We start from the raw sequence: 56599 nt of genomic DNA on the forward strand, positions 1-56599 counted from the left end.
GCACGCCGCCAGCGTTCGTCCTGAGCCAGGATCAAACTCTCCAACAAAAACTTGGAAAACCAATCCCGACAACAAAAAGTTGCCAAAGGAATCCAAGCCAAACCAACCACTCCAAAGAAGCGATCAGCCGGCCCGGGGTAAAAATCATAATTGGCACTGGCTTATCAAGCACCCTGTTGAGTTCTCAAAGAACAACCACGCACCAGACCACAAACCCCAACCAAGGGGCCCACAACCCGGGGCTTCATTCCCTATATTCCGCGCCCCGCGTTCCCGCCCGGCGCTTTTACTACGTTACCCGGTCGTTTCCGCCGAGTCAAACCGGAATTTCCCGGTTTGTCATATCCAATCCCATGGAAGATCACGGCGGGTGATCCGCCTTAGAAGATCCAGAGGGATTCGCAGGCCGTCCTGTCTGCGGTCTTACCCGCACCTCGTCCGGTTCCCTGCCGACCTGCAACCATACCCGGTCGGATGCGCGGCGCCAAATCGACCCGACCAGCGGATCATCCGTGCCGCTCCGCCCGCCAGCCTCGGACCGACGGTCACCCGTCGCGAAGCCTGGAGGTTGTCCCACAGTTCCGGCCTTGCGGTGTTGTGTGCACCGTTTCCGTCCGTTCCCCTGCGGGCAGAGAGAAAGTTACGCGTCCGGCGGATTGATCGTCAAATCCGCCGGACGCGTTCCCCGTCACATCGGTGCTGGCGACTAACCGGCCAACTCGACACCGGCGAAGGTGCGCTTGCCCCGGCGCAGTACGAGGTACCGACCGTGCAGCAGCGCCTGCGGCGACACGGTCGCCTCCACATCCGACACCCGCTCGTTGTTCACGTACGCGCCGCCCTCGGTGATCGCTCGGCGTGCCTCGTTCAGGCTCGACACCAGCCCGGCCTCCTTGAGCAGCACCGCCACCGACGGCAGCTCGGTGAGGCGTACCAGTCCGGCCTCGGCGAGTGCGGCCCGCAGCGTCTGCGGGGCGAGTTCGTCGAGCGATCCCCGTCCGAACAGTGCCTGACTCGCCGCGATCGCCTGGCGGGTCTCCTCCTCCCCGTGCACCAGCGTGGTCAGTTCCTCGGCCAGCGCCCGCTGGGCCTGCCGGGCCGCCGGACGCTCGGCCGTCGCCCGTTCCAGCTCCTCGATCTCGTCCCGCGACCGGAAACTGAAGTAGCGCAGGTAGCGGTCGACGTCACGGTCATCCGCGTTGATCCAGAACTGGTAGAACGCGTACGGGCTGGTCATCGCCGGGTCGAGCCAGACGGCGCCGCTCTCGCTCTTGCCGAACTTCGTGCCGTCGGCCTTGGTGACGAGCGGGGTGACAAACGCGTGCACCGGCCCCGCACCGCGTCGGCGGATGTAGTCCGCCCCGGCGGTGATGTTGCCCCACTGGTCGGAGCCACCGAACTGCAACTGGCAGCCGTACCGGCGGTGCAGCTCGTAGTAGTCGTGTGACTGGAGGAGCTGGTAGCTGAACTCGGTGAAGCTGATCCCGCTCTCGAGCCGGGCCCGGACGACCTCCCGGGCCAGCATCTTGTTGACCGGGAAATGCTTCCCGACGTCGCGGAGGAACTCCACCACCGACATCTCGCCGGTCCAGTCCAGGTTGTTGACCAGTTGCGCCGCGTGGTCGCCGGTGTAGCTGACGAACGGCGAGAGCTGCTCCCGGATCCGTCGCACCCATCCGGCGACGACCTCCGGCGGGTTCAGCGACCGCTCCGCGCTCTCCTTCGGGTCGCCGATCTGTCCGGTTGCTCCCCCCACAAGCAGCAGTGGCCGGTTTCCGGCAAGCTGGAGCCGGCGCGCGGTGAGGATCTGCATCAGGTGTCCGACGTGCAGGCTCGGTGCGGTCGGGTCGAAGCCGACATAGAACGTCACCGGCCCGGCGGCGAACTGCGCCCGCAGTTCGTCCAGGCCGGTGGCGTCCTGGATCAGGCCCCGCCACTGCAGGTCGTCCATCAGCGATCCCGCTCCGGTCGGTCCGGCGGGAGGCGCGCTGCTCTCGGTCACGGTGCTGCTATCGGTCACGTACGGATTCTCCCCCATCGCCGCCGGTGGCCCCCACCCGGTTTACCGGCCGGGTAGGGTGGCCGGCGGATGATCACCGCCCGGGGTCGAGACCCGTCGAGGAGGAGCAGCCGTGGAACTACCCGAACTGACCGGTGGCTTCGCGGGTCTGCTGGGGCTGCGGCTGGCGGAGGCAACCCCCGATCGGGTGGTGCTCACCTGGGACTGCCGGCCAGAGTTGCACCAGCCGTTCGGGATCCAGCACGGCGGGGTCTACAGCTCGGTGGTCGAGTCCGCCGGCAGCATCGGTGGTGCCCTCTGGTGGGGGGATCGGGGCCAGGTCGTCGGGGTGTCGAACCAGACCGACTTTCTCCGCCCGGTGCGCGACGGTGAGCTGACCGCGGTGGCGACCCCGGTGCATCGGGGCCGCAGCCAGCAGCTCTGGCAGGTCGAGATCACCGACGCCGGTCGGCGCCTGGTCGCCCGTGGCCAGGTCCGGCTACAGAATCTCAGCTCGACGCCGTCGGCGGGCACGGTCACCCGGTAGCCGCCGGGTTCCACCACCATCTGAAAGATCTCCGGGTACGCGGACAGCGGCCCGTCTCGCGGGTGCCGTCCGAGCGGTGGTACCCGGTTCGAGTCCTGGCCTTCTCGCGCCGTCTTCCCGGTGGCGTACCGGTGTTCACCGCTCTCTTCGGTCGGTCTGGCCGGACGGCCCGGCCAACCGGTGGACCACCCTTGACCCCGCGTTCCGATTAGCGCACAATCCCTATCACTTAAGTAGGGAACGACATCGCTCCGAATCCTGTCCTCCACGCCGGAACCCCCGAAGCGTCACCACCGGCGACTGCACGCAGGAAAGGAACCATTGTGCGTAAACTCCTCCTCCTGGCCCTGGTGGGCCTCGGTGCCCAACTGGTGGACGGCAGCCTGGGCATGGCCTACGGCGTCACCTCCACCACCCTGCTGCTCGCCATCGGGACCAATCCGGCGGCGGCCTCCGCCACCGTGCACCTCGCCGAGATCGGCACCACGCTCGCCTCCGGGGCTTCGCACTGGAAGTTCGGCAACGTCGACTGGAAGGTGGTCGCCAAGATCGGCGTACCGGGCGCGATCGGCGCGTTTGCCGGCGCGACCGTTCTCTCCGGTCTCTCCACCGAGGTCGCCGCGCCGGTGATGGCACTCATCCTGCTCGCGCTCGGCATCTACATCCTGGTCCGCTTCACCGCCTTCGGCATTCCCCGCGACCGGCTCGGCCTGCCGCTGCGCAAGCGCTTCCTCGGCCCGCTCGGCCTGGTCGCCGGCTTCGTGGACGCCACCGGCGGAGGCGGCTGGGGCCCGGTCGGCACCCCAGCCATCCTGGCCAGTGGTCGGATGGAGCCACGCAAGGTGATCGGCTCGATCGACACCAGCGAGTTCCTGGTCGCCATCGCGGCCAGCCTCGGCTTCCTGGTCGGCATCGGCAGCGAGAACATCGACTTCGGCTGGGTGGCCGCGCTGCTGATCGGCGGCGTCATCGCCGCCCCGATCGCGGCCTGGCTGGTCCGGCACATCCCGCCCCGGATCCTCGGCTCGGCGGTCGGCGGGGTCATCATCCTGACCAACACCCGCTCGCTGCTGCGCAGCGACTGGATCGACGCCCCGGACAACGTGCGGTACGCCTTCTACGCGGTCATCTACCTGGTCTGGGCCGGCGCGCTGGCCTACTCGATCAAGCAGTACCGGGCCCACCGCGACCTGGAGCGGGTCGACTCGGAGAGCGCCGACAAGCCCGCCTCGGCACCGACCCCGGTCTGATCCGGGGTTTCCTCGTCACACCCGTACGACCTACCGGCACGCTGCCGCGAGGAGTTCACTCCCCTCGGCGGCGTCGCTGTTTGTCACCGTCCACGGTCCGCCGTTCCCGCTTTCCGCGTGCTCGCATGCTCGCGTACTAATGACTCCATTAGACGATAAAAAGTGGTGAGGGCTAGCGTCCCCTCCGTTCGACTACGGAGGAGGAATTGTTGAGAGCGTCAATTTCCCGGGTGATGCACCTGACGGTCGCGGCGGCGATCGTCTACGCGATGTCCGCGTGCGGCTCCCCGGACGCCGGAAACACCGGAAACAGCGGTGGCGCGGACGCGGGACGGTCGTCCGGACAACCGTTGGCGGTGGTCGCGACCACGCCCGAGGTCGCCGACTTCGTACGGAACGTCGGTGGGGACCGGGTACGGGTGACCCAACTCGTCAAGCCGAACGTCGACCCGCACGAGTACGAGCCGAGCCCGGCCGACATCCTGGCCATCAGCTCCGCGTCACTGCTGGTCAAGAACGGTGTCGGGCTGGAGAGGTGGCTGGACGCCACGATCGCGTCGGCGGGCTTCGAGGGGGTCGTGGTGGACACCAGCCAGGGCGTGACCGTGCGGAAGGGCGACCCGGAGGACGAGGAGACGGCCGAGGGTGACCCGCACATCTGGCACGATCCGAGAAACGCCAGGATCATGGCCGAGAACATCGAGAAGGCTCTTGTCGCCGCCGATTCCGGGCGGGCTGCGACGTACCAGGAGAATTTCCGGGGTTATGCGGCGAAGCTCGACGCGTTGGACGCGGAGAACGTACGCAAATTCGCGGCCCTTCCGGTCGACCAGCGCAAGTTGGTGACCAACCACGACGCCTTCGGTTATTACGTCGACCGGTACGGCCTGCAATTCGTCGGCTCGGTCATCCCGAGCCTGGACACCTCGGCGGAACTCTCCGCGTCCCAGCTCGCCGACCTGGTCGCCAGGATCAGGGCGACCGGCACGAAGGCCGTCTTCAGCGAGAGTTCCCTGCCGCCGAAGAGTGCCGAGGCGATCGGCCAGCAGGCCGGTGTCAGGGTGGTCGGTGGCGAGGACGCGCTGTACGGCGACAGCCTCGGCGCCGAGGGAACGCCCCAGGGCACGTACATCGGCGCGGAGCAGCACAACACCGACACGATCGTGAAGGCGCTCGGTGGCTGAGCCGGCCGCCGGTGCACCGGCGGCCGGCACTGTCCTGCGGTTCGCCGACGCCAGCGTCGGTTACGCCGGTCGGACCGTGCTCACCGGCCTGGACCTGTGGGTCGAGCCGGGCGAGGCGCTGGCCCTGGTGGGGCCGAACGGAGCCGGTAAGTCGACCCTGATCAAGTCGGTGCTGGGGCTGGCGCAGGTGCTCGGCGGGTCGTTGACGGTCCTGGGGCGTTCGCCGGCCGGGGCGCGCGGGCAGGCCGCGTACGTCCCGCAGGTCGACAGCCTGGACGCGGACTTCCCGGTCTCGGCCGGGCAGGTGGTGCTGATGGGCCGGTACCGGCACGCCGGTTGGCTGCGCCCGCCCGGCCGCGTCGACCGGCGGATCGCCGCCGAGGCGCTGGCCCGGGTCGGGCTGGCCGACCGGGCGCGGGACCGGTTCGGTCTGCTCTCCGGCGGGCAGCGGCAGCGGGTGTTGCTGGCCCGGGCGATCGCGGCGCAGCCCCGGCTGCTGCTGCTCGACGAGCCGTTCAACGGTCTCGACGCGCCGAGCCAGGAGGAGATCCTGCGGGTGATGGCCCAGTTGCGTACCGAGGGGACGGCGCTGGTGGTCAGCACGCACGATTTGGCCGTCGCCCGGGACGCGTGTGGCACCGTCTGCCTGCTCAACGGTCGCCAGTGCGCCTTCGGCCCGGTCGATCGGACTCTCTCGGCCGAGCTGCTGCGCCGGACGTACGGCAGCCAGGCGGTCGAGCTGTCCGGCGGCGCGACGGTGCTGGTGGAGCCGTGACCTGTCACCTTCTGGTGGAACCGATCCGGCACCCGCGGGTGGGGCCGTGATCCGCGACCTCCTGGTCGAGCCGTTCGGTACGCCGTTCATGGCTCGCGCGCTGGCCGAACTCGTCCTGCTGGCGCTGATGTGCGGTCCGGTCAGCGTGCTCGTCTTCGTCCGCCGGCTCTCGTTTGTCGCCGACGCGCTCACCCACACCGTCTTTCCCGGCGTGGTGGTCGGCTATCTCGCCGGTGGGGTGGAGGGCGTCTTCGGCGGGGCGCTGGTCGCCGGTCTGCTGACCGCGATCGCGCTGAGCCTGCTCACCCGGCACGGTCGGTTGAGCGAGGACGCCGCCATCGCGGTGATGCTGACCGCGATGTTCTCCGTCGGCGTCGTCCTGGTCTCCCGCCGGCCGTCGTACACCGCCGATCTGACCTCGTTCCTGTTCGGTCGGGTGCTGACGGTCAGCGAAGCCCAACTCGTACAGACCGGGCTGCTCGCGGTCGTGGTCCTGGCCGTACTCGCGGTCACCGCCCGGGTGCTCGTGTTCCGAGCCTTCGACCCGGTCGGCGCGACCGCCGCCGGCTACCGGATCGGTCCGCTCGACGCGTGGCTGAACGTCGTCGTCGCCCTGGTCGTGGTCGCGGCGGTCCGCGCGGTCGGCACCGTGCTGGTGGTCGCCCTGCTGCTGGTGCCGGCCGCCACCGCGAGGCTGCTCACCGACCGGTTGCTCGGCATGGCCGTGATCGGCACCGGCGTCACCGTGGCGGCGGGTTGGCTCGGCCTGGTCGCGAGCTGGACCGCGTCGATCGATTTCGGGGTGCGCCTGACGTCGGCGTCGGCGGTGGTGCTGGCGCTGGTCGCGGCCTACCTGCTCGCGCTGCCGGTCGGCCTGCTGCGGGCCCGACGGATGGCGGCGGGGAGGCGGGGATGAGCTGGTGGGACGACGTCTTCCACCGGGCCCTGGTGGCGGCGGTGCTGGTCGGGCTGCTGGCCGGGCTGATCGGGGTGCCGGTGGTGCTGCGCCGGCTCTCGTTCTTCACCATGGCGATGAGCCACGCGACCTTCCCGGGTGTGGTCGCGGCGAGCATTCTCGGGGTCAACATCTATCTCGGCGGCGCGGTCGCGGGACTGTTCGTCGCGGTCGGGGTGGCCGCGCTGAGCCGGGCCCGGGGGCAGGACGCCGCCACGGCGACCGGTGTTGTTCTGGCCGCCGGGTTCGCGCTCGGGGTCGGCCTGGTCGCCACCCAGAACGGTTTCAGCCGGGACCTGTCGTCGTTCCTGGTCGGATCGATTCTGACCGTCTCCACCGGTGACCTGCTGGTGACCGCCGCCGTGCTGGTCCTGGTTGGGCTGGTGGCCGCGGTGGGCGCCCGGTCACTGCTCTTCGTCGGCTTCGACCGGGTCGGTGCCCGCGCCGCCGGTCACCGACCCTGGCTGGTCGACCTGCTGCTGCTGGTGGGGATCGAGCTGGTGATCGTGGCGGTGGTGCCGGTGGTCGGCACCATCCTGACCCTGGCCCTGGTGGTCGCCCCGGCCGCCGCCGGCCGGGCCTGGTCGGACCGGGTCGGTGTGGTCACCGGACTGGCGATGGCCTTCGGCGGCCTCAGCGGGGTGGTCGGCCTGCTGGTGTCGAGCGCGTACGACGTCGCGGCCGGCGCGAGCATCACGCTCGCGGCGACGGCGATCCTGATCCTCTCCCTGCTCGGCGGGGGGTGGCTGGGTCCCGTGCTGCGTCGTCGGGCGGGAACGGCGTCGGCCCCGGTCCCGTACGGGTGACGGGACCGGGGCCGGGGCCGGCGGTCGGGCGGTCGGTCTGGTCCTGGGCCTGCCGGCGCGGCTCGATACCCGGCTCGCCGGTCGGCTCAGGGCGGGTCCAGGGCGGGCCCGGGATGGGTCAGTCCTGGGCTTTTCCGGTGGTGAGCCGGGCCAGCAGCAGCGCGACCAGGATGATCAGGCCGTAGATGGCCTGGATCCACTGCGCGGAGACACCGGCCAGGGTCAGGATGTTGTTGATCAGGCCGAGCACGATCACGCCGCAGAGCGCACCGAACAGGGTGCCCTTGCCGCCGTCCATGCTCACCCCGCCGATCACCGCGGCGGCGAAGACGGTGAAGATCATGCCCTGTCCCTGGGCGGCGGCGACCGAGCCGAGCCGCCCGGTCATCAGCAGACCGGCCAGCGCGGCCAGCACCCCGGCCACCATGAACACGATGAAGACAACCCGGTCGGTACGGATACCGGCGGCCCGGGCGGCGTCCGCGTTGCCGCCGATCGCGTAGATCGACCGCCCCTGCCGGAAGTAGCCGAGCACCACGATGCCGATCGCGAACAGCGCGCCGCAGAGCCAGATCGAGGCGGGCAGCCCCAGCCACAGCGCGTTGCCCAGGTAGAGCACCGACGGCGGCAGTTCGAACAGGTTCTGCCCACCGGTGATACCGATCTGCAAGCCACGCAGGACGATCAGCATGCCGAGGGTGACGATGAAGGCGGAGAGCCCGAGTCGCAGGATCAGCACCCCGTTGAACGCGCCGACGAGCAACCCGACCAGCAGGCAGATCGGGATGGCCAGGGTGGACGGCCAATCCGTACCGAGACCGTTGCTGACCGCCGGGATGACCAGCGCGACGGCGAGCGCCGGTGCCAACCCCACGGTCGACTCCAGCGACAGGTCGAACTTGCCGCCGATCAGGATGATCGCCTCGGCCAGCACCAGCAGGGAGAGTTCGGTCTGCTGCTGCAACACGTTGGTGATGTTGGCGGTGCTCAGGAACACCGGATCGACCAGCGCCCCGACCAGGACGAGCACCAGGATCGCGGGGACCAGCGCCAGGTCGCGCAGGCGGGCCAGGCGCAGCCGCCGCCCGGGGGCCACCGGGGGTGGCAGTACCGGGGCGGTCGTGGTTCCGGTCATTCTTGTGCTCCTTCCGGGGCCGCCGACTCTTGTACGGCCACTCCCTCCACGGCGGCGACGACGTCCGCGTCCGCCCAGCCGGGTGCCAGCTCCCGGGTCACCCGACCGTGGAACATCACCAGGACCCGGTCGCAGTGGCGCAGGTCGTCGAGTTCGTCCGAGACCATCAGTACGGCCGTGCCGGCGTCGGCCGCGCCGCGTACCGCACCGAGCAGTGACTCCTTGGACCGTACGTCCACCCCGGCGGTGGGGTTGATCAGCACCAGCACCCGGGGATCGGTGGAGAGCGCCCGGGCCAGCACCACCTTCTGCGCGTTGCCGCCGGAGAGGCTGTTCACCGGGGCGTCCGCGCCGGTGGCCTTGATGTCGTACCGCTCGATCATCCGCCACGCGGCGGCGTCCCGACGTTTCGGTACGACCACGCCCGCCGGCCCGAACCGGTCGGAGATCGGCAGGGTGGCGTTCTCCGCGATGGAGAGCAGCGGAATCAGTCCCTCCCGGTGCCGGTCCTGGGGGACGGTGCCGATCCCGGCGGCGAGCGCCCCCGGGACACTTCCCGGCGGGACGACCCGGTCGCCGACCTTGACCGTGCCGACGTCCGCTCGGCGCAGTCCGCTGATGCTCTCGGCGAGCGAGACCTTGCCGCTGCTGCCGGAGCCGGTCACCCCGACCATCTCCCCCGCCCGTACGGCCAGGTCGATGTCGTGGAACGCGTCGGCGAGCCGCAGTCCCTCCGTACGCAGCACCACCGGTGCCTCCGCCGGTGGCGGCGGCCGGTGGGTTCCCGTGGTGAGCCCGACCGCCTCCCCGGTCATCGCCTCGACCAGCGCCTCCCGCCCCAGCTCGGCGACCGGGCGGGTGAGCACCCAACGGGCGTCACGCAGCACCGTCACGGTGTCGCAGACCTGGTAGACCTCCTGTAGGTGGTGCGAGATGAACAGCAGGGTGACCCCGGCCTCGGCGAGGCCGCGCAGCCGTTCGAAGAGCCGCTCGATGGCGACGCCGTCGAGCTGCGCGGTCGGTTCGTCGAGAATGATGAACCGGGCCCCGGTGGAGAGGGCACGGGCGATCTCGACCAGTTGCCGCTGCTCGACGTTGAGTTCCCCGGCGAGCGAGCCCGGGTCGACCGCCAGGCCGAACTCCTCCAGCAGGTCGCCGGCGCGCTGACGGAGCTTGCGCCAGGCGATCGGCCCGCGCTCGGTCTGCCGGTTGAGGAAGAGGTTCTCGGCCACGCTGAGGGTCGGGATGATGGTCGACTTCTGGTAGACGCAGGCGACCCGCCGTCGCCAGGCGTTCCGGTCGGAGAGCGGCGGCGCGAGCTCGCCGCCGAAGCGGACCTCGCCGCTGTCCGGCCGCTGCAACCCGGTCAGGATCGAGACCAGGGTGGACTTCCCGGCCCCGTTCCGCCCGACCAGGGCGTGTGTCTCGCCGGTGGCGATCGAGATGCCGGCGTCGGCCAGTGCCGTGGTGGCACCGAACCGTTTGCTGACACCGACCGCGGAGACGGCGATGCCGGGTGCCGCGCCCGTGCCCGGGGCGGCGGCCCCGGGCACGGCGTCGACACTGTTCGGATTGGGCGTCGCCGACATCACTTGCCGACCTGGTTGCCCCACAGCCCGGCGTCGTCGACGTTGGCCGCGGTGACCAGCGGCGCCGGGAGCTGGTCCTCGAGGACGCCGTTGCCGACGTCGACGATGGTGCTGCCGTGGTCGGTCGGGCCGGGGGTGAAGGTCTTGCCCTCGACCGCGGCCTTGGCGTAGAAGAGCGCGTACTTGGCGTAGAGGTCGGCCGGCTGGGAGACGGTGGCGTCGATCTCGCCCTTGCGGATCGCCTCGAACTCCTGCGGGATGCCGTCGTTGGAGACGATGAAGATGTGCTTCGGGTCCGTCGGCGGGACCAGCAGGTTCTTCGAGCGCAGCAGTTGCAGGGTCGGGGCCAGGAAGACGCCGCCGGCCTGCATGTAGACGCCCTTGATGTCGGGGTGCTGGGCGAGCCGGGTCTGCAGCGCGGCGGACGCCTTGGCGCCCTCCCACTCGGTCGGCTCGGCGAAGACGGTGATGTTCGGGAACTTGGTCTTCATGCACTCGGCAAACGCCTCGGAGCGGTCCCGACCGTTCACCGAGGAGAGCGAGCCCTGGAACTCGATCACCTTGCCGGTGCCGCCGAGCTTCTCGCCGAGGAACTCGCACGCCTTCTGGCCGTACGCCCGGTTGTCGGCGCGGACGACCATGAAGACCTTGCCCTTGTCTGGGCGGGTGTCGACCGACACCACCGGGATCTTCTTCTGCTCCAGGGTGGCGAGGGTGGTGGCGATCGCGCCGGTGTCCTGCGGAGCCATCACGATCGCCTTGGCGCCCTGGCTGGTCAGCGCCTGGGCGTTCGCCACCAGCTTCGCGATGTCGTTCTGCGAGTTGGTCGGGGCCATCAGGTTGATCCCCGCCTCCTGCGCGAACTGCGGCACGTACTTGGCGTAGGAGTTCCAGAAGTCCGAGTCGGCGCGGGGCAGGTCGACCGCGATCGGCGGCTTGTCGCCGCCCGCGCCGCCGGTCGAGCCGGTGCCGGAGTCGCCGCAGCCGGTGGCGGTCAGGGCAAAGGTGACGACCAGCGCCGCGGTGACCGCGGCGCGCCTGGTCAGTTCCATGGTGATCCTCACTGTCGGGACGGAAACGCTGGGTGGGGATGCGCTGGGTTATACCGTGGTGACAGATTGCTTACCGTGGTGTCAGGTGTCGCGGGTGAACCTTTTCCGTACGGTGACTCGCTCATGGCGGGCCGACGGGTGTTCGGTCGGGTTACGACCGCCGCCGGATGACGACGACTGTCGGGTTACGACGGCTTCGGTGGTGCCGGCATCCGGAGCCCGTGCATGCCGCCGTCGACGGCGAGCACGGTCCCGGTGGTCGCACCGGCCAGCGGACTGGCCAGGTACGCGATCGCGGCGGCGACCTCGTCCGCGCTGACCAGACGCCCGGTCGGTTGACGGGCGCGCAGGGCGGCGAGTTCGGCCTCGGGATCCGCTGCGGCGGCGAGCAGCCGGCGTACCCAGGGGGTGTCCACGGTGCCGGGGTTGACGCAGCAGACCCGGATCCCCTCGCGTGCGTGGTCGGCCGCCATCGCGGCGGTCAACGCCTGCACCGCCCCCTTGGTAGCGCTGTAGAGCGCCCGGTTCGGCAGGCCGGCGTGCGCCGCGATGGAGCAGGTGTTGACGATCACCGGGTGGGCCGACGCGCGCAGCAGCGGCAGCGCGGCCCGGGTCACCCGGACCAGACCCACCACGTTGACGTCCCAGACCCGGTGCCACTCGTCGTCGGCGTTGCTCTCCACCGTGCCGACCGCGCCGATGCCGGCGTTGTTGACCAGGATGTCGATCCCGCCGAGCCGGTCGGCCACCTGCCGCACGGCGGCCCGGACCGAGGCGTCGTCGGAGACGTCGGCCGCTACGCCGACCAGCGGTTGCGGCACCGACGCGTGGTCGAGGTCGAGGCAGGCCACCCGTACTCCCCGGGCGGCGAGGAACCGCGCGGTGGCCAGCCCGATACCGGAGGCGCCACCGGTGACCACGGCGACCAGCCCGGCGAACTCCCGGCTGACCGGTTCGGCAACGGTCCCGGTTTCGGCTGTGGGCTCGACTCTCGGGGTGGTCACGACGCCTCCTCTCGCCACACCGGACCGTCCGGGTAGACGTGGTCGGCGAGGCTGCGCGGGTGCATGGTGGAGCTGAATCCGGCGGCGGTCGGTGCCTGGTAACGGCCGTCACGTATCCGTACCGGGTCGACGAAGTGCTCGTGCAGGTGGTCGACGTACTCGATGATCCGGTTCTCCATGCTCCCCGACACCGCCACGTAGTCGAACATCGACAGATGTTGTACCAGCTCGCACAGACCGACGCCGCCCGCGTGCGGGCAGACCGGCACGCCGAACTTGGCCGCCAGCAGCAGGATGGCGATGTTCTCGTTGACCCCGGCGACCCTGGCCGCGTCGAGTTGCAGGAACGCGACCGCGTCGAGCTGGAGCAACTGCTTGAACATCACCCGGTTCTGCACGTGCTCGCCGGTGGCGACCGGGACCGGCGCGATCCGCCGGGCGATGGCCGCGTGCCCGAGTACGTCGTCCGGGCTGGTCGGCTCCTCGACCCACCACGGGGAGAACTCGGCCAGCGCGCCGACCCAGCTCACCGCGGCGTCCACGTCCCAGCGCTGGTTGGCGTCGATCGCGATCCGGATGTCCGGTCCGCAGGTCTCGCGGGCGATCCGCATCCGCCGGACGTCGTCGTCGAGGTCGGCACCGACCTTGAGCTTGATCTGGGTGAACCCGGCGTCGATCGCCTCGCGACAGAGCCGGCGCAGCTTGTCGTCGTCGTAGCCGAGCCAGCCGGCGGAGGTGGTGTACGCGGGGTAGCCCTCGGCGAGCAGCCGGGCCACCCGTTCGTCACGGCCCCGGACCCCGGCGCGCAGGATCGCCAGCGCCTCCTCCGGGGTCAGCGCGTCGGTCAGGTAACGGAAGTCGACCAGGGCGACCAGGTCCTCCGGCGTCATCGAGGCGAGCAGTTGCCACAGTGGCAGCCCGGCCCGCTTCGCCTTGAGGTCCCAGAGCGCGTTCACCACGGCCGAGATGGCCATGTGCATGACGCCCTTCTCCGGGCCGAGCCAGCGCAGTTGCGAGTCGTGCACCAGCTCCCGCCAGAGCCCGCCGAGGTCGTCCAGCACGTCCTTGACCAGCCGGCCGACCAGGTACGGGCGCAGCGCGGCGATGGCCGCCTCCTGCACCTCGTTGCCCCGTCCGATGGTGAAGGCGAAGCCGTGGCCCTCGTGGTCGTCGGCCGCGTCGGTGCGCAGCACCACGTACGCGGCGGAGTAGTCGGGGTCCGGGTTCATCGCGTCCGAGCCGTCCAGTTCCCGGGACGTGGGGAAACGGATGTCGTACGTCTCCAGTGCCACAAAACGGCTGCTCACCACGCGACCCCCAGTCGTTGTCGCTGCCGGCCCAGTCCGTCGATCTCCAGCTCGACCAGGTCACCCGGACGCAGGTACGGCTTCGGGTCCGGCATGCCGAGGGCGACACCGGCCGGGGTTCCGGTGTTGACGATGTCGCCGGGATAGAGCGTCATGAACTGGCTGACGTACCGGATGATCTCCGGCACGTCGAAGATCATGTCCTTGGTGTTGCCGTTCTGCCGCAGCGTGCCGTTGACCCAGAGGCGCAGACCGAGATGTCCCGGGTCGGGGATCTCGTCCCGGGTCACCAGCCACGGGCCGAACGGGTTGAACGTCTCGCAGGACTTCCCCTTGTCCCACTGGCCGCCGCGTTCGAGCTGGAAACCTCGCTCCGAGACGTCGTGCGAGATGGCGTAACCGGCCACGTACTCCAGCGCGTCGTCGGCCGGGGAGAGGTACCGGGCGGTCCGGCCGATCACCACGGCGAGTTCGATCTCCCAGTCGGTCTTGTCGCCACCGTGCGGCACCAGCACCTCGTCGCAGGCGCCGACAACGGTGTCCGGTGCCTTGAGGAAGAGGACCGGTTCGGCTGGCGGGGTGACACCGGTTTCCCGGGCGTGGTCGTGGTAGTTCAGACCGACGCAGACGATCTTTCCCGGGCGGCGCAGCGGCGGACCGATCCGCAGGCCGCGCCCGCGCAACGGTGGCAGGTCCAGTTCGAGCAGACCGCGTACGCGGTTGATCCCGCCGTCGGCGAGGAAGTCGCCGTCGAAGTCGGTGATCGCACCGGAGAGATCGAGGAGCGTGCCGTCCTCGGCCAGCACGGCGGGGCGCTCGCCGCCGGGTGGACCGACCCGTAACAGCTTCACGGCAGCGGTTCCTTTGTGTCGTTGGCGTTTCCCCGCGTCATACATCGGATGTCTATCAGTCCATCGACACACGCACAAGGCCACCGTCGGGCGGTTCGCTCCCCTTCACGACACTCCACACCGGATTGTGCGCACCGGGTCAGGCCCGTACGTACCATCTTGACTAGGCGATACATCCAATGTTAACTCCGTGTGACAGCACCACCGGGATCGAGCGTGCTCACCGCCGGAGCGAACGCGGTGCCCCGATCCCCATCGGCGACTAGGAGGGGCGATGGAGCCGGCTCCATCGACGGCGCCCGGCACGGACGGTCGACCCGCCATCCGTCACCGCTCACCGGGCGGCGGCCAGCATCGCGGCGATCCGGGGCATCCTCTACTCGGTGGGCGTACGGGTCCGGCAGTCGAGAGAGACCGCCTCCCGCATCCGACCGTGCAGCTCCAGCACCTTGCGCGGGCTGGAGCCCGCACGCAGGTGCAGCCCGTCCACGTTCTGGGTGAGGATCCGCACCGCCACGCCCGATCGTTCCAGGTCGACCAGCGCCCGGTGGGCGGCGTTCGGCTCCGCCCGCCAGGCCGCGTGGTCGACGTACGCGTGCCAGAACCGCCGCCGCGCCTCCGGGTCGCCGACAAACCGGTCGTAGCGGAACGCCGCCGCCGCGCCCGGATCACGGGTCCAGACACCGTCCGGTCCCCGGTAGTCCGGGATGCCGGAGTCGGTGGAGATGCCCGCCCCGGTCAGCACCGAAACCCGACCCACCCCGTACGCCCACTCCGGCACCGTCCGCATGACCGCCGATGTTAGGGGGCTGCCACCGGCCGGACGAACGATTATGCCGACGGGACAGCCCGACGGCGCCGGGCTGACGGCGCCGGGCTGACGGCGCCGGGCTGACGGCGCAGGGCTGACGGCGCAGGGCTGACGGCGCAGGGCGCACGGACCTTCGCCGCAGGGCGCCGTCACGTCCGCTCGAACCGGACCTCGGAGTAGTCGGGCGTCGGGGCGTCGAGCAGCGGCCGGGGCCGCTGGCGCAGGTGCAGGTCCAGGAAGGCCCTGACGTACGCCCGGGTGGTCGCGACGCACCTGTCGGCCGGCAGCGACTGGATCGGCCGGCCGATCTGCTCGCCCAGCGGGGCGAAGTCGGTGAACGAACTGTGTGTCGCACCGTCGACGCTGAGCCAGCGTCTCCAGCCGGTGAACCGGGGCCAGCTCGCCGTCCAGTCCGGGTTGTTCTCCGGCCGACCGCGCCACTGCGCCCCGACGCTCAGGAACGGTCGGTCGAGATCGGCCGTCAGCGGTGGCTGGAACGCTCCGTCCAGGTTGGCCCCGGCCCGGAACCGCCGGTCGACCAGCATCACCCGGGCCGCGGCGGCGCCGCCCATCGAGTGTCCGACCACGGCGACCCGGTCCGGGTCGATCAGGTGGGCGCCCGACCAGCACGGCCGCGTGTCGACCCGGCGGGAAAGGGGCGCGACGCCGAGGCGGTCGAGCACAAAGGCGAGATCGGCGGCCCGGCCACCGGCCACCGTCGGTCCGTCCGGGTCGAGTTCGGCGGCCAGGAAACCGGTGACCCGACCGTCAGGGAAGGTGACCGCCGCCGACTCGTGGTTGTGATCCACCCCGGCCACCAGGTACCCGTTGCTGGCCAACTCCTCGGCCAGCCCGGACAGTGACGTACGGGGAAAGCCGAAGCCGGGCGAGAGGAGCACGAGCGGCAGCCGGCCGGCGGTGTCGAGCGGCTCGACCGCCACCCTCGCGTGGGTCCGGACCCGTGCGAACAGGTCGGTCGGCTGGTCGACAATCTCCCGCAGGGCCAGGATCAGCGCCGACTCCGCCGGGGTGACGTACGGTGCCAACCGGCCCTGGCCCGTCCGCGCCGGGTACCAGATCGACACCATCAGCTCACGCGGCTCGTGCCGCACCCACGGGTCGGCGCGGTCCGGATCCACCAGGTGCAGGATCGTCCGTCCGACCGGATGTGGACCGGTCGGCACCGGCAACGCCAACTCCCCCGCACCCCGGTCGGCCCAGGCGACCGCCGGTGAGAACGTCCCGGCCACCAGTGCCACCGCGAGTACCAGGGCAAGACCGCGTCTCGATCCGCCACCACGCTGAGCATCCCGATCGTCCATGGCTCCTCCGTCCGTCGAACCGGCGCGCCGCATCGCGCCGGTCGCCCCCCAGCCTCGACGTCGCGCGCCACCCCAGCCTCGACGTCGTGCCACCCCCACACCGGCGCTGTGCCCCGTCTCCGAGGTCGGACGGCGGTCACTTCCTCCGTGGCGTGTGCCGGCGGTACTCGCTCACAGTCGGATCACCGGCCAGCCAGAACCGCCAGGGCCGGTCGTGCGCGCTGGTCACCCCGACCCTCGGGCCGGCGGCGATCGCCTCGGCCGGCACCGGCTCGGCCGGCGGCGTCAGTCGGAGGGGACCGTCGTCGAGCAGGAACAGCCCGTAGGCCGCCCGGTCGACGCCGAGCGCCGCGCAGAGCCGGGCCGGCCCGCGGGCGAGGTCCAGATCCCGGCGTACGGCGGTTCGCCGGCTCCGCGCGATGTCGATCCCGTCGACCACCTCACCCGCCCGCAGCAGTACGGCCGACGCCTCCTCCTCCGCCCCGGTCACCACGTTCATGCACCAGTACATGCCGTAGGTGAAGTAGACGTAGGCGTACCCGGACGGGCCGAACATCACCGCGTTGCGGGGCGTACGTCCCCGGTACGCGTGGGACGCGGGGTCACCGGCCGTGCCGGCGTACGCCTCGACCTCGGTCAGCCGGACCGTGACCCCGCCGGCGGAGAGCGTGCAGTTGAGCAGGCCGCGCGCCGCCGGCAGCAGCGGCCCGGCGAGCAGCGCCGCCAGCTCGGTCGTGGTCATCGGCCCAGCAGAACACAGCAAGGACGGGTTCCGTCCGGCGCCCCCGCGACGGTGACCCGGTACACCGGACCGGGGCTCTCCGCGGGTTTGCCACCCCACGCGCCGCGGGCAGGAACGTGAGCGAATGGAGATGATTCATGACGAGAAAGACTCACTCGCCCGGTAACCCGTGACCAGGTCTTGCAGCTCACGCGGGGTTACCACGAGAGTTACCTTTTGTCGCCAACACCCCGGGCGTCGCCCCGCGTCGCTCGCTTCGGTCGATGGACGGAGGACTTGTCGTGGTCGTGACCGTGACAGCGATCAGCGGCATGACGGTGGGTTTCATCGCCGGCCTGTACGCCTACCGGGCGTCTCGCCGTTGGTGTGCCGCCTGTGGCAGCAGCCTCTGCTGCCCCGCCTGCTCCACCCTGGGTATCCGACGCAATGCCGCGACCCGGCGGTTCTGATGGGTACGGCCCCGCCTCCGCCCCGGGTACCCGCCGGGACGGTCCTGCAGTTGTCCAAGGAGGACTGGCGCTACGGAGGATTCACCCTGTTCCTGCGGGTCGAATCCGTACGCGACGACCTGTCGAGCTACTACGACGACGAGTGGATCTGGGTCAGCGGGCAGCAACTCGCCCGTGACGGCACCCCGCTCGGTCAACTGGACGCCCTGGTCCGGGTCGCCGCCCTGCCCCGCCCGAACACCGCCCCGCACCCCACCGACGGCTGACACCCACCCTTCCGGACGCCCCCGAACCCGCAACGGCTCCGACCCGGCTCGCCTGGCCCCGGGGTTGGGGCGGCGTGCCCCACGACGGGATCAAGCCTGACCGCCCAGAGTGGGGCACGCCGCCCCAACCCCGACCCCGACGCGCCCCTCCCGGACCGGTCCTCAGATCACCGGTCCGGGAGAAGATCGTGCAAGCTCAGCGCGGAACAACCTGCTCGGTCGCCCACTCCCGCCAACCGTCGAGCTGGTCCGTGGCCGCCGCGAGCTGGTCGGCGACCGGCCCCGGCCCGGTGGAGCCGGGCGTGGTCCGGGCGGCCAGCGCGGAACGGACCGAGAGCACCGTCCGGACCTCGGGGTCGAGGTGCTCGCTGACCTGGGCGAGATCCTCGTCCGAGACCTCGTCCAGGGCGCAGTCCCGGGCGACGCAGAGGGCGACCAGCCGGCCGGTGACCTCGTGCGCGTCACGGAACGGCACTCCCCGACGCACCAGCCAGTCGGCGACCTCGGTGGCGAGCGAGTAGCCGACCGGCGCGGCGGCGGCGATCCGGTCCACCCGGACCGTCATGGTCGAGATCATGCCGGCCAGCGCGGGCAGCAGCAGTTGCAGCGTGTCGACCGCGTCGAACGCCGGCTCCTTGTCCTCCTGCATGTCCCGGTCGTAGGTCAGCGGCAGGCCCTTTAGCATGGTCAACACCGCGACCAGGCCGCCGACCAGTCGCCCGGACTTGCCCCGGGCCAGCTCGGCGATGTCCGCGTTCTTCTTCTGCGGCATGATCGACGAGCCGGTGGCGAAGGAGTCGTCCAACTCCACCCAGCCGAACTCCTGCGAGGTCCAGAGCACGACCTCCTCGCCCAGGCGCGACAGGTGCACGCCGACCAGCGAGGTCACGAAGAGGAACTCGGCGACGAAGTCCCGGTCGGCGACCGCGTCCATGGAGTTGGCGAACGAGGCCCGGAAGCCGAGCTCCCTGGCGACCGCCACCGGGTCCAGCGGGAGTCCGGAGCCGGCCAGCGCGCCGGCGCCGAGCGGGCTGACCGCCGTGCGGTGGTCCCAGTCGCGCAGCCGCTCCAGGTCCCGCAGCAGCGGCTGGACGTGGGCCAGCAGCCAGTGCCCGAAGGAGACCGGCTGGGCGTGCTGGACGTGGGTCATGCCCGGGGCCGGCGTGTCCAGGTGCCGCCCGGCCTGCTCGGTCAGGGCGTCGGCCAGCTCGACCAGCCGGGCGGCCACGCCACGGGCGTGGTCCCGCAGGTACAGCCGCAGGTCGGTGGCGACCTGGTCGTTGCGGGACCGGCCGGCGCGCAGCTTGCCGCCGAGGCTGCCGAGCCGTTCCAGCAGCCCCCGCTCCAGCGCCGTGTGCACGTCCTCGTCGTCCACGGTCGGCCGGAACGCCCCGGAGGCACAGGCGGCCTCCAGGTCGTCCAGCGCCGCGAGGATCTGTCCGAGTTCCTCCGGGTCGAGCAGACCCGCCCCGGCGAGCACCCGGGCGTGTGCCCGGGAACCGGCCAGGTCGTACGGGGCGAGGCGCCAGTCGAACTGCACGCTGACCGAGAGCCGGGCCAGGGCCTCGGCGGGGCCACCGGCGAACCGGCCTCCCCAGAGGCTCGTACGGTTGGTGCCGGCGCTGTTCTCGGTCAGACCCTTGTCGTCCACGCCCGCCATTGTGAACGTCACTGCTGCGGGCCACCCAACCGGGCGTCCCGGGCGGTGGCGAGACGGCTGGGCAGGCCCCAGAGCTGCACGAAGCCCTTGGCCAGCGACTGGTCGAAGGTGTCGCCGGTGTCGTAGGTCGCCATGCCGAAGTCGTAGAGGCTGGCGTCGGAGCGACGGCCGGTGACGACCGCACGGCCGCCGTGCAGGGTGAGCCGCACCTCGCCGGAGACGTGCTGCTGGGTGTCGTCGATGAACGCGTCCAGCGCCCGCTTGAGCGGGGAGAACCAGAGACCGTCGTAGACCAGCTCGGCCCAACGCTGGTCGACGCCCTTCTTGAACCGGGCCACGTCCCGCTCGACGGTGACGTTCTCCAGCTCCTGGTGGGCGACGATGAGCGCGATCGCGCCCGGCGCCTCGTAGACCTCACGGCTCTTGATGCCGACCAGCCGGTCCTCGACCATGTCGAGGCGGCCGACACCCTGGGCGCCCGCGCGCCGGTTCAGCTCCAGGATCGCCTGGTACGGGGTGACCGTCTCGCCGTCGATCGCCACCGGCACGCCGGCCTCGAAGGTGATCACGACCTGGTCGGGGTCACGCGGCTCGGCCGGGTTGGCGGTGTAGGAGTAGACGTCCTCGATCGGCGCGTTCCAGATGTCCTCGAGGAAGCCGGTCTCGACCGCGCGGCCCCACAGGTTCTGGTCGATCGAGTACGGCGACTTGTGCGTGACGTCGATCGGCAGACCCTTCTCCTCGGCGTACGCGATCGCCTTGTCCCGGGTCCAGGCGAAGTCGCGGGCGGGGGCGAGCACCTTCAGGTCGGGGGCGAGGGCGCCGATGCCGACCTCGAAGCGGACCTGGTCGTTGCCCTTGCCGGTGCAGCCGTGCGAGACGATCGTGCCGCCGTACTTCTTGGCCGCCGCGACCAGGTGCCGGACGATCAGGGGGCGGGAGAGGGCCGAGACCAGCGGGTAGCGGTCCATGTAGAGCGCGTTCGCGCGCAGCGCCGGCAGGCAGAAGTCGGCGGCGAACTCCTCGCGGCCGTCGACCACCTCCGACTCGGCCGCGCCGCAGTCCAGGGCCCGCTGGCGGATGGCGTCCATGTCCTCGCCGCCCTGGCCCACGTCGATCGCCACCGCGATCACCTCGGCGCCGGTCTGCTCGGCCAGGTAGGGAATGGCGACGGAGGTGTCAAGGCCCCCGGAGTACGCCAGTACGACGCGCTCAGTCATGGTGTGCTGCTCCTCTCAACATTGGTGAATCCACGACCCACGTCGGCTGCTGACCTTCGCCTGGCCGGTTCTGATCGACTATCGGTAGTCCGGGCTGGCTCGCCGCCCACCCGGAAAGCTGTTCCCCCAGCGCCGCGCCACCGGTGGCCTCGCGGGCGACCACCAGGATGGTGTCGTCGCCCGCGATGGTGCCGACCACCTCCGGCAGGCCCGCCCGGTCCAGGGCGCTGGCCAGGTACTGGGCCGCGCCGGGCGGGGTGCGCAGGACGGTGATGTTGCCGCTGGAGTCGACGCCGGTGAGCAGTTCGCGCAGCAGCCGGATCAGGCGCGCGGGGGCCTGTTCGGCGTCGCGCAGCGGCCGCTTGCCGTCCTCGGGGATGAGGTAGACGGCCGGACCGTCGCCGCCACGGACCTTGACCGCGCCCAGTTCGTCCAGGTCCCGGGAGAGGGTGGCCTGGGTGACCTGCACGCCGTCGCCGGAGAGCAGTTCGGCCAGTTCGGTCTGGGAGCGGATCGGCTGGTCGCGGATCAGTTCCACGATCCGGGCGTGCCGCGCGGTACGGGTCAGCGGGTTGGTCACGACGCCACCGCCCCGGCCCGGGGAAGACCGTCGGGCGTCGGGGTCGCCCCGGTGCCCGCCTTCGAGGCACCGACCAGCCAGGTGAGCAGTGCCTTCTGCGCGTGCAGCCGGTTCTCCGCCTGGTCGAAGACGGCGCTCTGCGGACCGTCGAGCACCTCGTCGGTGATCTCCTCGCCCCGGTGGGCGGGGAGGCAGTGCAGCACGATCGCCTCCGGCGCGGCCACCGCGAGCAGGGCCTTGTTGACCTGGTAGGGCCAGAACGGGGTGAGCCGGTCCCGGCCGTCGCCCTCCTGCCCCATCGAGGTCCAGGTGTCGGTGGCGACCACGTCCGCCCCGTCGGCCGCCTCCCGGGGATCGCGCAGCACCCGTACCGAGCCTCCGGTCCGGGCGGCGATCTCCTCGGCGCGGGCCACCACCTCGGGCGCCGGGTCGTAACCGACCGGGCCGGCGACCCGTACGTGCATTCCGGCGGTGGCACCGGCGAGCAGGTAGGAGTGGGACATGTTGTTGGCCGCGTCGCCGACGTAGGCCAGGGTCCGGCCGGCGGTGCCGCCGCAGCGTTCCCTGATGGTGAGCAGGTCGGCCAGGAGCTGACAGGGGTGGAACCCGTCGGTGAGGGCGTTCACGACCGGCACGGCGGAGCCGGCGGCGAGTTCGGCCAGCCGGTCGTCCCCGTGGGTACGCAGCACGATCGCGCTGACGTAGCGGGAGAGGACCTGGCCGGCGTCGCCGAGCGACTCCCCCCGGCCGAAGTGGGTCGCCTGCGTGTCGACGATGATCGGGTGCCCGCCGAGTTCGGCGATGCCCACGTCGAACGAGATCCTGGTCCGCAGGCTCGGCTTGTCGAACAGCACCGCGACTGCCTGCGGGCCGGCGAGCGGTCGGGCACCGAACCGGTCGACCTTCTGGCGGGCGGCCAGGTCGAGCACCTCGGACTGCTCGGCCGGGGAGAGGTCGTCGTCCCGCTGGAAGTGACGGATCACCGGGTCACCGCCGTCGCGTTCGCCGGAGCGGCCGGTGTCCCGGCCGGCGTCGGGGCGGCCGCGTCGAGCGCGGCCGGCAGCGCGGCGAGGAAGGCGTCCACCTGCTCGGCGGTCAGGATCAGCGGCGGGGCGAGCCGCACCACCGCCGGTTGCACCGGGTTGGTGAGGAAGCCCGCGTCGCGCAGCAGTCCGGCCAGGGCCGGCGCGGCCGGCGCGGTCAGCACCACACCGAGCAGCAGCCCGGCGCCGCGCACCTCGGCGACCAGCGGGTGGCCGAGCGACTCGACACCGCGCCGGATCCGTTCACCGATCCGCTTGACGTGGTCGAGCAGTCCCTCGTTGGCGATGGTGGAGACCACCGCGAGCGCGGCGGCACAGCTGATCGGGTTGCCGCCGAAGGTGCTGGCGTGGGTCCCCGGGCCGAGCAGTTCGGCGGCTGGGCCGAAGGCCACGCAGGCACCGATCGGCAGGCCGCCGCCGAGCCCCTTGGCCAGCGTGACCACGTCCGGCTCGATGCCCTCGGCCTGGTGGGCGAACCAGTGTCCGGTCCGTCCGACGCCGGTCTGCACCTCGTCGAGCACCAGCAGCGTGCCGTGCGCGGCGGTGATCCGGCGGGCCTCGGTCAGGTAACCGGCCGGCGGGACGAGCACACCGCCCTCGCCCTGGATCGGCTCGAGGATCACCATCGCGGTCTCGTCGGTGACGGCGGCCTCGAGCGCGGCCACGTCGCCGTACGGCACGTGGGTAACGTCGCCGGGCAGGGGACGGAACGGGTCGGCCTTGGTCGGCTGCCCGGTGAGCGCGAGTGCCCCCATGGTCCGGCCGTGGAAGCCGCCGACGGTGGAGACGACGTGGGTACGCCCGGTGCGGCGGGAGAGTTTGAAGGCGGCCTCGTTCGCCTCGGTGCCGGAGTTGGCGAAGTAGACCCGGCCCTCCCGTCCGGCCAGCGCGAGCAGCAGTTCGGCGAGCGCGACCGGCGGCTCGGCGGCGAACAGGTTGGAGACGTGACCGAGCGTGGCGACCTGCTTGGAGACCGCCGCGACCACTGCCGGATGGGCGTGGCCGAGGGCGTTGACGGCGATCCCGCCGAACAGGTCGAGGTATTCCCGGCCCGCCTCGTCCACCACGACCGCGCCGTTGCCCCGGACCAGGGCCAGCGGCGGCGTGGCGTAGTTGTCCATCATGGCTTGCGACCAGCGCTCGACCAGCGACGTCATGACGAGATCACCATGGTTCCGAATCCTTCCGAGGTGAAGACTTCCAGCAGGGTCGAGTGCGCGACCCGGCCGTCGACCACGTGTGCCGCCGGGACACCGCCGCGCACCGCGCGCAGGCATGCCTCCATCTTCGGCACCATGCCGGACTCGAGGCTGGGGAGCAGTTCGGCCAGCTCGTCGGTGGTGAGTTCGGAGATCAGGCTGGAGGTGTCCGGCCAGTCGGCGTAGAGCCCGGCGACGTCGGTGAGGATCACCAGCTTGCGGGCTCCGAGCGCCACCGCGAGTGCCGCGGCGGCGGTGTCCGCGTTGAGGTTGTGCAGCACCCCGTCGACGTCCGGTGCCACGGTGGAGATGACCGGGATGCGCCCGGCGGCGAGGAGGTCGGTGAGTGCGTCGACGTTGACCGCGTCGACGTCGCCCACCTGGCCGATGTCGACCGCCTCACCGTCGACGTAGGCGGGCCGCCGGACCGCGGTGAAGAGCCGGGCGTCCTCGCCGGAGAGACCGACGGCGTGCGGGCCGTGTTCGTTGATCAGCCCGACCAGTTCCCGGCCGACCTGCCCGACCAGCACCATCCGGACCACGTCCATCGCCTCGGGCGTGGTGACGCGCAGCCCGCCCTTGAACTCGCTGACGATGCCGAGCCGGTTCAGCATGGCCGAGATCTGCGGGCCACCGCCGTGCACCACGACCGGACGCAGACCGGCATAGCGCAGAAAGACCATGTCCGCGGCGAACGCGCGTTGCAACTCGGGGTCGACCATCGCGTTGCCGCCATACTTGACCACGATCGTGGCGCCGGAGAAACGGGCCAGCCAGGGCAGCGCCTCGATCAGCGCGGCGGCCTTCCGCTGGGCCTGGGTCAGGTCCCGGGAGAGTTGCCCGGCGGCTGCCGGAGCGCCGCCGTTGCCCCGTGCGGCATCCTGCACCGTCATGACGAGTACGCCGAGTTCTCGTGCACGTAGGCGTGCGACAGGTCGTTGGTCCAGATGGTGGCGGCGTCGGCCCCGGCGTTGAGCCGGACCTGGATGGTGACGTCCCGGCCGCTGAGGTCGACCTTGCTCCGGTCCTCGGCGGCAGCGCCGGAGCGGCACACCCACACCCCGTTGATCGCCACGTCGAGCTGGTCGGGCTCGAACGCCGCCGTGGTGGTGCCGACGGCGGCGAGGATCCGTCCCCAGTTGGGGTCGTTGCCGAACAGCGCCGTCTTGACCAGGTTGTTGCGGGCCACCGAGCGTCCCACCTCGACCGCGTCGTCCTCGCTCGCGGCCTCGGTCACGTCGATCGCGATCTGCTTGGTGGCTCCCTCGGCGTCGGCCAGCAGTTGCTGGGCCAGGTCGTGGCAGGCGGCGGTCACGGCGGCGGTGAGCTCCGCCTGGGTGGGCTCGATGCCCGAGGCGCCACTGGCGAGCAGCAGCACGGTGTCGTTGGTCGACATGCAGCCGTCGGAGTCCAGCCGGTCGAAGGTGACGCGGCAGGCGGCGCGCAGCGCGGTGTCGAGCGCCTCCGAACCGGCGACCGCGTCGGTGGTGAGCACGCAGAGCATGGTCGCCATGGCCGGGGCCAGCATGCCCGCGCCCTTGGCCATCCCGCCGACCGTCCAGCCGGTGCCGGCGGCGACGGTGGTCTTCGGCCGGGTGTCGGTCGTCATGATCGCTTCGGCGGCGGCGAGGCCGCCGTCCCGGGCGAGACCCCGCACCGCAGCCCGGACACCGGGCAGCAGCTTGTCCATCGGCAGCCGCTCGCCGATCAGCCCGGTCGAACAGACCGCCACCTCGCCGGCGCCCAGGATCAGCCGGCTGTTGGAGTTGGTCAGGCTGGACGCGGTCTGCTCGGCGGTGGTGTGGGTGTCCTGGAACCCGGGTGAGCCCGTGCAGGCGTTGGCGCCGCCGGAGTTGAGCACCACCGCCCGCACCACCCCGCCCCGGACGATCTGCTCGGTCCAGAGCACCGGTGCCGCCTTGACCCGGTTGGCGGTGAAGACACCGGCGGCGGTGGCGTCCGGTCCGTCGTTGACGACCAGACAGACGTCGGCCAGGCCGCTGGTCTTGAGTCCGGCGGCCACCCCGGCCGCCCGGAATCCCCGAGGGGCGGTGACGCTCATGATTCCTGCTCCTGACTGGGATGCGGTGCGGATCCGTTCGTGCCGGTCACGGCGCCACGCCGTGGACCGGCAGGCCGGTGGTCTCCGGCAGGCCGAGCATCAGGTTGGCGCACTGCACGGCCTGACCCGCCGCGCCCTTGCCGAGGTTGTCGATGGCGCTCACCACGATCACCCGACCCGAGTCGATGTCGACCGTCGCCTGCAGGTGGCAGGAGTTGGAGCCGTAGGTCGCCGCGGTGTGCGGGAACGTCCCCTCGGGCAGGACGTGCACGAACGGGGAGTCGGCGTATGCCTCGGCGAGCACCGCCCTGGGGTCCGCCGCGCCGGGGCCGAGCGGCAGCGCGGTGACGGTGGCGAGGATGCCGCGCGGCATCGGCGCCAGCACCGGGGTGAAGGAGAGGCTGGTCGCGCCGGTCGCCTGCTTGATCTCGGGAACGTGCTGGTGGGCACCGACCTTGTAGGGGGTCAGGTCACCTATCACCTCGCTGCCGAGCAGGTTCGGCTTCGCGTTCCGGCCGGCACCGGAGGTCCCGGAGGCGGCCACCACCACCACGTCGCTCGCGGCGACCGCGCCCGACGCCACCAGCGGCGCGAGGGCGAGGGTGGTGGCGACGGCGTAGCAGCCGGTGGCGGCGACCCGGTCCGCAGCGGCGATCGCGACGCGTTGGCCGGGGAGTTCGGGCAGACCGTAGGTCCACGCCCCGGCGTGGCCGCCGCCGTAGTAGCGGTGCCAGGCCACACCGTCGCGCAACCGGTGGTCGGCGCCGAGGTCGACCACCTTGACCGTTGCCGGCAGCTCCGCGGCCAGCGCCGCGGACTGGCCGTGTGGGAGGGCGAGGAAGACCAGGTCCGCGTCGCCGAGCGTGGCGGGATCGGTCTGGCCGAGCGTCAGATCCAGACCGACCAGGTGCGGGTGCACCGCCGACACGGGCGCACCGGCCTGGCTGTGGGCGGTGGCGGCCACGAGGTCGAGCTCCGGATGCCCGGCGATCAGGCGCAGCAGCTCGCCGCCCGCGTAACCACTGGCCCCGGCGACCGCGACTCGGATACCCATGCCCACCTCCGTATTTCTATACGGACAGGGTATCAGTCGACCAATTGCCACGCAAGACTATACGGCGCGATGGATGATCACTCACAGCCGTCGGTCCAGGCCGAAACGCGTCGCGGTGGCCGGCATCACACCGGCCACCGCGACGTACAACCCCGGGTGTGACCGTCAGGCGCCGCGCAGGGTGGCGCCGAGCCGGGACGCCGCCTCGGCGACGGCCGCGTCCCGCGCGGCCACCGCCTCCTCGACGGTCAGGGTACGGTCCGGCGCCCGGAAGGTCAGCTTGTACGCCAACGACTTCCGCCCCTCGCCGAGTTGCGGCGAGACGTAGACGTCGAACAGCCGTACCGCCTCCAGCAGGGCACCCGCCCCGTCGGCCAGGGCCCGCTGCACGTCCGCCGTGGCGACCTCCTCCGGCACCACCAACGCGACGTCGATCAACGCCGGTGGGAAGGACGAGATCCTCGGCGCGGACCGGACCGGGGTCGGCGGCAGCAGATCCAGGTCCAGCTCCATCGCGCTGCTGCGCCGGGGCAGTTCCAGCGCCTCGACGACGGTCGGGTGCAGTTCGCCCGCGTACCCGACCACGGTGCCGTCGACCAGCAGCTCGGCGCAGCGGCCGGGGTGCCACGGCGCACGTCGCGCCGCGCGCACCACCACGTGCCCGTCCGGGATACCGGCGGCGGCGACCACCATCCGGGCCGCCTCCACCGCGTCCGCCCAGCCGGCCGGCTGGCCCGCGCCCCACCAGCCGGTCCGCTCGACCTCGCCGGCCAGCACCGCGGCCACGTGCCGGGGCTGGTGCGGCAGGACCGCGTCGGCGGCGGCGAACTCGGCGTCGCTGGGCCGGTGCTCGACCGGCATCGGCGCCGGGCTGCCCGCCCCCGGCTTGGGCTCGAACACCGTACCGACCTCGTAGAGGGCCAGGTCACGCTGACCGCGCCCGAGGTTGCGGCGCAGCGCACCGAGCAGCGGGCCGAGCAGCGTGGTACGCAGCAACGGCTCCTCGTCGGAGAGCGGGTTGGCCAACCGCACCGCCCGGCGACGCGAGTCCTCGGCCGGCAGCCCCAGCGCGTCGAAGAGCTGCGGTGACACGAACGGGAACGACACCACCTCGACGTACCCGTTCTCGGCCAGCGTCCGGGCGACGGCCCGGCGGCGCCGCTGCTCGTCGGTGAGCCCGCGACCGGGCGGGGCGAGCGGCAGCACCGAGGGGATCTCGTCGTAGCCGCCCAGCCGGGCGACCTCCTCGACCAGGTCGGCCGGGCCGGTGAGGTCCGGTCGCCAGGTCGGCGGCACGACCCGGAGCAGGTCGGCCTCGGTGGCGACGGTGCAGCCGACCTCCTCCAGCAGCGCGACCACCCGCGCCGTCGGGTACGTCACCCCGATCCGCCGGGTCGGCAGCTCCGGGTCGAGTGCGACCGGCACCGGCGGGCGGGTCTGGTCGAAGTCGAGCACCTCCGCCCCCGCCTCGCCGCCGCCGTACGTGGTGAGCAGGGTGACCGCCCGGTCGAGGGCGACCAGCGGCAGCGCCGGGTCCACCCCGCGCTCCCAGCGCTTGGCCGCCTCGCTGAACAGCTTGTGCCGGCGGGCGGTCCGTCCGACCATCACCGGGTCCCAGTGCGCCGCCTCGAAGAGCACGTCGGTGGTGCTGGCGACCACCTCGCTGGTCTCGCCGCCCATCACCGCGGCGAGCGAGACCGGCAACCCGTCACCGTCACCGGCGGCCGGGTTCGGCCGACCGGCGTCGCAGATCACCATGTCCTCGGCGTCCAGCACCCGGCCGACCCCGTCGAGCGTGGTGAGCTTCTCCCCCGGCACCGCCCGGCGGACCACCAGCGCCCCGGTCAGCCGGTCGGCGTCGAAGGCGTGCATCGGCTGGCCGAGTTCGAGCATCACGTAGTTGGTGATGTCCACCGGCAGCGAGATGGTCCGGATGCCGGCGACCGTCAACCGGCGCCGCATCCACTGTGGGCTCTGCGCGGTCGGATCGATCCCCCGCACCAGCCGGGCCGCGAACCGGTCGCAGCCGACCGGGTCGCGGACCTCGACCGGGTACGCCGGCCGCTCGGTGCCGCCGGGTGCCGGCACCAGTCCCGGGTCACGGAACGGCACCTTGAACGCGTGCGCCAGCTCGCGGGCGACCCCGCGCACCGACAGCCCGTACCCCCGGTCCGGGGTGATCTCCAGCTCGACCACGACGTCGTCGAGCCCGACCACCGGCCGCGCGTCGTCACCGGGCTTGGCCACCGTCTCCGGCGGCAGCACCAGGATGCCGGCGTGGTCCTCGCCGAGCCCCAGCTCCCGGACCGAGCAGATCATGCCGTTGGAGTTGTGCCCGTACGTCTTGCGGGCACCGATCGCGAAGCCGCCGGGCAGCACGCCGCCGGGCAGGATCACCACCACCCGGTCGCCGGGGGCGAAGTTGGTCGCGCCGCAGACGATCTCCTGCAACTCGCCGGTGCCGTTGGCGGCGCCGACGTCGACCCGGCAGAACCGGATCGGCTTCTTGAAACCGGTCAGCTCCTCGATCTCGCGGACCTCGCCGACCACCAGCGAACCGGTGACCGTGGTCCGCAGGTCGACCAGGGACTCGACCTCCAGGCCGAGGTTCACCAGCGCCCGTTCCAGCTCCTCGGTGCCGAGGTCGACCGGCAGGTCGACGTGCTCGCGCAGCCAGGAAAGACCAACTCGCATGACTCAGACCACCGCTTCCGAAGTTCGATTACGCATGCCGCTGCTACACCTCGACGCCGAGCGCGCGGGTGAACCGCACGTCGCCCTCGAACAGGTCGCGCATCTCGCTCGCCCCGTTGCGGACCATCACCGTACGGTCGATGCCCATGCCGAAGGCGAAGCCGGAGTAGACGTCCGGGTCGATCCCGCAGGCGCGCAGGACCTTCGGGTTGACCATGCCGCAGCCACCCCACTCGACCCACTGCGGGCCGCTGCGGTGCTCCGGGAACCAGACGTCGAACTCGGCCGACGGCTCGGTGAACGGGAAGTAGTGCGGGCGCCAGCGGGTACGCGCGTCCGCACCGAACATCGACCGGGCGAAGTGGTCGAGGGTGCCGCGCAGGTGCGCCATAGTGATGCCCTTGTCCACCACCAGCCCCTCGACCTGGTGGAAGACCGGGCTGTGGGTGGCGTCCAGCTCGTCGGTGCGGTAGACCCGCCCGGGGCAGACGACGTAGATCGGCGGCTTGCGGCTGAGCATCGTCCGCGCCTGCACCGGGGAGGTGTGGGTACGCAGCACCAGACCCGGGGTCTCGACGTGGAACGTGTCCATCAGGCCCCGGGCCGGGTGGTCCGGCGGGATGTTCAGCGCGTCGAAGTTGGTCCACTCCAACTCCAGCTCGGGGCCCTCGGCGACCTCGTAGCCCATCCCGACGAAGAGGTCGCCGATCCGCTCCATCAGCAGGGTCAGCGGGTGCCGGGCGCCACGCGGGCGCCGGTCGTACGGGAGGGTGACGTCCACCCGCTCCTCGGCGAGGACCCGCTCGGCCTGGGCGAGCTGGAGTTCGGCCCGCCGCTCGTCGTGGACGGTCTCGATCGCCCGGCGGGCCTCGTTGACCCGCTTGCCGGCGTCCGACTTCGCGGCCGGTGGCAGCGCGCCGATCTCCCGGCGGGCCAGCGAGACCGGCGCCCGGTCACCGAGGTGCGCCGGGCGTAGGGCGGCGAGGGCGTCCGGGTCGGCGGCGGCGGCGAAGGCCGCCCGCGCCGCGGCGACTGCCTCGTCCAGGTTGTCCTGGTCGAGCAGGGCGACCTGTTTCGGGTCGTAGGGATCGTTGCGGTAGGTCATGGCGTACGGGTGCTCCCTCACGGCGGAAGGCCAACCTCGGCGGCGGCCATCAGAGTTTACGGACGCGCGGCGCCGCCGCAGCCCGCCGGTGGGGAGAGGAGAGCGAAAGGGTCAGCCCTGCCGCCCGCCGACACCGGCGGGCTGGCTAAACGAGTCCGTCCTGGCACTCATGGGGCGGCTACTCCTTGGCTCGCGGAAGCTCTGGTCCTCGGCTCTGGAAGCGCTAGTCCCGGACGCGCAGAGCTCTGGCTGAAGCGTACAGGCAGACCGCCGCGGCGGCAGCCAGGTTAAGGCTCTCGGCGCGGCCGTGCAGCGGGACGCGTACCCGCGCGTCGGCCGCGTCGGTCAGCTCCGCCGGCAGGCCGTGCGCCTCCGAGCCGAACAGCCAGGCGGTCGGCCGGGCCAGCCCGCCGGAGTCGGCCAGGTCGTCCAGGTCGGTCTCGCCGTAGCCGGTGGCGGCGAGCACGGTCAGCCCGGCGGCGCGCAGGGCGCCGACCACGGCCGCCGGGTCGGCGGCCCGGACCACGTCGACGTGGAAGAGGCTGCCGGCCGAGGCCCGTACACACTTTCCGTTGTACGGGTCGACGGCGTCACCGGCGAAGATCACCGCTCCCGCCCCGGCCGCGTCGGCGGTACGCAGCACCGTGCCCGCGTTGCCCGGGTCCCGGATCTCGGCCAGTACGGTGACCAGCCGGGGGGCCCGGTCCAGCGCCCGGTCCAGTGGTCGGTCGAACTGCTCGCAGACGGCGACCAGCCCCTGCGGTGCGACCGTCTCGGTGAGCACGGCCAGGGCCTCGTCGGTCACCGGGGAGACGGGTGTGCCGGCGCGGTACGCGGCGTCGGCGAGGTCGGCGTACCGGTCCAGGGCGGCCGGGGTGCCGAAGAGTTCCCGTACCACGCCGGGGAGGGCCAACGCCTCGCGGACCGCCTGCGGCCCCTCGGCGAGGAACCGGCCGGTGCCGTCCCGGTCCCGGCGCCGCTGCAACCGGCGCGCGGCGACCACCCTGGGGGTACGCGGGGTGAAGACCGGTTGGTCCGGGTCCCGGACATGGTCGAGGCGCCCCACCTGCGGTTTGGACGGCATTCGGGGCGCCTCGATCAACTTTCTTGCCCGGTCAGGCGGCCTGAGCCGCCGCGCCGCCGGTGCCCTCGGCCGCGACCGCGGCCCGGGCCACCTCGACGATGGCGGCGAAGGCCACCGCGTCGTTGACGGCCAGGTCGGCCAGGATCTTGCGGTCGACCTCGACGCCAGCCAGCTTGAGCCCCTGGATCAGGCGGTTGTAGGTCATCCCGTTGGCGCGGGCGCCCGCGTTGATCCGGGTGATCCAGAGCTGCCGGAAGTCGCCCTTGCGGTCGCGACGGTCCCGGTAGGCGTACTGCATCGAGTGCAGCACCTGCTCCTTGGCCTTGCGGTACAGCCGGGAACGCTGACCGCGGTAGCCACTGGCGGTCTCGAGCAGGGTACGACGCTTCTTCTGGGCGTTTACAGCCCGCTTGACGCGTGCCATCTCAACTACTCCTTCAGGTTAAGTGGCGGGCGCGTCAGCGGCCCAGCAGCTTCTTGATTCGCTTGGCGTCGACCTTGGCAACCTCGACCGTGCCGGTGAGCCGGCGGGTCTGGGTGGAGGGCTTCTTCTCCAGGTTGTGCCGCAGGCCGGCCTGCTGGGCGACGATCTTGCCGGAGCCGGTCACCTTGACCCGCTTGCCCATTCCGGTGTGGCTCTTCATCTTCGGCATGTGTTGCGTCTCTCCCCTGTTACTCGCCGGCGGTGCCGGCGGGTTCGACCGCCGCCCCGGCCGACGGTGCCTCGGCGGCGTCGGTCGTCTCGGCGTCTCGCTCACGCGGTGCGCCGGCCTTGGCCGCCGTGGCGGCGGCCTTGGTGGCGCGGTGCGGAGCCAAAACCATGATCATGTTTCGGCCGTCCTGCTTCGGCGCGGCCTCGACGTACCCCAGCTCCGAGATCTCCGACTCGAGCCGGCGGAGGAGCCGATAGCCAAGTTCCGGTCGGCTCTGCTCGCGACCACGGAACATGATCGTTACCTTGACCTTGTCACCCGCCTTGAGGAACCGCACCACGTGACCCTTCTTGGTCTCGTAGTCGTGCGGATCGATCTTCGGCCGGAGTTTCATCTCCTTGATGACGGTCTGCTGCTGGTTACGCCGCGCTTCGCGCGCCTTGAGTGCGCTCTCGTACTTGAACTTGCCGAAGTCCATGAGCTTGCACACCGGCGGGCGCGCCATCGGCGCAACCTCGACCAGGTCCAGGTCGACGTCCGCGGCCAGCTGCAGAGCGCGCTCCAGCGGGACGATGCCCACCTGCTCACCCTCAGGGCCGACCAGTCGGACCTCACGTGCCCGGATCTGTTCGTTCACGCGTGGTTCGACGCTGATGGGGCCTCCTCGAGTCGGTTCTCCTTCGGTGCCGACCTCCTCGCCGGCTCCCGGGGTGGGAACCGACCCGGAAAGCAGAAGGCCCCGGCACACGCCAGGGCCCGCTCGACCGGTCAGCACGGCACGCCGCGCGCCGCCTCGGACACGTCCGGGGCGGTTGACCGGACCCGGCCACCGACTGGGGCGACTCGGGTGGGAGCAGGCGCTCCGCTTCAGGCTGTCATCGAGAAACGACGACAGCATGGTCGACCCGCCAAGGTTAGCAGGTCAGGCCGGAAGCCGCGAAAACGGGCGGGCCACCGGCGGGTCGGGGTGACTCAGCTCGCCGCCGGCACCGGCTGCGCGCTCTGGTGCAGGGCCCGGAGCGCGCGTACGCCGACCACCGCCGAGTCCTTGTCCACCGCCTGCACGGCGATCATCGGGATCAGCTCGTCGTCGTGCAGCTCCAGGCTGGCCCAGGGCGAGCCCCGGTCGAACCGGACCGCCCGGACCACCTCCCAGGGCAGGTTGTACGAGCCGAGCACGTTGCGCACCCGCACCCCGTTGGCGTCCGCCTCGACCCGGACCCGGGTGAAGAGCAGCACGATCGCCGCGCCGAGCACACCCAGGCCGATCATGGCGAACGAGTCGCCGCGCTGGAAGGTGGCCGCGCCCTGGCCGGTCGACCCGTGCAGCGCCAGCCCCAGCGCGGTGAAGGTCACCACCAGGGCCGGGGCGAGGATCCAGCACATCATCCGCAGCCGGTGCGGTCGGAGCCGGAGAACGTCGGGTTCGGTCACGCCCGCCATCTTGCCATCTCCGGCCGCACCGTCGGCGGGCGGTTCAGAGCCGGCAGGCGTGGATGTCGGTGACCAGGATCGCCCGGGCGCCGAGGTCGTACAACTCGTCCATGATCCGGTGTACGTCGGCGCGCAGCACCATCGCCTGGACCGCCACCCACCCCTCCCGGTGCAGCGGTGAGATGGTCGGCGACTCGATGCCCGGGGTGAGCGCGGTGGCCCGGTCGAGCAGGTCGGCCCGGACGTCGTAGGCGAGCATCACGTACCGACGGGCGACCAGCACCCCGTGCAACCGGCGCAGCAGCTGTTCGGCCTGGGGGTTCGCCGGAGCGCCGAGCCGGCGGATCAGCACCGCCGACGACCGCAGGATCGGCTCGCCGACGACCACCAGCCCGGCCTGGCGCAGGGTGGCGCCGGTCTCCACCACGTCGGCCACCACGTCGGCCACGCCGAGCCGGACCGCGTTCTCGACCGCGCCGTCGAGCCGGACCACGTCCGCCTCGATGCCGTGCTCGACCAGGTGGCGTTCCACCACCCCGGGGTACGCGGTGGCGATCCGCCGGCCGGCGATCTCGTCCACCGAGGCGATGGTCTCCGGGGAGGCGGCGAACCGGAAGGTGGCGCCGCCGAAGTTGAGGTCGAGCACCTCCTCGGCCGGGCTGCCGGCGTCGATCAGCAGGTCCCGCCCGGTGATGCCGAGGTCGAGGTCGCCGGAGCCGACGTAGGTGGCGATGTCACGGGGACGGAGGTAGAAGAACTCGACGTTGTTCGGCTCGTCCCGACAGACCAGGTCCTTCGGGTCGGTGCGCTGGCGGTAGCCCGCCTCGCGCAGCATCTGGGCGGCGGGGGCGGAGAGGGTGCCCTTGTTGGGGATGGCGATGCGCAGCATCTGAGGTGCTCCTTCGATCGGCTGGACGGGGTTCGGCCGTTGAATCGGGGGCGGTGGCACCTCAGAGATGTCGGTACACGTCCTTGAGCTCCAGGCCGGTCGCGAGCATCAGCACCTGGGCCTGGTAGAGCAGTTGGGAGATCTCCTCGGCGGCCCGCTCGGGGCCCTCGTGCTCGGCGGCCATCCACGACTCGGCCGCCTCCTCGACGACCTTCTTGCCGATCGCGTGGACGCCGCGCTCCAGGGCGGCCACCGTCGCCGAGCCCGGAGTGCCGGCGGCGGCCTTGGCCTGCAGCTCGGCGAACAGCTCTTCGAACGTCTTCACGGAATCGGATTCTCGCAGCCGCCCGCCGCCGTCCGCCGCGCCGGGTCGTCCCCGGCCAACAGGTGGACCGGTCAGCCGACCGTCACCTCGTGGTCGTCCAGGTGCCGTACGCCGCCGCCGGTGGCCGCCGCCGCGTACGCCTGGAGGGTGTAGTCGCCCGGCGGGAGGCTCAGCCGGACCCGCGCCTCACCCTGTGCCGGTGACCCGGCGGAGAGGGTGAGCAGCCGTTCGGTGACGGTCCGGTTGCCCTGGAGCACCCGCAGGTGCACCCCGGCCGGGCCGACGGTCCCGGCGACGTGCACCTCCAGATCGCGCCCGACCCGGTCCCCCTGCTGCGGGCTGATCAGCCAGACCGGGGCGAGTACGTCCACCGCCGGGGCTCGCCCCAGCACCTCCCGTACGTCGACCCGGTCCCAGAGCCGGTCCACCGGTACGCCGTCGAGCAGCAGCCGTACCCCGGTGATCCCGGTCACCGCGGTGGCCGTCCAGACCAGTTGCTGGACCGCCTGGGCCGCCACCCGGTCATCGGCCGAGCCGCTGACCGGCACCGGGGCGGCGGCGCCGGCCAGGTCGACGGTGGCGGTGCCGGCGGAGACCGTGACCGCGCGCAGGCGCGTCCCCGGCGGCCAGCCGGCGCGGTAGTCGGGATCGCGCGCCCCGGCGGACTCGACCAGGTGCCGCAGCGCGGCCCGGACCCGGTCCGCGGGCGACCCGTCGCCCACCGGCAGCGGACGGAACTCGCGGTAGAGCCCGTGCTCCGGGTCGGCACCCTGGTAGTAGACGGCGACCGGGGCGGTCGCCGGCCCGGCCGAGGACGGCTCGGCACCGGGTGAGGACGGCTCGGCACCGGGCGACGGCGCGGGACCGGGCCGGACCGGCGGACCGCAGGTGCTCACCACGGCCGCGCAGGCGACCACGACGGCGGCCCCGACCAGCAGCCGGTCGAGCGACGCGAACCGCGTCCGCCGCCACCACCACCGCCGCCGCCGAATCCGGCGGCGGATACTGTCGAGCGCCACCGGGGAGACCTCGACCCGGCCGGCCTCGTCGGCGAGCACCTGGCGCAGCAGTTCCTCGTTCATCGCGACGCCCCCGGCGCCCCGTTCGGCGCGGCGGCCCAGCAGGCCCCGTTCGGCGCGGCAGCCCAGAAGGTCCCGTTCGGCGCGGTAGCCGCGAAGGCCCCGCTCATCGCAGCGCGCCCAGCGACTGGCGCAGGGCGGCGACCCCGCGCGAGGTGTGGCTCTTCACCGCACCCCGGCTCACCCCCATCACCTCGGCGGTCTCGGCCTCGGAGAGGTCGGCGTAGTAACGCAGCACGATCGCCTCCCGCTGCCGGGTGGGCAGGGCCCGCAACGCGGCCAGCACCGCGTCGTGGCGGAGCAGGGCGAGCGCCCCGGCCTCGGCGCTCGGCGCGTCCGGCTCGGGCCGGGTGCGGGCCAGGTGCGCCCGTACCACCTGGCGGTGGCGCAGCGCCGAGCGGCTCCGGTTGACCACCGTCACGCGCAGGTAGGCCAGCGCACGGTCGGCCTCGCGCAGCCGGGGCCAGTGCGCGTGCAGTGCCACGTACGCGTCCTGCACGACCTCCTCGGCCGCCTCCCGGTCGTGCAGCAGCAACGCGGCGAGCCGGACCAGCGGGCGGTAGTGCGCGGCGAAGAGACGGGTCACCGCCTCGTCCGCGCCCCACTGTGCCCGTGGGTACGGCATGGTCCTCCCGCCGAGCGCGCCGGTCAGCGGATGGATGGTCACCTGTGGACGACGCGCGATTCCTGTCTCCGGTTTACCGCCGGTCGGCGAATGGCACCAGTCGGTGACCGGAAGCCGACCGGCACCACGCCGGGGACACGATGCCCTAGCGACGTGATGGGGAACTCTATGGACGACCGTGCACCCGCGCCTATGCTGTCCGCCATGGCTCGTCCTACCGTGCCGGTCGCCCTCGGGGCCGCGACCGTCCTCCTCGCCGCCCTCGCCGGCTGCGCCCCGCAGGATGCAGCGGACCCGTCGACCCCGTCCGGGCCCGCCGAGGCGTCCTGCGAGAAGTCCGCCCTCAGCACCAAGACGCCGGGCAGGCTGACCATCGGCACCGACGAGCCGGCGTACGAGCCGTGGTTCACCGACAACAAGCCGGAGAACGGCGAGGGCTTCGAGTCGGCGGTCGCGTACGCGGTCGCGGAGCGGCTCGGCTACGCCCGTACCGAGGTGGTCTGGAACCGGGTGAAGTTCGAGAACGCGATCGCTCCCGGGCCGAAGGACTTCGACTTCGACATCAACCAGTTCTCCATCACGGAGGAGCGCAAGCAGGCGGTCGACTTCTCCGCGCCGTACTATCTGGTCCGCCAGACGGTGATCGCGCTGAAGTCGTCGAAGATCGCCGGCAGGACCACGCTGGCCGACCTGCGGGGCGCCACCCTCGGCGCCCAGGTCGGCACCACCAGCTACCAGGCGATCACCGACGTGCTCAAGCCCGGCCCCAAGCCGCAGGTGTTCAACACCAACGACGACGCCAAGAAGGCGCTCCAGAACGGACAGATCGACGGGTTGGTGGTGGACCTGCCGACCGCGTTCTACATCACCGGCGCCGAACTCACCGACGCCACCATCGTCGGCCAGGTGCCGCAGGTCGGCGTGCCGGAGACGTTCGGCCTGGTGCTGGACAAGGGCTCGCCGCTGACCGGCTGCGTCGGCCGGGCGGTCACCGAACTGCGCGACGCGGGCACGCTGGGCGAGCTGGAGAAGAAGTGGCTCGCCCAGGTGGCGGGCGCGCCCGAGCTGACGTGAGCCTGCTCGACCACTCCCCCTCCGCGTACGCCCGCGACCGGGCCGCCTACCGGCACCGGCAGACGGTCCGCTCGGTGCTGGTCGCCGCCGCCTCCACCGGGGTGCTCGGCGCGCTGCTGGTCGTCGCGGTCACCGGTTCACCGGGCTGGGACCGGGTCCGACAGTCCTTCCTCGACCCGGAGATCGCCCGGGCGGCACTGCCGGACGTGCTGGCCGGGCTCTGGCTCAACGTCCGGCTGCTCTTCTTCTGCGCCCTCGGCGCGCTCGCCCTCGGCCTGGTGGTGGCCCTGCTGCGCACCCTGCGCGGCCCGGTCTTCTTCCCGGTCCGGGCACTGGCCACGGGCTACACGTACGTCTTCCGGGGAATGCCGCTGATCATCGTGCTCTACGTCTTCACCCTCGGCGTGCCGGGTCTGCGGTTGCAGGGCATGCCCCCGGTGCTGGTGCTCGGCGGCGCGGCGCTGGTGTTCACGTACAGCGGTTACCTGGCGGAGGTGTTCCGGGCCGGGATCGAGTCGGTGCACCCGAGCCAGTTCGCCGCCGGCCGCTCGCTCGGGTTGACCTACCGGCAGACGATGCGTCACGTGGTGCTGCCGCAGGCCGCCCGCCGGGTCGCCCCGCCGCTGCTCAACGACGTGGTCGCGCTCCAGAAGGACGTCGGGCTGGTCTCCCTGGCCGGGCCGATCGACGCGGTACGGGCGGCCCAGATCCAGACCGCCGTGCACTTCAACTACACCCCGTACGTCGTCGCCGGGGTGCTGTTCGTGCTGCTCGCGATCCCGCTGATCGCGGTGACCGACTGGGTGACCCTGCGCGCCGCCCGCCGCCAGGCCGGAGGGTGAACCGGTGACCGTGACCGACCGGAGCACGCCGGACGCGACCCGGGACGCGACCACCGGCCTGCTCGCCTGCCGGGGACTGCGCAAGGCGTACGCCGGCCGGACCGTGCTGGACGGGCTCGACCTGGACGTGGCCGAACACGAGGTGGTGGCGTTGATCGGCGCCTCCGGCTCGGGCAAGTCGACCCTGCTGCGCTGCCTCAACCTGCTCGACGACATCGACGACGGAACGATCCACCTGGACGGCGAGCACATCACCGACCCCCGGATCGACCCCGACCTGGTACGTCGCCGGATCGGCATCGTGTTCCAGTCGTACAACCTGTTCCCGCACCTGAGCGTGCTGGACAACATCACCCTGGCGCCCCGGCGGGTCTACCGGCGCGGCCGGACCGAGGCCGAGACCCAGGCCCGGGAACTGCTCGACCGGGTGGGGCTGGCGGATCACGCGACGTCCTACCCGGACCGGCTCTCCGGCGGCCAGCAGCAGCGGGTGGCGATCGTCCGGGCCCTGGTCAACTCGCCCCGGCTGATGCTGCTGGACGAGGTCACCTCCGCCCTCGACCCGGAGCTGGTGGGTGAGGTGCTGAACCTGGTCCGCGAACTCAAGTCGGACGGGATGACCATGGTGCTGGCCACCCACGAGATGGGCTTCGCCCGGGAGGTCGCCGACCGGGTCTGTTTCCTCGACGGCGGCCGGGTGATCGAGCAGGGACCGCCGTCCCGGGTGTTGGGCGAGCCGACGCAGGCCCGCACCCGGCAGTTCCTCCGGCGGATCATCGAGGCCGGTCGGCTCTGAGCGCCGACCGGCCCCGACGACCCCCGGTTCAGCCGCCGAAGCCGAGCTGCCCGGTACGCGGCTTCAGGTCCCGGATCGCCAACGCCGCGTCGAGGGCGGCGACGGTGGCCGCCCAGCCCTTGTCCTCGGCCGATCCGGGCAGACCGGCCCGGTCCCGAGCCTGGTCGATCGTGTTCACCGTGAGCACACCCTGGCCGACCGGCTTACCGGCGTCCAGGGCGACCCGGGTCAGTCCGTCGGTCACCGACCGGCAGACGTAGTCGAAGTGCGCGGTGCTGCCCCGGACCACCACTCCGAGGGCCACCACCACGTCGTACTCCCGGGCCATGGCCTGGGCGACCACCGGCAACTCCACCGAGCCGGCGACCCGGGCCACGCGAACGTTGCGCACCCCGGACGCCTCGGCCGCCGCCACCGCCCGCTCGACCATGTGGTCGGTCAGCTCGCCGTGCCACCGGGCCGCGACCACGCCGACGGTCAGCCCCGCCGCGTCCACCGCGTCCGCACCCGGTTCCCCGAACCCCGCCATCGTCACACCGTTCCTTCCGTGATGCCGTCGAGCTCGCCCAACAGGTGGCCCATCCGGTCCCGCTTGGTCCGCAGGTAGCGGACGTTCTCCGGGGTCGCCCGCACCGGCAGGCCCTCCCGCCCGGTGATGGTCAGCCCGTACCCCTCCAGCCCGGCCCGCTTGGCCGGGTTGTTGGTGAGCAGCCGCATGGACCGTACGCCGAGGTCGTAGAGGATCTGTGCGCCGGTGCCGTACTCCCGGGCGTCGGCCGGCAGGCCCAGGTCCAGGTTGGCGTCCACGGTGTCCCGCCCCTGGTCCTGCAACTGGTACGCCTGGAGCTTGTGCAGCAGGCCGATGCCCCGCCCCTCGTGCCCGCGTACGTAGAGCACGACGCCGCGCCCCTCCTGCGCCACCCGGTCCATCGCGGCGTGCAACTGCGGCCCGCAGTCGCACCGCAGCGAGCCGAAGACGTCCCCGGTGAGGCACTCGGAGTGCACCCGGACCAGCACGTCCTGCCCGTCACCGATCTCGCCGAAGACGAGCGCGACGTGCTCGGACGGGTCGTTGGCGACCCGGTAGCCGAGCGCCCGGAAGTGCCCCTGCGGCGTCGGCAGCTTCGCCTCGGCGACCAGCTCGACCTGCTTCTCGGTCCGCCGCCGGTACGCGATCAGGTCGGCGACGCTGATCAGCGTCAGACCGTGGTCGGCGCTGAACTTCTCCAGGTCCGGCAGGCGCATCATGGTGCCGTCGTCGTTGACCAGCTCGCAGAGCACCCCGGCCTCGTTCAGCCCGGCGAGCCGGGCCAGGTCGATCGCGGCCTCGGTGTGTCCCGCCCGGCGCAGCACCCCGCCGGCCCGCGCCCGCAGCGGCACCACGTGACCCGGACGGGCCAGGTCGGTCGAGCGGGTCGCCGGGTCGGCGAGCAGCCGGATGGTGTGCGCCCGGTCGGCGGCCGAGATCCCGGTGCTGACCCCCTCGCGGGCGTCCACCGTCACCGTGTACGCGGTGCCGCGCCGGTCCTGGTTGGTGTGGTACATCGGCGGCAGTTCGAGCCGGTCGGCCGCGGCCTCGGTGATCGGCGCGCAGATGTAGCCCGACGTGTAGCGGACCGTGAAGGCGAGCAGCTCCGGTGTGGCCAGCTCGGCCGCGAAGATCAGGTCGCCCTCGTTCTCCCGGTCGGCGTCGTCCACCACGACCACCGGTCGACCGGCGGCGATCTGCGCGATCGCCTCCTCGACCGAGGCGAAGGCGGAGTCGTCGGACGCCGAGCCGGAGGAGCCGGGCCCGCCGGAGGAGCCGGGCGCCGCGCCGTCGGACCGGCCGGGGTCGGGCCGGGTGAAGTCTGCCTCGACGAGTGTCGACTCGCTCATGACGTCGCCTTTCCGGTGCCGAGTAGCCGCTCGACGTACTTGGCGACCACGTCCACCTCCAGGTTGACCGGGTCGCCGAGCTTCTTGTGGCCGAGCGTGGTGAGCTTGAGCGTGGTCGGGATCAGGCCGACGGCGAACTCGTCGTCGCCGATCTCGGAGATGGTCAGGGAGACGCCGTCCACGGTGATCGAGCCCTTCTCCACCGCGTACCGGGCGATCGCGGCGGGCAGCGAGAACCGCACCGTCTCCCACTGTTCGGCCGGCTCGCGACCGATGATCTCGCCGACGCCGTCGACGTGCCCCTGCACCAGGTGCCCGCCGAGCCGGGTGCCGAGCGTCGCCGCCCGTTCCAGGTTGACCGGGTCGCCCGGGGCGAGCCCGCCGAGCGCGGAACGTCGCAGGGTCTCCCCCATCACGTCCGCCGTGAACGTGTCGCCGTCGACGTCCACCACGGTCAGACAGACACCGTTGACCGCGATCGAGTCGCCGTGCCGGGCGTCCGAGGTCACCACCGGGCCGCGTACGACCACCAGGGCGGAGTCGGCCCCCGTGTCGGCCAGCCGTACGACCTCGCCCAGTTCCTCCACAATGCCGGTGAACATGTCTCAGCCCTCCCTCTTCAGGGGCAGCGCGGTGATCCGCAGGTCGGGACCGACCTGGGTGATGTCGACGAACTCCAGGTCGATGACCTCGGAGATGGTTCGTGGTCCGGCCTCGGCGAGCGCGGCCGGGCCGGCGCCGAGCAGTTTGGGCGCGACGTAGCCGACCACCTTGTCGACCAGCCCGGCGGCGAGGAACGCGCCCGCGAGTGTCGGCCCGCCCTCCAGCAGCGCGGCCCGCACCCCCCGCTGGTAGAGCCCGGTCATCAGGGCGTCCAGGTCGACCCGGTCCTCCTTGGTGGCGCCGACCTCCGCGGTGGTCACCACCCAGGTGCGCGCGGCGCCGTCGCGCACGCGGGCGTCCGCCGGGGTACGCCCCTCGCTGTCGACCACCACCCGCAGCGGCTGCCGGATGGCCAGGCTGCCGTCGCGCAGGTTCCGGGCGGTCAGTCGCGGGTCGTCGGCGAGCACGGTGCCGATGCCGACGACCACCGCGTCGACCGTGCCGCGCAGCGCGTGCACGTCCATCCGGGACGCCTCGGAGGTGATCCACATGCTGGTGCCGTCGGCCGCCGCCGAACGGCCGTCGATGGTCGAGGCGAACTTCCAGATGACGTACGGACGGCCCCGGCGTACGGCGGTCAGCCAGGCGATGTTGCCGGCCTCCGCCTCGGCGGCGCGTACCCCGATCTCCACCTCGACCCCGGCGTCGCGCAGGGTCCGGGCACCGCCGGAGGCGACCAGGTTCGGATCCGGTACGCCGATCACCACCCGGGCCACCCCGGCCTGGATCAGCGCACCCGTGCACGGGCCGGTACGGCCGGTGTGGTCACAGGGTTCGAGGGTGACCACGGCGGTGCCGCCCCGGGCGCGCGAGCCGGCCTGGGCCAGCGCGACGATCTCGGCGTGCGGACCACCCGCGTAGGCGTGGAACCCCTCCCCGACCAACTCCCCGTCGGCGTCGAGCAGGACGCAGCCAACCACCGGATTGGGGCTGGTGCTGCCCAGGCCGCGGGCGGCCAACTCGATCGCCCGACGCATCGCCGCATCGGTGGAGACGCTCACCATGTCCGTGCCCCTACTCTCCTCGCTCGTCGGTCAAACGCGCGACGAGGGGGAGACATTCCGGCACGAACTGGCCGGCACGGGCGGCGGCGGAGGAACCCGGAGACGGCACGGCCGCCCCCGGCGGGTGGCCCGAACCCGGACGCCAGACAGCGCGGTTCGAGACCCGTCCGTCCCGCGCGCTGTCTCCCATCCGGACTGTCTGACCACGGGCACAGGCCCGCGCTCAACCGTCGGCCCCGGATTCTCACCAGGTCCACCGCTCGACACAGGGTCGACCGGGTCGCGGGCTTACCGTGGCCGTGGCCGCGGATCACCGCCGGTTCGGAATTTCACCGAGTCCCGCCAGCGCGTGGTGGGTACGTCGTGAGTCTTACACGGGTACGGCCCTCGATCGCCACCGGCGCGACCTACTTCACACCGCCGGGCTATCCGCCCTGCGCCCAATCGGGCGGGAATAATCCGTCAGCGGTCTGAGATGTCCCGGCGGGGCGGTTCGGCCTCGACCCGGCGCCGGTCGACGGCCACGTACGAGCCGGGCTGGTGCTTGGCCAGACTCTTCATCTCCGAGGCGGCGGCGATCACCTCGAGCGGGTCGGTGAACCGCCGCTCGGGGACCGAGAGGGAGACCCCGATCGAGAGCGTCACCAACGCGGCCCGCTGTACGTTGCCCCGCCGGTCGCGCAGCTCGACGTAGCCCCGACCGGCGTCCGAGGGGTCGTACAGTTCGTCGGCGGCCTTCTCGAAGTCGACCACCGCCTTCTCGGTCAGCGGCCGGACCTGGTCCGGGCTGCACACGATGACAAAGTCGTCGCCGCCGATGTGGCCGAGGAACGCGGGCGGCAGCCCGACCGAGACCACCGCCCGGTGCAGGCTGCGGGCCAGCGCGCTGATGAACTCGTCGCCCCGGCTGAAGCCGTAGCGGTCGTTGACGCTCTTGAACCGGTCGATGTCGACGTAACCGACCGCGTAGTCCACCCCGCTGCGGACCCGGTCGGTGATCTCCCGCCGGACCCGGGTGTTGCCCGGCAGCCCGGTCAGCGGGGAGACCTCGCGGAACTCCTTGTTGCGACGCAGGGTGGAGCTGACCCGGGCGATCAACTCGGCCGTGTCGAAGGGCTTGACCAGGTAGTCGTCCGCTCCGGCGGTGAGGCCGTGCACCTTGTCCACGGTCATGCCCTTGGCGGTCAACATGATCACCGGCAGGGCCGAGGTCAACGGGTTCGCCCGGAGCCGGCGGGTGAGTTCGAGACCGTCGATCCGGGGCATCATCAGGTCGACCACGGCCAGGTCCGGCCGCTCCTGCTCGATCATCTCCAGGGCTTCCTGGCCGTCCCGGGCGTGCCGCACCTCGAAACCGTGCAGTCGCAGGTTGAACTCCACAAAACGGGCGATATCCTCGTCGTCGTCGACAACCAGGATCAGATCCTTCGGGTCCTCTACCGGCTCGACGCTCACGGCTGCGGCACGGCGCGCGCGGCCAACCCCCGCAGGTGCCCGATCGCCGCCGCCGGGTCGGCCGCGCCGTAGATCGCGGTGCCGGCGACAAACGCGTCCGCGCCGGCCGCCGCCGCCTGCTCGATGGTGTCCGCGGCGATCCCGCCGTCGACCTCGATCCGCAACTCCAGGTGGCCGCTGGCGACGTGCCGACGGGCGGCGCGGACCTTGTCGAGCAGCTCCGGGATGAACCGCTGCCCGCCGAACCCGGCCTTGATCGTCATGATCAGCAGGGTGTCGAAACTCGGCAGCAGTTCGAGGTACGGCTCGATCGGGGTGTCCCGGTCGATCGCCAGGCCCGCCTTGGCACCGGCCGACCGGAGCTCCTTCGCCAACGCGACCGGGTTGTCACACGCCTCCGCGTGGAACGTCACGTTGTACGCCCCGGCATCGGCGTAGGCCGGCGCCCACCGCCTCGGGTCCTCGATCATCAGGTGCACGTCGAACGGCAGGCCACTGACCGCGAGCAGGCTCTGCACCACCGGAAGCCCGATGGTCAGGTTCGGCACGAAGTGGTTGTCCATCACATCCACGTGCAGCCAGTCCGCCGCCGACTCGACCACCCGGGCCTCGTCGGCGAGATGCGCGAAGTCGGCGGCGAGAATGCTGGGCGCGATGATCGGCGTCGGTGCGGTCACCGGGCCAGTCTACGAACGCACGCCACCCGTACGACACGGGCCACCGGACCCGTCCAACCACCGGACCGAACCGGCCGGGCCGCGACTCAGCGTCCGGGGACCGGCCAGGCCGCCCAGGCGTCGGCGAGGATCGCCTCCAGCTCCGATCGGCGCGGTGCCCACTCCAGCATCACCCGGGCGAGGTTGATGTCGGCGGTCAGCCGGAGCGGCTCGGGCTTGGGCGGCAGCCGGCGCACGTCGACCGTGCGCCCGGTGACCCGCTGGGCGCTGGTCACCACCTCCAGCATGCTGGTGCCCCGACCGCTGCCGATGTTGACCAGCCGGTGCTCGCCCGGCCGGGTACGTTCCAACGCCAGCCGGAACGCCTCCGCCGCGTCCGCCACGTGCACGAAGTCGCGGACCGCGTGGCCGCCCCCGTTGAGGGTCACGTGCGGCAGTTGCCCGGTCATCGCCCGGAACACGTTCGGGATGATCCGCCCCGGATCGGTGTCGCCGATCCCGTCGACCGCACCGGCGACGTTGAACAGCCGCAGGGTGGTCGCGCCGATCGCGCCGATGCCGGCCTGCGCGGCGACGAGCTGCTCGGCGGCGACCTTCGCCACGGCGTACGGGCTCTCCGGGTGGGCGTCGAGATCCTCGGTGAGCGCGCCCTCGGGGCGGGAGCCGTACACGATGTTGGTGGAGGCGAAGACAACCGAGATGCCCGGTCGCTCCTCACTGGCCTGTTCGAACGCCTTGAGCAGGTTGAGCGTGCCGACCGCGTTCACGTCGAAGTAGGTGAGCGGGTCGGCGAACGAGTCCCGGACGCTGGTCAGCGCGGCCAGGTGACACACCCCGTCGAAGCCGCCCTGGCCGACGATCCGGGCCAGCCGGGTGCGGTCGCGCAGATCCCCGGTGACCAGCTCGGCACCGACCGCGAGCCGCTCGGTGGACTTGCGTCGGCTCAACACCGTCACCCGGTGCCCGGCCGCGAGCAGGTTGACGCTGACCGCGTGCCCGAGGAAGCCGAGCCCACCGGTGACCAGTACGTGCACGAGGGGTCCGATCTGGCCAGGTTCCGCCACCGGCAGGCAGTGGCGCGAGGTCCCGCAATCCTACGACGATCCGGCGGCACCGGGGATACCCGTACCGGTATGCTGCACGGCCGATGGCCCACCGCGCCCGGCCGGGCGCGGTCGCTGGCCGTCGGTCCCCGGGGAGGACAAAGAGATGCGACGGTGGCTGACCGCGATTGCGCTCGGTGGGATGGCGACGCTGGCGCTGGCCGGATGTGGGCTTCCGGCCGGTGTGGACGGCAACCTGACCGACGACTGGGCCGCGATCGGCGAACCGGTCGCCGTCACACCGGTGGTCGGTGCCTGCCACCCACGGTTCGTCGACGTCGGCTACCTCAGCTCCTACCAGCCCGTCGACTGCGCCGAGCAGCACGACGCCGAGACCCTGTACGTGGGCACCTTCGGCGGTGCCGACGCGGACCGGGCCACCCCGCCGCCGGACGGCTCGCCGAGTTGGCGGGCGGCGCGGGCCGAGTGCGACCAGAAGGTCAGCGAGGCGGTCGGTGGCGACTGGCGCGCCGGTCGAATGACCATGAGCCTGGTCCCGCCGTCGAGCTACGCGTGGTCCGGGGGCGCCCGCTGGTTCCGGTGCGACGTCGGCGAGATCGACGGGCTGGACAACCGGGACGTGGTGGCCCGGACCGGCAGCCTCAAGGGCGCCATGGGCGGTTCGGCGGCGCTGGCGTACGGCTGCTTCTCCCCGAAACTGGACCGGGCCGGCGACATCGACGTGATGCAGCCGGTGAGCTGCACCGCCAAGCACAACACCGAGTTCGCCGGGATCTGGACCGTCCCCGACGTCTCCTACCAGTCGTTCCTGAAGGACGAGGCCCGGATCGAGCGGGGCTGCCTGTCGACGATCGCCGTCTTCGCCAAGGTGCCGAACAACGCCGACATGAAGTACCGCACCGGCTGGATCTACTACTACCCGGGCGAGGCCGACTGGAACGCCGGCAACCGGGGTGTGCAGTGCTTCCTCTGGCTCGACGAGCGGCAGGTCACCCGCTCGCTCAAGGGCGCCGGAGCCGGCGCCCTGCCGGTCGACTGACCCTCGGTCCCACCGGGGAGGCCCGGTAACCGTCCGATCCCGATGCCGTGCCGGTTCGAACGACCGGCACGGCATCGGTCCGTCGGTGGGTCACTCGCCCCGGCGCAGCACCGCCAGGAACATCGCGTCGGTGCCGTGCCGGTGCGGCCAGAGCTGCACGGTCGGGCCGTCGCCGAGGCCGGGCATGCCGGCCGGCAGCAGCGGCCGGGCGTCGACGAAGTCGACCGGTACGCCGGAGCGGCGGGCCGCCTCGGTGACGGTCACGTGCGTCTCCACCACGTGCGGCGAGCAGGTCACGTACGCCACCACCCCGCCGGGGCGGACCGCCCGCAACGCGGCGGCGAGCAGTTCCCGCTGGAGTCGGGTCAGCGGCGGCAGGTCGGACGGCTGACGACGCCAGCGCGACTCCGGACGCCGACGCAGCGACCCGAGACCGGTGCAGGGCGCGTCGACCAGCACCCGGTCGAAGCCACCGGCGGGGAGGTCGGAGTCCGCGCCGACGGTCCTGCCGTCGGTGGCGAGCACGGTGACCGGCAGGCCCCGGACCGCCTGGGAGACCAGCCGGGCGCGGTGCTCGGCCACCTCCACCGCGGTCAGGGTGGCGCCGCGTTCGACGGCCAGCGAGCCGAGCAGCCCGGCCTTGCCGCCGGGCCCGGCGCAGAGGTCGAGCCAGCGGCTGTCGCTCCCCTCGACCGGAGCCGTGGCGAGCGCGGTGGCGACAAGTTGGGAGCCCTCGTCCTGCACGTGTGCCCGACCGTCGGTCACCGCGGGCAGGTCACCGGGGGCACCACCGGCCAGGTAGACCGCGTACGGCGAGAAGGCGCCCGGCGCCCCGCCGACCGCCTCGGCCAACTCGACCGGGTCGGCCCGACCGGGCCGGGCGCAGAGGTGCACCGGTGGCCGTTCGTTGTCCTCGATCAGCAGCCGGCGGGTCTCGGCCAGGTCGCCGCCGAGCGCCTCGCTGAACGCCCGGACGATCCACTCCGGGTGGCTGTACGCGAGCGCCAGGTGCCCGATCGGGTCGGTCTCGTACGGCGGAGCCAGTTCGGCGATCCAGGTGTCCAGGTCCTTGCCGGCGACCTCACGCAGCACCGCGTTGGCGAACCCGCTCGCCCCGGGCGCCACCGCGCGGACCAGGTCGACCGTGGCGGAGACCGCAGCGTGCGCCGGCACCCGGGTGTAGAGCAACTGGTACGCCCCGATCCGCAGCGCGTCCCGCGGCTGCGGGTCGATCCGGGCCACCTCCCGGCCGGCGGCCTTGGTGAGGATCGCGTCCAGGGTGCCCCGGACCCGGAGCGTGCCGTAGGTCAGCTCGGTGGCGAAGGCGGCGTCCCGACCGTGCAGCCGGAAGTCACGCAGGATGCCCGAGAGCACCAGGTTCGCGTACGCGTCGTCGCGGTGCACCGCCGCGACCGCCTCGTACGCCGCCTTCCGGGCCAGGTCGGCCGGTGGTGCCGCCGACCGGCCCCGCCCGGCACCGGCCCGGTCCCGCCCCGGGCGGGTGTCCCGCCCCCGGTCGTCCGAGCGGGTCCGGTTCGCCGGGTCCGAGCCGGAGCGGGTCGGGTTCTCCGAGGAGGTGCTCATGCGGTCACCTCGGCGTTCTGGAAGCTCTCGCCCGGTGTCACCCGGACGCCGCGCGCCCAGTCCGTGGCCGGCATCGGCTTCTTGCCCGCTGCCCTTACCTCACCCAGTGCGACTGCGGTGGTGGCCGTTCCGACCAGCACCTGGTTCCGTTCGACGAGTAGCTCCCCTGGGGTGAGTTCGGGTGGGTTGGCGATCGGGCGGACCGGACCGAGCTTGATCCGGTCGCCCCGGAAGGTGGTCCAGGCGCCGGGCGCCGGGGTGGCCGCGCGGATCCGCCGGTCCACCGCGAATCCCGGCTCGGACCAGCGGACCTGACCGTCCTCGACGGTCAGCTTCGGTGCCAGCGAGACGCCGTCGGTCGGCTGCGGCTCGGCCCGTACGGTGCCGGCCTCGATCGCGTCGAGCACGGCCACCAGCAGCCCGGAACCGGAGGCGGCGAGCCGGGCCAGTAGGTCACCGGAGGTGTCGGCGGGGCGGATCTCGTCGGTCACGGTGCCGAAGACCGGACCGGTGTCCAGCCCGGCCTCGAGCTGGAACACGCTCGCGCCGGTCAGTTCGTCGCCGTGCAACACCGCGTGCTGTACGGGCGCCGCGCCGCGCCAGGCGGGCAGCAGCGAGAAGTGCAGGTTCACCCAGCCGTGGGTGGGGATCTCCAGCGCCACCGGCGGGACCAGTGCCCCGTACGCGACAACCGGCACGCAGTCCGGCGCCAGCTCCCGCAGCCGGTCGAGGAACTCGGGCTCACGCGGCTTGGCCGGGGTCAGCACCTCGATCCCCCGCTCGTCGGCCCACGCGCCGACCGGTGAGCGGGCCAGGCCCCGGCCACGACCGGCGGGCGCGTCCGGGCGGGTCACCACGGCGAGCAGTTCGTGCCGGGAGGCCGCGATGGCGTCGAGGGCGGGCAGGGCGACGGCCGGCGTACCGGCGAAGAGCAGACGCAAGCCGGTCACCGACCCAGACCGAACGGGCTGCCCGTGCCGTGCGGGCTGACCTTGACCACCGGCGGGGCGCCCGCGTCGTACCAGTCGGCGGCGCGGATCGCCTTCATCGCCTCCTTGCGCCCCTTCGGGTCGAGCCGGTCGAGGAAGAGGACCCCGTCGAGGTGGTCGGTCTCGTGCTGCACGCAGCGGGCCATCAGCCCGGTGCCGACGATCTGGAGCGGGTCGCCGTACGAGTTGAAGCCCTTGGCGACGACGTTCTGCCGCCGCTTGGTGTCGAAGTAGAGGCCGGGGATGGAGAGGCAGCCCTCGGGGCCGTCCTGTTCCTCCTCGTCCGGGAAGGAGAGGACCGGGTTGACCAGATGTCCGACCACGTCGTCCACGTCGAAGGCGAACACGCGCAGACCGATGCCGAGCTGCGGGGCGGCCAGGCCGGCACCGTTGCGGTCGCGCATCGTGTCGGTCAGGTCGGCGACCAGTTTGCGCAGCTCGGTGTCGAAGTCGACCACCGGCTCGGCCGGCGTGCGCAGCACCGGATCCCCGAACAGACGGATGGGCTGGACGGTCACGCGGGACGGCTCCTTAACTGGTGGGCGGGACGGCTCGGCTGGTGAGGCTGGGACCGGCCACCCGGACGGCAGGGCTGGCGGGATCGCCGCGGACGGGACCGGCGCCGACATGATCAAGGCAGCTTGGCCACGCGAGCGGGGTCCCGCCGTACCAGTCTACGGCGGTGGTACCGGCAGACCTCCGGCCACCGACACCGGCAGCCGCCGGTAGCCGCGCAGGGTGAGTCGGACCCGGTGGGTCGGGCGACCGGCCGGCGCCAGCGCGGGCAGCCCCCGCAGCAGTTCCGGGAAGGCAACCGTCGCCTCCAGCCGGGCCAGCGGCGCGCCGAGGCAGTAGTGCCCGCCCGCGCCGAACGAGATCGGCTGGTTGTCCGCCCGGTCCGGGTCGAACCGGTCCGGGTCGGTGAACCGCTCCGGGTCCCGGTTGGCCGCCCCCAACAGCAGCAGCACCTCCGCGCCGGCCGGCAGTTTCTCGCCGTCGACCTCGATCGGCTCGGCGACCACCCGGCTGGTCAACTGCACCGGCGCGTCGAACCGGAGCATCTCCTGGACGAAGGCCGGGGCCAGCGAGTCGTCGGCACGCAGCCGGTCGGCGTGCCGGGGGTGTGCCAGCAGCACGGCCAGGCCGTTGCCGAGCAGGTTGGTGGTGGTCTCGAAACCCGCCACCAGCAGCAGCACCAGGTTGGCCAGCAGTTCGTCACCGGAGAGCTGTTCGGGGTCGCGGTCGTGGGCCTGGACCAGCGCCGTGGTCAGGTCGGTGGCGGGCGTGCGGCGCCGCTGTCCGACCAGCTCCCGCAGGTACGCGGCCAGCTCGACCGCGCCCCGGTTGGCGGTGTCCAGGTCGGCCTGGGTGATCTCCGGCTCCAGCACGGCGGTGAGATCGGCGGCCCGTCCCCGGAACCACGGGTGGTCGGCGGCCGGCACGCCCAGCAGCGCGCAGATCACCCCGACCGGCAGCGGATAGCCGAACTCGGTCAGGAAGTCGACCGCCTGCCCCGACCGGCCCCGCTCGGCGATCCGGGCGACCAGCTCGCGGGACTGGGCGGCGACCACCTCCCGCAACGCGGACACCCGCCGGGCGGTGAACGTGCCGGCGACGAGGCGGCGCATCCGGGCGTGGTCCGGCGGGTTCGTCTGCAGGATCGAGGTGGCGATCACCGAGACCGCCGGGTTGGACCGCCAGCCGACCCACTGCCGGTCCAACATGCCGGCGTCGCGTACCAGCAGTCGGGAATCCCGGAGCAGCCCGTCCACGGCCCGATACCCGGTGGCCACGAAGAGATCGTCCCCGACCTGGGCCACCGGACCGTGCCGTCGCAGCTCGTGGTAGAGCGGGTACGGGTCGACCCGTCCGAAGGGCGACATGAGCAGGGCGAGTGCCTCGGCGGCTTCCACCGCGTACCTCCCCGGTCCGGCGGGCGGAGATCCATCGTCGCCGCCCGGTGCCAGCGCCTCCGGGCCGGTCGGCGGACGGCCGGTGCCAGCGCCTCCGGGCCGGTCGGCGGACGGCCGGTTACGAGCCGATGCCCGCCTCGCTGGGCAGGATCGGGTCCGCCGGGGCTGCTCCGGCCCGGGCCAGCACGTGCTCGGGCAGCGGCAACGACACGCCGTGCGCCGCGTCCCAGTCGTAGATCGCGCCGAGCCCGACCTCGGTCTGGAAGAACTCGATCGCGGAGCGACCGCCGACCACGGGCTCGTCCACCTCGGCGACCAGTCGACCGGGTACGAGCTTGAAGCCGTTCTGGAGGGCCGCGCTGAGCCGGCGGTGACCGTCGACGACAAAGAACTCGCTACCGGTGTAACCGATGCTGATCGGCTCCAGGGCCGCCTCGCCCGCCTTGGCCACGTCGGCGACGAAGTCCGAGTCCCAGAGTCCGCGCAGGCCCTGAATCTCCTGGCTCGGGTAGATTCGGCCCGGGTCGAGCAGGAGCAGCGGCGGGGCGTCGCGCAGCACCTCCCGGCCGAGCGAGCCCTCGAAGGCGGCGATCACGTGCTCGACCACCTCCATCGCGGAGGCGCGGGTGGTGTCGCAGATCAGGTCGTAGTTGCGCAGTTTGGCCTTGTCCACGCCGTACCGGAGGATGAAGCGGCCCCGCTCGCTCTCGCTGCGCTCACGGAGCTTGGTCTTCGCCTCCTCGATCGAGGTGTAGCTCTCGGCCGGGCCGGAGGGACGGGCCAGCACCCGGCGGGCCGCCTCGGTCGGCTCGGTGATCATGTGAATCTTGAGGGCGTCGCGGAAGAAGTGCCAGGCGAGCCGGCTGTCGACGACGAGTTGCTCACCGGAGTCGGCGATGTCCTGCTGGAGCTGGTCGACGTAGCCGTCCACCGCCTGGTCGAGCTCGGCGTGCAGGTTGAGCTGCAGCGTGGTCATCTGGCGCCGCTGCGCCATCTCCCGGTAGAGATCGCCGACGCTGATCCGGCGCAGGCCGAGCCGCTTGGAGAGCTCGATCGACACGGTGCTCTTGCCGCTGCCGAGATCTCCATTCAGAACGATCGATTGACGACCGGTCACGACGCACACACCCCTGATCGCAGACTGACTAGGATCACTCGATTGCACACCGAACCGGTGTGATCACGGCATCGTCACACCAATGGGCGGCGACATGAGGGGCGATGTTACCACGCGTGAACCAGCCCTTCGGCGAGGTCCCACGCGCCATAAACCACTCATAACGACTCAGCCTACCTCCGGCCGCGCCCCCGTTCCCGAGTGGGTTCGACGCCCGGACGGGCGGCGGGCGGGCGTCCCCCACCGAGTGCGGATCGGGGCGACCGGTGAGGGTGCCGTTTCCGTCACCGCGCCGGCCCGACGCGGGCCCCACGCCCGCCGACGCACGGCCCACCGGGCGAGCCGTTCGGCCGACCCGCGGGCGGTTTCTCCGCGTGCGTACGCGGTCTATTCTCCAGGCAGGAATTCGTCGACCCGGCGCCCTTAAGGACATCCTCGTGACAGATCCGGCGGCCTCGGCAACCGATCTCGAAAAAATCATGCTCGGGGAGGAACATCGCCGGGCCATTCTCTTCGCCGTGGCAAAGCTCGAACTGCCTGACTGCTGGCTATCCGCCGGATTCGTCAGAAATCTCGTGTGGGACCGACTGCACGGTCGCACCACGCCCACGCCACTGAACGACATCGACGTGGTGTATTTCGACGCCACGGAGACCGCGCCCGCCGTCGACCGGCAGATCGAGACCGTCCTGCGGAGCCAATTCCCGAACGAGAACTTCTCCGTCAAGAACCAGGCCAGGATGCACACCCGCAACGGCCACCCGCCCTACGTCGACACGGCGGACGCGCTACGGAGGTGGCCGGAGACCTGCACCGCGCTCGGTGTCGCCTGGCGTGCCGGCCGGTTCGAGGTGCTCGCGCCGTTCGGCCTCGTGGACCTGTTCGGCCTCCTCGTACGTCCGACCGCCGACGACGCCGAGACGGTCGCCCTGGTCCGACGGCGGATGGAGCAGCGCCGCTGGCGGGAAACCTGGCCACTGCTGGTCTTCGACCTGCCATGAGCGACTCGCCACTCGTGATCGTCTCGGGGCCGCCGGCGGTCGGGAAGACCTCGGTGCGCCGACACCTGCGGGTCATGCTGCGGCAGCGGTTCGCGCTGACCGGCGACATCGGGATCGACGACATCCTCCGCCGGCTGCACCGGGAGGGCCGACTCGACGGCCTAGCGACCCTCGGCGACGACGGTGCCCTGATCCTCGGCCGCTGGCCGGAAGCGGTCGAGATGGCCCTGGCCAGACTGACCGAGCAACTGTCCGCGCCCGACCGCCCGGTGCTGGTCGAGCTTCCCCTCTTCCCGGACTGGCTCGCCGGATTCGTACGCGACCAGGAGCTGGCCGCCAGCACCCTGTTCATCCACCTGCACGCCCCGCTGGAGGTGCGGGTACGACGCAACCGGGAACGGCGTGCGGCCCGAGTGTCGGAGACGAACCTGAGACAGATGACGGACCAGATCCCCCACCCGCTGCTACGCGAGCTCACCTCAACGCTGCCCGCGTTCTTCGCCCTCGACACCACCCACGATCTCGACACCGTACTGTCGCGCAGCGCCGAGGCCACCCGCGCCTTCCTCGAACAGTGGTACGCGTAGTGGGCATCTTCAACATCCTCGTGCTGCTCGGTGCCGGTGTCTTCGGCTACCTGCGACGCGCCGATTCGTACGCCCTCGAGGTGTCGATCGGCATCGCCGGTGTCGCGATGGCCAACCTGGCCGGTCGCATCGACATCTTCGAACCGCGCTATCTCTGGCCCACGGTGCTGGCCGGAACCGTGTACCGCCGCTCGCAGATCCGGGTCTCCATCGCGTACCTGGTCGCGGTGCCGGTGGACGAGACCCAGCTACTCGTCCGCGGCCACCGGATAACGACCCAGTACCAGCCGGTCGGGGGCGTGTTCAAGTGCCGGTTGTCGGAGAGCGAGTTGAGCCGGCGCTTCCATGCCCGACCCGACATCCGGTTCACCCCGGACCAGGTCAGCAACAACGACCTACGCCTGAGGCTGCCCGGCCGGGATCTGCACCGACTGCTCAAGTGGTTCGACTCCCGGCACGACCGGGAACTCTTTCCCTGGCGGGAGTTCCACGAGGAACTCATCGCGACCGGCATACTCGACCGTCGTGACTTCCCGTTCTTCGACTGCACCTACCTGGGCACTCGTCACCTGCCGCTACGACACGACCGGTTCTCCGGACTGCGCCAACTGATCATCGGCGAGATCTACGAACTGCGGCCGAACGAGCAACAGTTGAAAGCGCTTCGCGGGCTCCGGGAGAAGCACCGGTCGAATCCGGTTGACGGCATATATTTCGCCACCAGAGAAGAGATCGAACGTGGTGGTATCGTGTCCGGGACACAGGCGACCTTCGATATAGCACCCACCTCGGCCTGGCTGGTAAGGGGGTAGCGCGGTGATCAGTCCGGAACAGACAGGGGCGCTGACCGAAACGGGTTGGTTCCGCGTCGACGACGTCGCCGGTGACCCGGTCCTGGCCGAGGTGCTACGGCTACGGCAGGCGTGCGCCGACGAGTTCACCGCACTGATGACGTCGGGTCGACCGGCCGAGGCGGCCGTCACCACCACGGGCCAGTACGGCTTCACCGCCGACGGTGACGAGAGCGCCGCCCGACTGCGGGAACTACGAAGCCACCTGGTGGTCAACCAGACCCTGCCGACCGGCCACCCGCTCGCCGTCCTCGCACCGACCTTCTACGGCGAGGACGTGCCCACCGCCGGGGCCGACCGGTGGTCGGCCATGGCCCTACGCCTGCACCGGCTACTGGACCTGTTCACCATGGAGACGATGGAAGCGCTGGAGGAGCGGCTGGGGCTGGCCTTCGGGACGATCGCCGGACCACTGGCGATGGGTGAACGCCTACTGCGGTTCCAGTGGTACCCGGCTCTCCCGGACGGACCCGAAGAGTTGTTCATGGTCGAGACCGACGACGGGGTGATCCCCGTACGTGGCAGGCTGGTCGCCGACGGGGAACGACGGTCCCCGCTGATCCGGGTGGGCCCGCACAAGGACATGGGCCACTGGACCTGGCAGGTGTACAGCACCGACTCGAAGCTGCGCTTCTGGGACCGGCGCGGACAGACGGTGGTGCCGGCACCGCGCGGCGACTGGCTCTACGGCAACGTCTGCGACTTCCTCGAGGCCGAACACCCCGGGCTACCCACTCCGATCCACTGGGTCGACGCCGACCGCGACGGCGGCGACAGCACCCGGATGTCGATCTCCTACTTCGCCCACGTCCGGCCGGGCGCCGCCGGGGCGGACTCGACCTGGGGCGCCGAACTGTACCGCCGCCTAGCCACGCTCGGGTACGCGACGGACCCGGAGGTCCGGCAGGCGATCGACCTGCTGCACGAGCGCGGCGACGATCGGGAGCTCACCCTTGCCTCGATCGACTGGGAAGCCACGCATGCCGCACCGCCCGGCTTCGCCGTGGGAACGAGTCGCTACTACCGCCGTGACGAGCGCGAACCCGGCGGGCTCGGTCGGCGTACCCGGGCCGAGGTGGGCGGCCTCCGGGAGGAGCTGACCGGCTGAGCCGGCGACCCGCCCGCACCACCTCAGAACATGTCCAGCGGATCGACCTGTATCCGTACCGGTTCGGCGGCCTTGCGGGCGGTCCGGACGCCCGCCGCCTCGTGCAGCGCGACCGCCAACACAGCGGCCCGGCCCCTGGGCACCCGGACCAGCATCCGCTCCTGCCCCCGCTGCGCCGGCACCGGGCCGAGCACCTCCGCCTCTGCC

General features: G+C 71.8%; 57 protein-coding genes and 1 pseudogene (1 of these 58 cut by a window edge). 16 read left to right on the top strand and 42 right to left on the bottom strand.

Annotated features, from left to right (window positions below):
* Nucleotides 1-706 precede the first annotated feature (706 nt).
* A complete protein-coding gene (tyrS, locus tag ACI2K4_RS33860; protein WP_404517340.1) occupies nt 707-1951 on the bottom strand; it encodes a tyrosine--tRNA ligase in 1245 nt (414 codons plus the stop codon).
* 181 nt (nt 1952-2132) lie between these two features.
* Between tyrS and ACI2K4_RS33865 the strand changes: the two genes are divergently transcribed.
* The 6 genes from ACI2K4_RS33865 to ACI2K4_RS33890 all read left to right on the top strand — a co-directional run bounded on the left by ACI2K4_RS33865 (nt 2133) and on the right by ACI2K4_RS33890 (nt 7516).
* Nucleotides 2133-2546 carry a PaaI family thioesterase gene (locus ACI2K4_RS33865; protein WP_404517266.1) on the top strand — a complete coding sequence of 138 codons (414 nt, stop codon included), beginning with the start codon at nt 2133-2135 and terminating at the stop codon, nt 2544-2546.
* Nucleotides 2547-2869: 323 nt separating this feature from the next.
* The gene (locus tag ACI2K4_RS33870) at nt 2870-3796 is read left to right on the top strand and encodes a sulfite exporter TauE/SafE family protein (RefSeq protein ID WP_404517267.1); all 927 of its coding nucleotides are present in this window, start codon (nt 2870-2872) and stop codon (nt 3794-3796) included.
* Between the two features lie 209 nt (nt 3797-4005).
* Nucleotides 4006-4980 carry a metal ABC transporter substrate-binding protein gene (locus ACI2K4_RS33875; RefSeq protein ID WP_404517268.1) on the top strand — a complete coding sequence of 325 codons (975 nt, stop codon included), beginning with the start codon at nt 4006-4008 and terminating at the stop codon, nt 4978-4980.
* Nucleotides 4973-5755, top strand: coding sequence for a metal ABC transporter ATP-binding protein (locus ACI2K4_RS33880; RefSeq protein ID WP_404517269.1), 783 nt, complete (start codon nt 4973-4975; stop codon nt 5753-5755). The genes ACI2K4_RS33875 and ACI2K4_RS33880 overlap by 8 nt, the downstream gene beginning before the upstream one ends.
* Nucleotides 5756-5801: 46 nt before the next feature.
* Nucleotides 5802-6671, top strand: coding sequence for a metal ABC transporter permease (locus tag ACI2K4_RS33885; protein WP_404517270.1), 870 nt, complete (start codon nt 5802-5804; stop codon nt 6669-6671).
* Nucleotides 6668-7516, top strand: coding sequence for a metal ABC transporter permease (locus ACI2K4_RS33890; RefSeq protein ID WP_404517271.1), 849 nt, complete (start codon nt 6668-6670; stop codon nt 7514-7516). Before ACI2K4_RS33885 ends, ACI2K4_RS33890 begins: the two co-directional genes overlap by 4 nt.
* 118 nt (nt 7517-7634) lie before the next feature.
* Here the strand turns inward: ACI2K4_RS33890 and ACI2K4_RS33895 are convergent, their stop codons facing one another.
* From ACI2K4_RS33895 to ACI2K4_RS33935, 9 genes are all read right to left on the bottom strand, one after another.
* The gene (locus ACI2K4_RS33895) at nt 7635-8651 is read right to left on the bottom strand and encodes an ABC transporter permease (protein WP_404517272.1); all 1017 of its coding nucleotides are present in this window, start codon (nt 8649-8651) and stop codon (nt 7635-7637) included.
* Nucleotides 8648-10240 (bottom strand): sugar ABC transporter ATP-binding protein, encoded by a 1593-nt coding sequence (locus ACI2K4_RS33900; RefSeq protein WP_404517273.1) that lies wholly within the window; start codon nt 10238-10240, stop codon nt 8648-8650. Before ACI2K4_RS33900 ends, ACI2K4_RS33895 begins: the two co-directional genes overlap by 4 nt.
* Entirely contained in the window at nt 10240-11292 is a 1053-nt protein-coding gene (locus ACI2K4_RS33905; RefSeq protein ID WP_404517274.1) for a sugar ABC transporter substrate-binding protein, read from the bottom strand. Before ACI2K4_RS33905 ends, ACI2K4_RS33900 begins: the two co-directional genes overlap by 1 nt.
* Before the next feature lie 185 nt (nt 11293-11477).
* Complete coding sequence (locus ACI2K4_RS33910; protein WP_404517341.1) at nt 11478-12221, bottom strand: SDR family NAD(P)-dependent oxidoreductase; 744 nt, start codon at nt 12219-12221, stop codon at nt 11478-11480.
* A 71-nt stretch (nt 12222-12292) separates the two neighbouring features.
* Nucleotides 12293-13603, bottom strand: coding sequence for an L-fuconate dehydratase (locus ACI2K4_RS33915; protein WP_404517275.1), 1311 nt, complete (start codon nt 13601-13603; stop codon nt 12293-12295).
* On the bottom strand, nt 13600-14454 hold the full coding sequence (locus tag ACI2K4_RS33920) for a fumarylacetoacetate hydrolase family protein (RefSeq protein ID WP_404517276.1): 855 nt from the start codon (nt 14452-14454) through the stop codon (nt 13600-13602). Before ACI2K4_RS33920 ends, ACI2K4_RS33915 begins: the two co-directional genes overlap by 4 nt.
* A gap of 376 nt (nt 14455-14830) precedes the next feature.
* On the bottom strand, nt 14831-15244 hold the full coding sequence (locus tag ACI2K4_RS33925; protein WP_404517277.1) for a Sir2 family NAD-dependent protein deacetylase: 414 nt from the start codon (nt 15242-15244) through the stop codon (nt 14831-14833).
* Nucleotides 15245-15414: 170 nt separating this feature from the next.
* On the bottom strand, nt 15415-16587 hold the full coding sequence (locus tag ACI2K4_RS33930) for an alpha/beta hydrolase family protein (RefSeq protein ID WP_404517278.1): 1173 nt from the start codon (nt 16585-16587) through the stop codon (nt 15415-15417).
* A gap of 136 nt (nt 16588-16723) precedes the next feature.
* Nucleotides 16724-17329: a DNA-3-methyladenine glycosylase gene (locus ACI2K4_RS33935; protein ID WP_404517279.1), complete on the bottom strand. Its 606-nt coding sequence runs from the start codon at nt 17327-17329 to the stop codon at nt 16724-16726.
* 287 nt (nt 17330-17616) lie between these two features.
* On the opposite strand from ACI2K4_RS33935, the gene ACI2K4_RS33940 reads away from it, so the two are divergent.
* Together ACI2K4_RS33940 and ACI2K4_RS33945 are read left to right on the top strand one after the other, a co-directional pair.
* A complete protein-coding gene (locus ACI2K4_RS33940) occupies nt 17617-17778 on the top strand; it encodes a hypothetical protein (RefSeq protein WP_404517280.1) in 162 nt (53 codons plus the stop codon).
* Between the two features lie 50 nt (nt 17779-17828).
* Complete coding sequence (locus ACI2K4_RS33945) at nt 17829-18044, top strand: hypothetical protein (protein WP_404517281.1); 216 nt, start codon at nt 17829-17831, stop codon at nt 18042-18044.
* A 196-nt stretch (nt 18045-18240) separates the two neighbouring features.
* On the opposite strand, the gene argH is transcribed toward ACI2K4_RS33945, so the two are convergent.
* The 19 genes and pseudogenes from argH to ACI2K4_RS34040 form a co-directional block, all read right to left on the bottom strand.
* Nucleotides 18241-19704 (bottom strand): argininosuccinate lyase, encoded by a 1464-nt coding sequence (argH, locus tag ACI2K4_RS33950; RefSeq protein WP_404517342.1) that lies wholly within the window; start codon nt 19702-19704, stop codon nt 18241-18243.
* Nucleotides 19705-19712: 8 nt separating this feature from the next.
* Entirely contained in the window at nt 19713-20924 is a 1212-nt protein-coding gene (locus tag ACI2K4_RS33955; RefSeq protein WP_404517282.1) for an argininosuccinate synthase, read from the bottom strand.
* Between the two features lie 103 nt (nt 20925-21027).
* A pseudogene (locus ACI2K4_RS33960) lies at nt 21028-21504 on the bottom strand (arginine repressor); the annotation flags it as partial.
* The gene (argF, locus tag ACI2K4_RS33965) at nt 21501-22487 is read right to left on the bottom strand and encodes an ornithine carbamoyltransferase (protein ID WP_404517283.1); all 987 of its coding nucleotides are present in this window, start codon (nt 22485-22487) and stop codon (nt 21501-21503) included. The pseudogene ACI2K4_RS33960 and the gene argF, both read right to left, overlap by 4 nt.
* On the bottom strand, nt 22484-23704 hold the full coding sequence (locus ACI2K4_RS33970) for an acetylornithine transaminase (protein ID WP_404517284.1): 1221 nt from the start codon (nt 23702-23704) through the stop codon (nt 22484-22486). Before ACI2K4_RS33970 ends, argF begins: the two co-directional genes overlap by 4 nt.
* The gene (gene argB, locus ACI2K4_RS33975; RefSeq protein WP_404517285.1) at nt 23701-24639 is read right to left on the bottom strand and encodes an acetylglutamate kinase; all 939 of its coding nucleotides are present in this window, start codon (nt 24637-24639) and stop codon (nt 23701-23703) included. The genes ACI2K4_RS33970 and argB overlap by 4 nt, the downstream gene beginning before the upstream one ends.
* Nucleotides 24636-25808: a bifunctional glutamate N-acetyltransferase/amino-acid acetyltransferase ArgJ gene (gene argJ, locus ACI2K4_RS33980; protein ID WP_404517286.1), complete on the bottom strand. Its 1173-nt coding sequence runs from the start codon at nt 25806-25808 to the stop codon at nt 24636-24638. Before argJ ends, argB begins: the two co-directional genes overlap by 4 nt.
* A 46-nt stretch (nt 25809-25854) precedes the next feature.
* Entirely contained in the window at nt 25855-26862 is a 1008-nt protein-coding gene (gene argC / locus ACI2K4_RS33985; protein WP_404517287.1) for an N-acetyl-gamma-glutamyl-phosphate reductase, read from the bottom strand.
* 165 nt (nt 26863-27027) lie between these two features.
* Nucleotides 27028-29556 (bottom strand): phenylalanine--tRNA ligase subunit beta, encoded by a 2529-nt coding sequence (pheT, locus tag ACI2K4_RS33990; protein WP_404517288.1) that lies wholly within the window; start codon nt 29554-29556, stop codon nt 27028-27030.
* Nucleotides 29557-29599: 43 nt separating this feature from the next.
* Nucleotides 29600-30661 (bottom strand): phenylalanine--tRNA ligase subunit alpha, encoded by a 1062-nt coding sequence (gene pheS / locus ACI2K4_RS33995; RefSeq protein ID WP_404517343.1) that lies wholly within the window; start codon nt 30659-30661, stop codon nt 29600-29602.
* A gap of 223 nt (nt 30662-30884) precedes the next feature.
* Nucleotides 30885-31745, bottom strand: a complete 861-nt coding sequence (locus tag ACI2K4_RS34000; protein WP_404517289.1) for a TrmH family RNA methyltransferase — start codon at nt 31743-31745, stop codon at nt 30885-30887.
* A gap of 31 nt (nt 31746-31776) precedes the next feature.
* A complete protein-coding gene (gene rplT / locus ACI2K4_RS34005) occupies nt 31777-32169 on the bottom strand; it encodes a 50S ribosomal protein L20 (protein WP_404517290.1) in 393 nt (130 codons plus the stop codon).
* 34 nt (nt 32170-32203) lie between these two features.
* On the bottom strand, nt 32204-32398 hold the full coding sequence (rpmI, locus tag ACI2K4_RS34010; RefSeq protein WP_404517291.1) for a 50S ribosomal protein L35: 195 nt from the start codon (nt 32396-32398) through the stop codon (nt 32204-32206).
* 19 nt (nt 32399-32417) lie between these two features.
* On the bottom strand, nt 32418-33035 hold the full coding sequence (infC, locus tag ACI2K4_RS34015) for a translation initiation factor IF-3 (protein WP_404517292.1): 618 nt from the start codon (nt 33033-33035) through the stop codon (nt 32418-32420).
* Nucleotides 33036-33370: 335 nt separating this feature from the next.
* Nucleotides 33371-33787, bottom strand: coding sequence for a PH domain-containing protein (locus ACI2K4_RS34020; protein ID WP_404517344.1), 417 nt, complete (start codon nt 33785-33787; stop codon nt 33371-33373).
* A gap of 88 nt (nt 33788-33875) precedes the next feature.
* Nucleotides 33876-34721, bottom strand: a complete 846-nt coding sequence (gene hisG / locus ACI2K4_RS34025; RefSeq protein WP_404517293.1) for an ATP phosphoribosyltransferase — start codon at nt 34719-34721, stop codon at nt 33876-33878.
* 61 nt (nt 34722-34782) lie between these two features.
* Nucleotides 34783-35064: a phosphoribosyl-ATP diphosphatase gene (locus ACI2K4_RS34030; protein ID WP_211349693.1), complete on the bottom strand. Its 282-nt coding sequence runs from the start codon at nt 35062-35064 to the stop codon at nt 34783-34785.
* 53 nt (nt 35065-35117) lie between these two features.
* Nucleotides 35118-36128: a GerMN domain-containing protein gene (locus ACI2K4_RS34035; protein ID WP_404517294.1), complete on the bottom strand. Its 1011-nt coding sequence runs from the start codon at nt 36126-36128 to the stop codon at nt 35118-35120.
* 103 nt (nt 36129-36231) lie between these two features.
* Nucleotides 36232-36792, bottom strand: a complete 561-nt coding sequence (locus ACI2K4_RS34040; RefSeq protein ID WP_404517295.1) for a SigE family RNA polymerase sigma factor — start codon at nt 36790-36792, stop codon at nt 36232-36234.
* Between the two features lie 162 nt (nt 36793-36954).
* Here ACI2K4_RS34040 and ACI2K4_RS34045 point away from each other — a divergent pair, with 162 nt between their 5' ends.
* Genes ACI2K4_RS34045 through ACI2K4_RS34055 form a run of 3 tightly spaced genes read left to right on the top strand, consistent with a single transcriptional unit; the run spans nt 36955 to nt 39462 of the window.
* Nucleotides 36955-37824, top strand: a complete 870-nt coding sequence (locus ACI2K4_RS34045; protein WP_404517296.1) for an ABC transporter substrate-binding protein — start codon at nt 36955-36957, stop codon at nt 37822-37824.
* On the top strand, nt 37821-38666 hold the full coding sequence (locus ACI2K4_RS34050; protein ID WP_404517297.1) for an amino acid ABC transporter permease: 846 nt from the start codon (nt 37821-37823) through the stop codon (nt 38664-38666). Before ACI2K4_RS34045 ends, ACI2K4_RS34050 begins: the two co-directional genes overlap by 4 nt.
* A 4-nt stretch (nt 38667-38670) precedes the next feature.
* Nucleotides 38671-39462 carry an amino acid ABC transporter ATP-binding protein gene (locus ACI2K4_RS34055; RefSeq protein ID WP_404517298.1) on the top strand — a complete coding sequence of 264 codons (792 nt, stop codon included), beginning with the start codon at nt 38671-38673 and terminating at the stop codon, nt 39460-39462.
* 28 nt (nt 39463-39490) lie between these two features.
* Here ACI2K4_RS34055 and ribH read toward each other — a convergent pair whose 3' ends face one another.
* From ribH to ACI2K4_RS34090, 7 genes are all read right to left on the bottom strand, one after another.
* Entirely contained in the window at nt 39491-39991 is a 501-nt protein-coding gene (gene ribH, locus ACI2K4_RS34060; protein WP_404517299.1) for a 6,7-dimethyl-8-ribityllumazine synthase, read from the bottom strand.
* Nucleotides 39992-39993: 2 nt separating this feature from the next.
* Nucleotides 39994-41340 carry a bifunctional 3,4-dihydroxy-2-butanone-4-phosphate synthase/GTP cyclohydrolase II gene (locus ACI2K4_RS34065; RefSeq protein ID WP_404517300.1) on the bottom strand — a complete coding sequence of 449 codons (1347 nt, stop codon included), beginning with the start codon at nt 41338-41340 and terminating at the stop codon, nt 39994-39996.
* Nucleotides 41337-41942 carry a riboflavin synthase gene (locus ACI2K4_RS34070; protein ID WP_404517301.1) on the bottom strand — a complete coding sequence of 202 codons (606 nt, stop codon included), beginning with the start codon at nt 41940-41942 and terminating at the stop codon, nt 41337-41339. Before ACI2K4_RS34070 ends, ACI2K4_RS34065 begins: the two co-directional genes overlap by 4 nt.
* Before the next feature lie 3 nt (nt 41943-41945).
* Nucleotides 41946-43007 (bottom strand): bifunctional diaminohydroxyphosphoribosylaminopyrimidine deaminase/5-amino-6-(5-phosphoribosylamino)uracil reductase RibD, encoded by a 1062-nt coding sequence (gene ribD, locus ACI2K4_RS34075; RefSeq protein WP_404517302.1) that lies wholly within the window; start codon nt 43005-43007, stop codon nt 41946-41948.
* Between the two features lie 462 nt (nt 43008-43469).
* Nucleotides 43470-44462, bottom strand: coding sequence for a response regulator (locus tag ACI2K4_RS34080; protein WP_404517303.1), 993 nt, complete (start codon nt 44460-44462; stop codon nt 43470-43472).
* Nucleotides 44459-45139, bottom strand: coding sequence for a ribulose-phosphate 3-epimerase (gene rpe, locus ACI2K4_RS34085; protein WP_404517304.1), 681 nt, complete (start codon nt 45137-45139; stop codon nt 44459-44461). The genes ACI2K4_RS34080 and rpe overlap by 4 nt, the downstream gene beginning before the upstream one ends.
* Nucleotides 45140-45225: 86 nt before the next feature.
* Entirely contained in the window at nt 45226-46203 is a 978-nt protein-coding gene (locus ACI2K4_RS34090) for an NAD-dependent epimerase/dehydratase family protein (protein ID WP_404517305.1), read from the bottom strand.
* A gap of 145 nt (nt 46204-46348) precedes the next feature.
* Between ACI2K4_RS34090 and ACI2K4_RS34095 the strand changes: the two genes are divergently transcribed.
* On the top strand, nt 46349-47242 hold the full coding sequence (locus tag ACI2K4_RS34095; RefSeq protein ID WP_404517306.1) for a septum formation family protein: 894 nt from the start codon (nt 46349-46351) through the stop codon (nt 47240-47242).
* A 90-nt stretch (nt 47243-47332) separates the two neighbouring features.
* Here ACI2K4_RS34095 and ACI2K4_RS34100 read toward each other — a convergent pair whose 3' ends face one another.
* The 5 genes from ACI2K4_RS34100 to ACI2K4_RS34120 all read right to left on the bottom strand — a co-directional run bounded on the left by ACI2K4_RS34100 (nt 47333) and on the right by ACI2K4_RS34120 (nt 52845).
* A complete protein-coding gene (locus tag ACI2K4_RS34100) occupies nt 47333-48826 on the bottom strand; it encodes an RsmB/NOP family class I SAM-dependent RNA methyltransferase (RefSeq protein WP_404517307.1) in 1494 nt (497 codons plus the stop codon).
* Nucleotides 48823-49767: a methionyl-tRNA formyltransferase gene (gene fmt / locus ACI2K4_RS34105; protein ID WP_404517345.1), complete on the bottom strand. Its 945-nt coding sequence runs from the start codon at nt 49765-49767 to the stop codon at nt 48823-48825. The genes ACI2K4_RS34100 and fmt overlap by 4 nt, the downstream gene beginning before the upstream one ends.
* 5 nt (nt 49768-49772) lie before the next feature.
* Entirely contained in the window at nt 49773-50333 is a 561-nt protein-coding gene (gene def / locus ACI2K4_RS34110; protein ID WP_404517308.1) for a peptide deformylase, read from the bottom strand.
* A gap of 156 nt (nt 50334-50489) precedes the next feature.
* On the bottom strand, nt 50490-51728 hold the full coding sequence (locus ACI2K4_RS34115) for a cytochrome P450 (protein WP_404517309.1): 1239 nt from the start codon (nt 51726-51728) through the stop codon (nt 50490-50492).
* 118 nt (nt 51729-51846) lie between these two features.
* On the bottom strand, nt 51847-52845 hold the full coding sequence (locus ACI2K4_RS34120) for an AAA family ATPase (RefSeq protein ID WP_404517310.1): 999 nt from the start codon (nt 52843-52845) through the stop codon (nt 51847-51849).
* 437 nt (nt 52846-53282) lie between these two features.
* Between ACI2K4_RS34120 and ACI2K4_RS34125 the strand changes: the two genes are divergently transcribed.
* The 4 genes from ACI2K4_RS34125 to ACI2K4_RS34140 are packed head-to-tail and all read left to right on the top strand — an operon-like array spanning nt 53283 to nt 56392.
* Nucleotides 53283-53846 carry a nucleotidyltransferase family protein gene (locus ACI2K4_RS34125; protein ID WP_404517311.1) on the top strand — a complete coding sequence of 188 codons (564 nt, stop codon included), beginning with the start codon at nt 53283-53285 and terminating at the stop codon, nt 53844-53846.
* The gene (locus tag ACI2K4_RS34130; protein WP_404517312.1) at nt 53843-54433 is read left to right on the top strand and encodes an AAA family ATPase; all 591 of its coding nucleotides are present in this window, start codon (nt 53843-53845) and stop codon (nt 54431-54433) included. The genes ACI2K4_RS34125 and ACI2K4_RS34130 overlap by 4 nt, the downstream gene beginning before the upstream one ends.
* Nucleotides 54421-55245 carry a hypothetical protein gene (locus ACI2K4_RS34135; RefSeq protein ID WP_404517313.1) on the top strand — a complete coding sequence of 275 codons (825 nt, stop codon included), beginning with the start codon at nt 54421-54423 and terminating at the stop codon, nt 55243-55245. Before ACI2K4_RS34130 ends, ACI2K4_RS34135 begins: the two co-directional genes overlap by 13 nt.
* Before the next feature lie 4 nt (nt 55246-55249).
* On the top strand, nt 55250-56392 hold the full coding sequence (locus ACI2K4_RS34140) for a hypothetical protein (RefSeq protein WP_404517314.1): 1143 nt from the start codon (nt 55250-55252) through the stop codon (nt 56390-56392).
* A gap of 23 nt (nt 56393-56415) precedes the next feature.
* On the opposite strand, the gene ACI2K4_RS34145 is transcribed toward ACI2K4_RS34140, so the two are convergent.
* Nucleotides 56416-56599: the 3' portion of a primosomal protein N' gene (locus tag ACI2K4_RS34145; RefSeq protein ID WP_404517315.1), read on the bottom strand. Its footprint extends 1856 nt past the window's final position; the window shows 184 of its 2040 coding nt (coding positions 1857-2040); the start codon falls outside the window, past its right edge; it ends in the stop codon at nt 56416-56418.

It is taken from the genome of Micromonospora sp. NPDC050397 (genome assembly GCF_044901685.1).
Classification (GTDB): domain Bacteria; phylum Actinomycetota; class Actinomycetes; order Mycobacteriales; family Micromonosporaceae; genus Micromonospora_G.

What these genes read in the sequence shown, in the direction of transcription:
- tyrS (WP_404517340.1), bottom strand. Translation starts at nt 1,951, where the DNA reads ATGGACGACCTGCAGTGGCGGGGCCTGATCCAGGACGCCACCGGCCTG.
- ACI2K4_RS33890 (WP_404517271.1), top strand. Translation starts at nt 6,668, where the DNA reads ATGAGCTGGTGGGACGACGTCTTCCACCGGGCCCTGGTGGCGGCGGTG.
- ACI2K4_RS33895 (WP_404517272.1), bottom strand. Translation starts at nt 8,651, where the DNA reads ATGACCGGAACCACGACCGCCCCGGTACTGCCACCCCCGGTGGCCCCC.
- ACI2K4_RS33900 (WP_404517273.1), bottom strand. Translation starts at nt 10,240, where the DNA reads ATGTCGGCGACGCCCAATCCGAACAGTGTCGACGCCGTGCCCGGGGCC.
- ACI2K4_RS33905 (WP_404517274.1), bottom strand. Translation starts at nt 11,292, where the DNA reads ATGGAACTGACCAGGCGCGCCGCGGTCACCGCGGCGCTGGTCGTCACC.
- ACI2K4_RS33925 (WP_404517277.1), bottom strand. Translation starts at nt 15,244, where the DNA reads ATGCGGACGGTGCCGGAGTGGGCGTACGGGGTGGGTCGGGTTTCGGTG.
- ACI2K4_RS33930 (WP_404517278.1), bottom strand. Translation starts at nt 16,587, where the DNA reads ATGGACGATCGGGATGCTCAGCGTGGTGGCGGATCGAGACGCGGTCTT.
- ACI2K4_RS33935 (WP_404517279.1), bottom strand. Translation starts at nt 17,329, where the DNA reads ATGACCACGACCGAGCTGGCGGCGCTGCTCGCCGGGCCGCTGCTGCCG.
- argH (WP_404517342.1), bottom strand. Translation starts at nt 19,704, where the DNA reads ATGGCGGGCGTGGACGACAAGGGTCTGACCGAGAACAGCGCCGGCACC.
- ACI2K4_RS33955 (WP_404517282.1), bottom strand. Translation starts at nt 20,924, where the DNA reads ATGACTGAGCGCGTCGTACTGGCGTACTCCGGGGGCCTTGACACCTCC.
- ACI2K4_RS33970 (WP_404517284.1), bottom strand. Translation starts at nt 23,704, where the DNA reads ATGACGTCGCTGGTCGAGCGCTGGTCGCAAGCCATGATGGACAACTAC.
- argB (WP_404517285.1), bottom strand. Translation starts at nt 24,639, where the DNA reads ATGACGGTGCAGGATGCCGCACGGGGCAACGGCGGCGCTCCGGCAGCC.
- argJ (WP_404517286.1), bottom strand. Translation starts at nt 25,808, where the DNA reads ATGAGCGTCACCGCCCCTCGGGGATTCCGGGCGGCCGGGGTGGCCGCC.
- argC (WP_404517287.1), bottom strand. Translation starts at nt 26,862, where the DNA reads ATGGGTATCCGAGTCGCGGTCGCCGGGGCCAGTGGTTACGCGGGCGGC.
- pheT (WP_404517288.1), bottom strand. Translation starts at nt 29,556, where the DNA reads ATGCGAGTTGGTCTTTCCTGGCTGCGCGAGCACGTCGACCTGCCGGTC.
- pheS (WP_404517343.1), bottom strand. Translation starts at nt 30,661, where the DNA reads ATGACCTACCGCAACGATCCCTACGACCCGAAACAGGTCGCCCTGCTC.
- ACI2K4_RS34000 (WP_404517289.1), bottom strand. Translation starts at nt 31,745, where the DNA reads ATGCCGTCCAAACCGCAGGTGGGGCGCCTCGACCATGTCCGGGACCCG.
- rplT (WP_404517290.1), bottom strand. Translation starts at nt 32,169, where the DNA reads ATGGCACGCGTCAAGCGGGCTGTAAACGCCCAGAAGAAGCGTCGTACC.
- rpmI (WP_404517291.1), bottom strand. Translation starts at nt 32,398, where the DNA reads ATGCCGAAGATGAAGAGCCACACCGGAATGGGCAAGCGGGTCAAGGTG.
- ACI2K4_RS34020 (WP_404517344.1), bottom strand. Translation starts at nt 33,787, where the DNA reads ATGATGTGCTGGATCCTCGCCCCGGCCCTGGTGGTGACCTTCACCGCG.
- hisG (WP_404517293.1), bottom strand. Translation starts at nt 34,721, where the DNA reads ATGCTGCGCATCGCCATCCCCAACAAGGGCACCCTCTCCGCCCCCGCC.
- ACI2K4_RS34035 (WP_404517294.1), bottom strand. Translation starts at nt 36,128, where the DNA reads ATGAACGAGGAACTGCTGCGCCAGGTGCTCGCCGACGAGGCCGGCCGG.
- ACI2K4_RS34045 (WP_404517296.1), top strand. Translation starts at nt 36,955, where the DNA reads ATGGCTCGTCCTACCGTGCCGGTCGCCCTCGGGGCCGCGACCGTCCTC.
- ribH (WP_404517299.1), bottom strand. Translation starts at nt 39,991, where the DNA reads ATGGCGGGGTTCGGGGAACCGGGTGCGGACGCGGTGGACGCGGCGGGG.
- ACI2K4_RS34065 (WP_404517300.1), bottom strand. Translation starts at nt 41,340, where the DNA reads ATGAGCGAGTCGACACTCGTCGAGGCAGACTTCACCCGGCCCGACCCC.
- ACI2K4_RS34070 (WP_404517301.1), bottom strand. Translation starts at nt 41,942, where the DNA reads ATGTTCACCGGCATTGTGGAGGAACTGGGCGAGGTCGTACGGCTGGCC.
- ribD (WP_404517302.1), bottom strand. Translation starts at nt 43,007, where the DNA reads ATGGTGAGCGTCTCCACCGATGCGGCGATGCGTCGGGCGATCGAGTTG.
- ACI2K4_RS34095 (WP_404517306.1), top strand. Translation starts at nt 46,349, where the DNA reads ATGCGACGGTGGCTGACCGCGATTGCGCTCGGTGGGATGGCGACGCTG.
- ACI2K4_RS34100 (WP_404517307.1), bottom strand. Translation starts at nt 48,826, where the DNA reads ATGAGCACCTCCTCGGAGAACCCGACCCGCTCCGGCTCGGACCCGGCG.
- ACI2K4_RS34130 (WP_404517312.1), top strand. Translation starts at nt 53,843, where the DNA reads ATGAGCGACTCGCCACTCGTGATCGTCTCGGGGCCGCCGGCGGTCGGG.